This window comes from Anaerococcus nagyae (assembly GCF_017874535.1).
Classification (GTDB): domain Bacteria; phylum Bacillota; class Clostridia; order Tissierellales; family Peptoniphilaceae; genus Anaerococcus; species Anaerococcus nagyae.
This window is the reverse complement of sequence record NZ_JAGGLS010000005.1, coordinates 1-57,671: the sequence shown is the minus strand read 5'-3', so window position 1 is coordinate 57,671 and position 57,671 is coordinate 1. Positions and strand designations below refer to the sequence as shown.

Genomic DNA, 57,671 nt, shown 5'->3' with positions numbered 1-57,671 from the left:
GACTTTCTACTTAAAATTTGGGGTTATGATTATGAAGGTGAAACACGTACAGTAGATGTTCATATAGCTTCGCTCAGAAATAAACTTTTAAGTGGGGGAAGACATATAAAAACTGTGAGAAATTTAGGGTATAAATTTGGTGAAATATGAGAAAATTTATAAAATCCTATATAGAAAAAGTAATCTATATGTTATTGGCTATAGCTTTTATAGTCAGCAACTTAATTTCTTATCAAATAAATAAAAAAGCTCAAAGTGATTTAGCAAAAAATACTTTGAGCTTTCTTTTATATCAAGATATAGATGATGATTTTATAGAGGATATGAACGAAAATAATGATCAATTAAAGATTGTAAGTGTCGATAAAGACGAAAAAAAGATAAACGATCATCATAAAGCTGAAAAAGACATATATATTACTGATTCCGATACTAGTTTATACAGTGAATCAACTAATTTTAAAAGTTTTTTTACTTTAGGAAAAAGTTATAGAATAAAAAATGATGATACGCTAATTATTGTTAGTGGATACATACCAATGATTAATTGGGTTCTTTTTTTGATTTTTTTATTATTGACTATAACTAGTAAACTCGTATTAGATAGGATAACTAATGATAAGTTAGATTATTATATCAAAGGTTTATACTATTCTAGTTTAAAGGAAATAAAAGATAATATAGACTATGAGGAATTGTTTCCTGTATTAGCTAGTTATGAAAAAAAGCTAAATGAATCAAGCGAGGAGGTAGATTCTCTTAAAGCAAGATTATCTGAAATAACTTCTATAACAGCAAATATGAAAGAAGGTTTTATTTTATTTGACGGTGAAGGTAGTATCGAACTTCTTAATAATTCTGCAAAAAGATTTCTTGATATAAATCATGAAGCTAATATTAGTAATTTGATAGAAAGTAGGGAGTATAGTCTAGCGTTAAGAGAAGCATCCATTCTTAAAAGAAGCAAGAAAATTGATTTAAATATAAATGGATATGATTTAAGAATATTTATTGATCCTTTAAGCACTAGTTCTAAGAAAGCATACGCTATGATAATTATAGACAATACAGAGGAAAGAAAAGCTGAAAAAATGCGTAGAGAATTTTCTGCTAATGTTACTCATGAATTAAAAAGTCCTCTAACTTCAATAAATGGTTATGCAGAATTAATTGCTACAGGAATTGCAAAAGAAGATGATGTTAATAGATTTGCAGAAATAATATGCGAAGAAGGTAATAGACTATTAGAAATAATAGATGATATACTTAAAATATCAAGCTTAGATGAAAAAAATTTTGAAAAAGATTTTGTAGATGTTGATATTTATGAAGTAGTTAGATTTACTATAGAAAAATATAAGAGAATTGCTAGTAAAAAATCTATAAATGTTACTAATAATATTAAATCGTATAGAATAAAGACTAGTAAGTCTTTATTTTATGACTTAGTATCTAACATTTATGAAAATGCTATAAAATATAATAAAAAGCATGGATCTATAGATGTTGATTTTGATTTAAGAGATAATAATTATTATCTTATAATAAGTGATACAGGTATAGGTATATCCAAGGCCGATAGCGAAAGAATTTTTGAGAGATTTTATGTTGTAGATAAATCTAGAAAGAGAAATCAAAAATCTACTGGATTGGGTCTATCTATAGTAAAGCATATTGCTAATTACTTAGGATATTCTATAAAAGTAGAATCTAAATTAAATGAGGGAACAAGATTTATCATAGAGATCCCTCTGGAACTAGATAGGTAAAATTTTAAAGACTTATAAGCAATGATAAAGAATTATCATTGCTTATAAGTTATTTATTTGATACAATTTAAGTATAAACCATAGGAGGATTATATGAAAGTTACAATTTGTTCATGTGCAAGATGTACTGCTGCAGGTAATGAGTTCCTATATGACTCAGCTAAAGTCGTAAAAAAAGATCTAGAGATCGCTTATAAGTTAGAAAATTTAGGCGAAGCTCCTAAAATAGAAATAGAATATGATAACATAATGAATGAAGTGGATGATGCCGAAAAGTCTGCTCCATTAGCAAAAATAGATGATACATACTATAAAAAAGCCACACCAGAGGTTTTAATGGAGCACATAATTAACGGGTTCATTCCAGAAGATGAGGCATTGTAATGAAGGATACGTACATAGATATAATAAATATTAGAAGGATGGCATTTGAGCATATTGCGAAAATTGCCTACGAAAATAGACCGATAACTGATATAGCTACTGAAGTTTATGAGATTATTCCAGGAGAGGAAGCAAGATATAGAGAAAATATTTTTCGTGAAAGAGCTGTAATGGGTGAGAGACTAAGAATGGGTATTGGTCTTGATGCAAGAACAGCTGATAAAACAGATGCTGTTACTGAAGGTCTTGATAAAATGGACGTTAATAGAAGGATTTATAATCCTCCATTAGTTAGCGTAATGAAGATAGCATGTGAAGCTTGTCCAGAAAATAAGGTTACTGTTACAGACCAGTGTAAGGCATGTATAGGACATCCTTGTGTAAATGTTTGCCCTAAGAATGCAGTAACTTATACTTCAAATGGTGCAATTATCGATCAAGAAAAGTGTATTAAATGCGGTAAGTGTGTAGAAGCTTGTCCATATCATGCAATCAACCACCAAAAAAGACCTTGTGCAGCTATTTGTGGTGTAAAAGCGATTCATTCAGATGAATTGGGAAGGGCACAAATTGATTCTGATAAATGTGTAGCTTGTGGTAAATGTATAAGTGCATGTCCTTTTGGGGCTATTTCTGATAAATCAGAAATTTATCAATTAATTAAGTCTATTCAATCAGAAAATCATACATACGCCATTATAGCTCCTTCATTTGCTGGACAATTTGGACCAAATGTATCAGCTGAACAAATAAGAGAGGCTATTAAGCAATTAGGATTTGATGAAGTTATAGAAGTAGGACTTGGTGCAGATTTAACGACAATGAATGAAGCTCATGAATACTTAGAAGAAGTTCCTTCAGGTAAGATTCCTTTCATGGGTACAAGCTGTTGCTTCTCATGGAAGATGATGGTTAGAAAGCAATTCCCTGAAATAAACGATTATATTTCAGAGTCATCTACGCCGATGATTTATACCGGGCTTCAACTTAAGAAAAAAGATCCTAATAGTAAAATTACTTTTATAGGTCCATGCATTTCTAAGAAGTTAGAAGCGTTAGAGCCTGATGTTGCAGAAGTTATTGATTTTGTAATAACTTTTGAAGAACTTTTAGGAATGTTCCTTGCAAAAGGGATAGAGCCATCAGAAATTGAGGTAGAAGATCAGATGATGGATGCGTCTGAAACAGGCAGGACTTATGCAGTAAGTGGTGGCGTTGCTCAAGCAGTAGTAAAACGTGCTCAAGAAATAAGACCAGGTATTAAAGTAGATGTTGAAAATGCAGAAGGACTTGCTAATTGCGTAAAATTAGCTCAACTTGCAAAACTAGGTAAAATGGATGGTAAGCTTATCGAAGGTATGGCTTGTGAAGGTGGATGCGTAGGTGGACCAGGTACAGTCGTAGCAAGAAATAAGACTGGTAAGGCTGTTAAAGCATTTGCTAAAGAATCGGTCTTCAAGTCACCAGCTGATAATACTAATATTCCAGATAAAGATAAACCAGATGATGAAAAACTTAAGGTAAGTGAATAATAATTAATAAATTTAGGGAAGCTTTTAGCTTCTCTATTTTTTATTAAAAATTAGACTTGTATTTAATAAAATTTATAGATATAATATAATGACGATATCAATAAGAGAGGTTATTATGGGTCAAACTACATTAATGCTCATGTTTATAACGGTTATTTCTAAGATTTTTGGATTTATTAGAGAAGCTGTTATGGCATCATATATTGGGGCAGGTGATTTAAAATCTATATACACAACAGCTAATACTCTACCAGTAGTTGTAGCAAATTTTGTTGCTGTAGGTATTATTTCCGGATTTATACCAATATATAATAGAGCAAAAAACGAAGAAGGACTAGAGTCTGCAGAGAAATTCACATCTAATATTTTTAATATACTTATGGTTTTTGCAACAATTGCTATAATTATAGGACTTATATTTGCTAAACCATTTTCTAAAATTCTTTCACCAGATCTAGATGGAGAAACTTTAAACTTAGCTGCAAATTATACAAGAATAATGATGTTTGCGGTTTACGCTTATTTATATTCATCAGTTTTTAGAGGATACCTTAATATAAAAGGGGATTTTTTTAACCCAGCTGTAACTGGAATTATAATGAATGTTATTATTATAGTCTTTACAATCCTAACAGGAAAGACTGGTAATGCTTATTTACTCATAATAGGAGCTTTGCTAGGAAATATTTTACAATATATATTATTTCCAAAAGCTGCTCATGATAAAGGATATCATCATAATAAGGTAATAGATTTTTCTAATAAATATGTAAGACAATTGATGATTATTGCTATACCAGTAGTAATATCATCTGCAGCTGGTGAAATTTCTATAATAGTAGATAACTCTATGGCATCAGCATATTTTGGAAAAGCATCTATTTCAAAATTATTTTATGCTAAAACCATGCTTACTTTGATAACTGGTGTAATTACAGTTTCAGTAACTACAGCGCTTTTTCCCAAAATTGCAGAACTAGGGCAATCGGGAAAGATAAATGCTATGAAAAAGTCTATAAGTTCTTCTGTAGTTACTACTCTTTTATTAGTTGTTCCAGCTACAATAGGTATGGCAGTTTTGGCTCATCCAATTATAGAGCTTGTATTTGAAAGAAATGCTTTTACAGCAGAGGACACAATAGCTGTTTCTAGTCTACTTATTTCCTATGCACCATTTGTAATATTCCAATCAATATCAGATGTTATAGATAGAGGATTTTATGCTGTAGGAGATTCTAAAACTCCAGTAGTTATAGTAGTTATTCAACAGGCTTTTAATGTAATATTCAATATTATATTAATTAGATTTTTTGGAATTAACGGGTTGGCTATGGCTACAGTAGTATCTACTATTGTGGGATCAGCCCTTATGATTTATAAGTTTAGAGATAATTTTGGCTCATTTAAGTTTAAAACTGCTCTCTTTTCGATAATAAAAATAAGTATTGTAACTGCTATTATGGGATTAGTTGCAAATGGAATGTATAAGTTGTTAGAAGATAAGCTTGCTCATTTACTTGCAGTTTTAATAGCAATTTTTTTAGCAGCAATAGTTTATGGATTTTTAATACTTATTGCTAGGATTCCAGAAGTTATGGAACTTGTAAATACTTTCTACCACAAAAGACTAAGAAAGAGAAAGGCTCAAAAGCATCTTAATGCTGGAAATAAGAATGTTAAAACTATTGATCAGATAAATAGACAAAAACAAAATAAAAATAATAGAAGCAGGCTATAGTTAAAAAGCCTGCTTTTTACATAAGTATTTGATTTTTCATAAAAACTGAAACAACTTTTGAGAAATTTTCTAGATTTGTTATCCTCACAAAGTCTCTATTATAAATCAGTTTAGCATTTTCTACATCTTCATCTTCCCCAGTAAAAACTCCCAACACGGAAATATTATCATTCCTTAAATTTCTAATTTCAAATGCTGTATCATCTATAGCAGTTTTTCCAGTATATTGGTCTTTATCTAAAAGTTTTACAGTATTTATATTAGCTCTCTCATCATTTGGTTTTCCATCTGATAAGACTATAACTATGTGACGGGTGTTATCGTCTATATCAATAATTTCGTGTAGAGTCTTAAAGGCAAATCCATCTCTATTTGAACCAGCGGCAAAAAAATTATATAATTCAAAATTTTTGTTTTTTTCTGTATAGTCTCTATACAATGTAAAGATTGTATGATCTCTTAAAGTGGAAAAGCCTAATATTCTAATAGGAATATTAACTTCGTCCATAGCTTTTGCTATTATATAAGCTTGATTAGCTACTATGTGTTGTCTACCTATTTGGCTTGCTGATGCATCTAATATTAAATCTACCTTGAATTTATTAATAAGATCTGTTTCTTCTTTGATAAATACATTGTAATCATTAATAACAGGTGCTCTCCAAGTCTTACTTGAATCTATTATTCCGTAGTTTTTTGTGACTTCAGCATAATCCTCATAGTTTGCTAGTGAATTTTTAATGGCTAGACTTAATTCATTTATATTTCTATGATTTATAGAGAAGTTACTCTCTATATAGGATTTATTTTTTTCGTATTGTTCATTACGATTTTTTTTATAGTATCTAGCATTTGCTTTATTGCTATATTCTCCTCTAGTGAAATATAATTGTTTATTTGTGTGTATACCTTTCGCTAATTTTCTTTCTAAAGCTTCTACCTTTTTAAAAGGCATAATAGGCATACCAAAAAAATCTTCTATAAATTCATTAGAAGAATGATAGTCATCTTTAGATGAGTTTAAAAACATGAGATTTTTGCCAGTGTCTTCTTTTTTATCTTCAAAATAAATATTGGAACCAGTAAATTCTGCTGATCCTATATTAAATTGCTCATCTATATTTTCATCACTATATTCACTAGGCATTTCTTCTTCAGATTTGAAATCTTTTGGTTTATTTTCTTTGACCATCTCATCAAAGAGTTCTTCATCTTTTTTCTTTCTATCAAATCTAAAATATGATTTAAAAACTTTATTTAGTTTATCAATTAAAATATTAGTGTCAGTAGTATTTATAGCAAAAATTTCATTATATATAGATTTAAATAAAGGTCCCTCTATTATGGGTTTTTCTAAAACTTTTCCATAGTAAGCTTTTTCTATTTGAGTGCTTAAACTATCTGGATCTCTATGAGTATACTTGCTATATATTTTTTTAGCATAAATTTTTCTTAAATTGCTTATGACTAAATTGTCTTTAATAAGCTCTCTATAAGAGATATCTTCAATTAGTAAATTAGTTATAAATTTAAAATCTTCGTAAAATGGATTCTCATCTTTTATATAAGCAAAAAAAGAATCCAACATTTTTGTATCAAAAGTTTTGATTATAAAACCTGTTGTAATATTTTTATAAATTTCATCCATAGGATAAGTATTTTTGGGTGTAAATTTATAGTTATCTGCAAAATCCCAAATGATATTATATTCTCGGATTTTATTTAAAGGTTCAGTCATTAAATATACTCTCTTCAATATTTGCAGGAATTTTTGTATTGATTGTATCTATTACTATTTGACGTTCAAATTCATCAAATGACTTATTTGCTATGCCCATCATAATTGCATCAAATGGATTAAGACCTATTTGCATAGTATCAATTGCAGACATAAGACCACGTAAATCCACAGATTTGGTAGAGATTTCATTGTTTTCACTTTTTGATTGAAGTGATATAAACATATCAATAAAAGCTTTTCTATATTTTTCTTTAAGTTTAGGATAAGTATCTTTAAGTAGTTTATCTAAATTTTCACGACTTATATTTGGCATGCTTATAATCATGAATCTAGAAGCAAGTGCTTCATTGACTTCACGAGTACCTACGTAACCGTAGTTCATAGTTGCAATGAATCTGGTATTTGGATCTAGCTTGATTTTTTCATATCCTGGTAGATCTATTATTCTTCTATGATCAAGAGTTGCATGTAAAACAGAGATAGCTTCATTTTTTGCCATATTTATCTCATCTAAAATAGCAAAGCCTCCATTGGTAGCTGCTTGATATATAGGGCCTTTCCTAAAGACAACTTCTCCATTTTTAAATGTATCTGCTCCTATTAAAGAATTAAAATCTGTATTAACGTGGAAAGATACATTCCAAGAAGGTCTAGCAAATAGGTAGGATAGGTTTGATGAGAGGACGTTTTTTCCTGTAGCCTTAGCTCCTGTCAGTAAGATATTTTTACCAGCTAAGATAGCAGATATTGCCTCTTCCAAAACCTCCTTACCATAATATTTAAATTCGGGTTCTATAACTCGTTGGTTATCAAAAAGTCCATTTTCTTTTCTATATATTTCAAGTTGATTTATTAGGTCTTTATCCACATTTTGTTTTTCTAAATATTCGATCATTATTACTCCTTTAGCCCTAATATTATACAACTAAAAAGCTTTTTTTAAACTTGACAAAGTCCAATAATAGACTATATTAATATAGTCATTATTCAAGGAGGTCTGAAATTGGACGAAAAATCATGCGAACTTTTTAATCTTTTTAGTTCTTTAAGAAAACTTAGTGGGCTTAATAAGCAGAGGGTTGAAAGCTTTGGACTAAACAACATTGAAACGATTATTTTATTTCATATAGATAGAATCGAAAATTTGACTCAAAAAGATTTGGTTAATAAACTTAATATGCCTAAGCAAACTGTAAATAGCATAATAATGAATCTTAAGGATAATGATTTGATTTATATGCAAGCATCTACAAAGGATAAGCGAGTTAAGACCTTAGTATTAACAGATAACGGGAAAAAAGAGGTTGAAAATATTACTGAAGCTCTCTGCATATCTAATAAAAAAATATATGATCAATTAGGAGAAGATAAGATAAAATCTATTAAGGAAGACATGGATGATTTTATAGATGTATTAGAAAAGGAGGAATTATGGAAAGCTTAAAAGAATTTAATCATGCATTTTCATACTTAAAGCAATATCTAAATCAGTATAAGAGAAATAGAATTATTTCTATGGTAATGACAGTTTTAGAAACTGTTTTTGAACTATTAATCCCAGCTATAATGGGAGTAATCTTAAATGAAATAATTTATCAAAAAGATGGAGAACTGGCATTAAAATATGGATTGATAATTATAGTGCTATCTTTGTTATCAATGCTGACAGGTATTCAAGCCTCCAAAAATGCTGGTATAACCTCTACAGGTCTAACCGATAATGTAAGAAAAAGACAATTTAGAAAAATACAAGATTATTCTTTTGAAGATTTTGAATATTTTGGTGTACCATCTTTACTTACTAGGCTAACAAGCGATATGCAAGCTTTAGCTCAGTCAACTTTTTTTACAACTAGATTTATAATAAAGACAGTTGTAATGGCTATAGTAGCATTTATATTAGCGTTTAGAACTAGTGCTAAGCTATCAATTATATTTCTAATATTAATGCCGATTTTAGTTATTGTATTACTTACAATAACTTCAAGAGCTATTCCTAAATTTAGGCAAACTCGTAAGCAATATGATAAGTTAAACTTAATTATTGAAGAAAATCTCAATAATATGAGAGTAGTTAAAGCTTTTGTTAGAAAAAAATATGAGATAGATAAGTTTAGTAACTCTAATGAACAGATGTTTAAGTTATCAGATAGTTCCCAAGGAACTGTAAGCTATGTTTTTCCCACAGCTAATGCCATTTTATATGCAACATTTATTGCTATAGCTTGGTTTGGGGGATTAGAAATAATAAAAGGAAATATGGGGGTAGGGGATCTTGTAAGCTTTAATATGTATGCCATGATGCTTTTAGGAAGTCTTATAGGTCTATCAATGGTAGTAACTATGCTTATGGCTTCATCTCCCTCTGTTACAAGGGTTAAGGAAGTTTTAACCAGAAAAATATCAATGACTAATGATCAAAAGGTAGAAGGATTAGAACCAGAAGATGGGTCTATTGACTTTGATAATGTCAGTTTTAAATATGAGGAAGATAGTGAAGCCTATCAATTATCCAATATAGACCTTCATATAAGATCTGGGGAAGTTATTGGTATACTAGGACCAACTGGTTCCTCTAAGTCTACATTAGTTCAATTGATACCAAGGCTTTATGATATCACAGAAGGAAGCCTTAGAGTTGGTGGGCACGATGTCAAAGAATATGACTTAGAAACCATAAGAGACAATGTATCTATAGTTTTACAAAAGAATACTTTATTTAGTGGAACTATTTTAGAAAACTTAAAATGGGGTGACAAGGAAGCATCTTATGATGAAGTTATAGCTATGGCTAAAATAGCTCAAGCTGATGAATTTATAAATGAAAGAACCGATACTTATGAATCTAAGTTAGGTCAAGGAGGGTCAGGAGTATCTGGGGGTCAAAAACAAAGACTAACTATAGCAAGATCTCTATTAAAAAAACCAAAAATACTTATCTTAGATAATTCAACAAGTGCTGTAGATACTAAAACGGAAGCTAAATTATTAGAGGGATTTAATAATTTAGATGGTGAGATGACACAAATTATTATCTCTCAAAGACTGTCATCATTTGAACATGCAGATAGGATTATAATTTTAGATGATGGAAAAATATCAGATATAGGAACACCAGAAGATCTATATCAAAGAAATGAAATCTATAGAACAACTTACGATATTCAAGAAAAAGGAGGGAAAAATGACTAATAAAAAAGATGATATAAAAACTGAAGATATAATAATTTCAGATAAAAAACAAAGTAAAGACTTTGATACTCATGCTTTAAAAGAACTTTTTTCCTATCTTTTTAAGCAAAAATGGCAAGTTATAGTTGTATTTGTTTGTGTTATAGTATCAGCTCTTACCCAAGTATTGGGCTTATCAATGCTTCAACCAATAATTGATAATTATATCCTAAAATCTGACATTGCTGGTCTTAAAAGTGCTGTTATAAAAATGGGATTTGTATATTTACTTTCAACTGTAACCACATTTATTTACACTAGATTAATGATAAGAATAGGTGAAAGGTCCATTAGGAACATAAGGAAAGATCTTTTTGTAAAAATTCAACAAATGCCTATAAACTTTTTTGATAATAACCAACATGGTCAAATTATGAGCAGATTTACCAATGATACAGACACCTTATCTCAATCATTATCATCCACGTTACCAACTCTTGTTAGATCATTGCTAATGCTTGTTGGGACATTAATTGTAATGTTTTCTTTATCATGGAAATTAACTATAGTTATGTTAGTAGGGCTTGGTGCAATGATTTTAGTTTTAAAAAATATAGTAACCAAAACAGGGAAGCTATTTAAACAAGCACAAAAAAACGTATCAATTTTGCATGGCTTTGATGAAGAAATGCTCTCAGGTCAAAAAGTAATCAAGGTATTTAATAAAGAAGATGACATAATAAAAGAATTTGATGAGAAAAGTGAAAATCTTAGATCAACTATGGCAGAAGCTATGGTAAATGCAGGACGTATGATGCCTTTTTTAGTTAACTCTATTAATATAATGTATGCTATAATTGCAGTCATAGGAGTCTATCTAGCAATTAAAGGCAACCTTACAATAGGTGTACTTGCAACTTTTCTAACAAATGCTAGACAATTGCAAAACCCTATAGCAAATATTTCTCAACAAGCAAATGCTGTATTTTCAGCTATGGCTGGTGCAAGTCGTATCTTTGAAATTATTGATATGCCAATAGAAAAGGACAGTGGATACATCGAACTTATAAATGCTAAGATAGATGAAAATGGCAATCCTATTAAATGCACAGATGATAGATGTTATGCTTGGAAGTGGACAAAAGATGGCAAAGATTTTTATAAACAGTTAGAAGGTAGAATTGACTTTGAGAATGTAGACTTTTCTTATAATGGTAAAGATAAAATCTTAAAAGATGTAACTTTCTATGCTAATCCAGGAGAAAAAATAGCACTTGTAGGTTCAACTGGTGCTGGAAAAACTACTATTACTAATGTAATAACTAGATTTTATGAAATAGACAAGGGTTCTATTAAAATAGATGGAATAGATACTAAAGATATTAAAAAGGATCATTTGAGAAAAGCTTTTGGTATGGTTTTACAAGAAGTAAACCTATTTACTGAAAGTGTAGAAGATAATATTAGATATGGTAAACTTGATGCAAGCGATCAAGAAATAAAAAATGCTTCAAAACTTTCTGGTGCTGATTCATTTATCCATAGACTGCCTGAAGGTTATGATACACAGATAAACGGAGATGGTTCATCCTTATCTGATGGACAAAACCAGCTTATTTCAATATCAAGAGCAGCAGTAGCTAATCCACCTATGCTTATACTAGATGAAGCTACAAGTTCTATAGATACTGCAACAGAAATAAAAGTTACTGAAGCTATGGATAAACTAATGAGAGGATCAACATCTATAGTAATTGCCCACAGACTTTCAACTATTCAAAACGCAGATGTTATTATGGTAATGGAGTCAGGAAGGATTATAGAACGTGGTAACCATGATCAACTTATGAAAAAACATGGAACTTATTACCAATTATACACAGGAGAATTAGAGTTAGATTAGATAAACCACCTATTGGGTGGTTTTTACATAATACTTATAAAAACTTTACTATAATTTTACTTAGCTTATTATAATTGGGATATATAAATAATGTAAGGACAAGAAATTTCGCAACCCTATGACTTACATAAAAGAAACGAAGGTCAATATTAACCCTCGTTTCTTTTTAATTACTTAATAAATAGATATTAAATTAATTGATCTTGCTCATTAAAGAATTTCTTATAGGCTAGTCGTAAAAATATGAATACACATATAGTTACAGAACTCATTATAGCAGTCATAATAGTTATTTGATATCTTATCGCAATAAGAGGAGATACACCACCTAAAATTTGACCTGTCATCATACCAGGTAATGATATGATCCCCATATTTTTGATATTGTTAAGGGTAGGTGTTATAGCAGTATCAAAAGAACTTTGGATAATCTTATTCATAGCCATCCTAGGTGTGGCTCCTAGCATTAGATAACCCTCTATATTTATTCTCTTATCTTCTATTGATGATTCTATGCTATTTAAGGCTAGGTTTATACCTGTCATAGAATTACCAATAACCATACCACCTAGTGGAACTAGATATTGAGGATTATAAATAGGTTGTGGTCTAATTACTATTAATAAGAAAAAAGCTAACGAAAATATAGAACCTATTATTTGAGAGATAGCTATAGATCCTATGAGTTTTTTGTTAAACTTATCTTTTTTTGAGGAAACTATATTAAATATGGCAAAAAATTCCATAACAGCAAGCATTAAAACTGTAAGAATAAAAGAGGAGCTATCAAAAATATAAACTAAAATATATCCTGCTATAAATAGCTGGACAGTCATTCTTATGGTTCCAATAACTATATCTTTGTTGCGATTAATCCCATTAACACTTGTTAGAATCATAGCAATTATAGCAAAAATATAGCTTAATAAAAGTTGTTTATTATCTATATTAATAACAGAATCAGTCATTAGAAATCCTCCCATCAACTATTTTGATTAATCTATCAGAGTACTTATCAGCCATGGAATTAGAGTGGGTAACGTATATAATTGTTTTCTTATTCTCCTTTGCCATATCTACCATAGTTTTTATTACAAAATCTTCAGTTAAATCATCTAAAGCAGAAGATGGTTCATCTAATAAAAAGGCTTCAGAATCTAGAAGCATAAGACGAGCTATAGAAACCCTCTGCTGTTCGCCTCCAGATAAATTATCTATAGACTCAGATAAATCTACATTAAGTTTTACTTTAGATAAGGCAGATACTAATTTATCATCATCTAGCTTTGATTTATTTTGAAATTTTCTACCAATTAATAGGTTTTCTCTTATAGATCCTGAATATATAATAGGACTTTGAGAAAGCATAGGAATCTTTCTTCTATAAGAAATAGAATCTATATTGGCAATATCTTTACCATCAAAACTAATATATCCTGAGCTAGGGGATATCATTTTATTTATAAGTCTAAGTAAAGTAGACTTACCAGAACCACTTGGACCTATTATACAAGTTACTTCCCCTCTATTAATATTTAGCCCATCAATAGAAAGGATGTCCTTGTATTTCATATCATGAAATTCAAACATAAAACTCCTTTAAAATATGATTATTAAATTTTATATGTATGTAATATAATTACTTACTATTTTAACATATTTTGAGGAAAATATATTAATTAAATTTATTATGTCACTTTTAAAAATATTATGTTGACAAATTTTAAATTTAGGTTTAGAATAGGTAAAGTAATTGTAAAATATGCCCAGATAGCTCAGTCGGTAGAGCAGAGGACTGAAAATCCTCGTGTCGGTGGTTCGATTCCGCCTCTGGGCACCATAATAGTTAAATTAATTATAAAAAACTTGAAAAAGTAAAAATAATATAGTATACTATAAAAGTACCGTAAAACATGTGCGGATGTGGCTCAGTGGTAGAGCATCGCCTTGCCAAGGCGAGGGTCGCGAGTTCGAATCTCGTCATCCGCTCCAATTAATATACAGTATTTATAATTTTTATGATATATTTTAGTATATAATAGTATTAGTTTGCTAGTAAATCATCTTATTAAGTTTTTATAATTGTTTAATAGGTGATTTTTTTAATAATATTAGAAAATGATTTGTTATTTTAATAATTAATTTATATATGGCGCCATAGCCAAGTGGTAAGGCAGAGGTCTGCAACACCTTTACCCCCAGTTCAAATCTGGGTGGCGCCTCCAAAATACGCTCTCTTTATGAGAGCTTTTTTTATTAGGAGCTTTTTTATGCTGATTATAAGTCACAAGTCTACTTTGGAATTCAAAGACTTTTTAAATAAAAATAATTTTTCTTGGATTGAAACAATTGATAATCCTAATCTAGATACTAGAATAGCAGATCATCCAGATCTTACGATATTTAAGTTAGATAATAGATCTTTAGTCGTAGATAAAAATATGGTAGATTTTTATAAAGAATTAATAAAAAATCAAGATATTATAAGTGGACAAGAAGTTGGAAATATTTATCCCAAAGATGCCATATATAATATTTATAAAGGTTCAGATTATTATATTCATAATGATCATACGGAAAGCCATATAGAAACATATATGAAAAACAATAATTATAAATATCTATATATTAAACAAGGTTATACTAGATGTTCTATTGTTCCAATGGGTGATAAGATTCTTACTAGCGATTATGGGATTTATAAGAGATTAAAAAATAAGATAGAAGTAGTTTTGCTTAAGAAAGAAAGTATTCCTCTTGATGGTTTCTATAATGGATTTTTAGGAGGATGTTGTGGATTTTTTGAGAATACACTTTTATTTAATGGAAATATCGAAAGACTTAATAGCTATGAAATTATAAAAAATGAGGCTAAGAAATCTAATATAAGATTATTATACCCATCATGCAGCCTAGTAGATACAGGTTCTATTTTATTTTGCAATTAATAGATAATTATAAAAATTAAAGTATAATTATAAATATTTAATTGTAAGGAGAAAACTATGGATATTATAATTGTTGGATTTGCTCTATTTTCCCTATTTTTTGGAGCGGGCAATCTGATTTTCCCACCATTTTTAGGGAAGATATATGGATCGACTTGGTTAGTTGCAAGTTTTGGTTTTATTTTAACTGGTGCAGGACTTGCCTGTATTTCAGTTATAAGCATGGCTAAGAGGAAGGGAAATGTAAAGGAGTTTACAAATCTTGCGGGTAATAAGCTTGGAAGCTTAACCATTATTTTAATAGCTATGACTTTAGGGCCTTTGGGAGGTATACCTAGGACAGGTGCAACTAGTGCTGAAGTGATGATAGAAGCAGGCCTACCTATACCATACATATTTTTTATAATTGCTTTTTTTGCTGTCACCCTTATTTTGATATTAACAGATAGTAAAATTATAGATATTATTGGAAAATATTTAACTCCTGCTCTTTTGATCGTATTAGCAGTGATGATTATAGCAGGGATAATTAATCCTATTGGTGAGATTAATACTATTAATATTACACAAGGGGAAGTCTTTAATAAGTCTTTGATTGAAGGATACAATACTATGGATGCTCTAGCTGCAATAGCTTTTGCTCCTATAATTATAAAATCATTGTTAGAGAAGGGATATGAAGAAAATTTAATAAAAAAGACTATAGCTGTTACTTTAATTGCAGCTTGTGGACTTATTTTAGTTTATATATCTTTAACTTATCTTGGATCCACTAGTTCAATTAGATTTAATTATATGACATCTAGAGTTGCTTTGTTAATAGCTATTTCAAATGCTATTTTAGGTAGTTTTGGCAAATATATATTGGCAGCTATAATAGTTTTAGCTTGCTTTACAACATCTGTGGGATTGACTAGTTCAATAGCTGATATGCTATATAAAACTTTTGATAGAAAAATTTCTTATAAGTTAATAGCTGTATTTATAACAATAATTTCGGTTATATTATCTTTGGTAGGAGTAGATAGAATAATTGAATTTACATCTCCACTTCTTACTTTTGCATATCCAGTTGTATTGGTTATGATAATATATAATATTTTTGAAATTAATTTTACAAATAGGTTTAGAATTATAAGTTTTTATTTAGTGGCTATTATTTCTTTATGTCAATCTATGATTTCATATGTATCTATGGTAAAGCCAGAACTGGCTGATGAAATTTCAAAAGTAATATCTTGGTTACCAATGTATAGATTAGGATTTCCTTGGCTAATTCCGTTTATAATAATACTTGCTATGGGTTTATTATTTGCTAGAAAAGATGAAAAAGTCTATGCTTTAGCATAAAATATATATATGTTACAAAAATAAGAAATCTAGGAGATAATAATGGAAATTATAAAACCATCAACTATTGCTGGTGTTATGGAATTACTTCCAGATGAACAAAAGGTTTTAGATGAAATGAAAACTACAATTGAAGAAACTTTTAAAGACTATGGTTTTTCTTCAATTGATACCCCAGTTATAGAAAAAAATGAAGTTCTCTTTGCTAAAGGTGGAGGAGAGACAGAAAAACAAATATTTGAAATAGCTAGTGATTCTAAGGATATGAGCCTTAGATTTGATTTGACAGTGCCACTAGCTCGTTATGTTTCAGAACACTTTTCTGAATTAAATTTTCCTTTCAAACGCTATCAAGTAGGTAAAGTTTATAGAGGAGAGCGCAACCAAAAGGGAAGATATAAAGAGTTTTATCAAGCGGATATTGATATTATTGGTCATAATGAACTTTCAATTTATAATGATGCTTTATTAGCTCGTGTAATATTTGAAGCATTCAAAAAAATTGACTTTCCAAATGTTACCTTTCATATAAATAATAGGAAGCTCCTTAATGGTTTTTTTAAATCCTTAGAAATAGAAGATAGTACAGAAGTTTTAAGAACGATTGATAAAAAAGATAAGATTGGTTTAGACAAGACTAAAAGCTTATTAAATGATATTATAGGAGAAGAAAAGTCTTCAAAAACTATAGAATTTATTAATGCTGATCTATCTAATAGTGAAACTTTAGAAAACTTGGATGGTTTAGCTAATACAGATTCATATAATAAAGGTCTAGAAGAACTTAAAACTGTATACGATTATATGGTAAAATTTGGTGTTAGCGATAAGAATATAAAGATTGATTTAAGTATCACTCGTGGTTTAGATTATTATACTTCTACAGTTTATGAAACTTTTATAGATGGATATGAATCTATAGGATCTGTTTGCTCAGGTGGTAGATATGAAAACTTAGCAAGTAATTTTACTAAGCAAAAATTGCCAGGTGTGGGAATGTCTATAGGTTTAACTAGACTTTTCTATCAACTTAAAGAACTAGGTCTAATAGAAGATAAAAAGAAAAGCGAAGTTGATATTTTTATATTGCCTATGGATAGCAAGTTTAATTTTTATGCTATAGATGTTCTGAAAAGATTAAAGGAAGAAGGAAAACAGGCGGATATCTATTTAGAAAAAGGTAAGTTTAAAAAGAAGTTAAATTATGCAGATAAAATAAATGCTAATTATGTAGTGATTATTGGAGAAGATGAAGTTTCTAAGAACGAAGTTTCTATTAAAAACATGGAGACTGGTGAACAATTTAATAAATCTATAGATAATTTAGACTTTGGTAATTGATTTCATAGTTAATTCCTGTTATACTGTATATAGATAGAATATTGTACATATTTAATTAACAAAATTTGGAGGCAAATATGACAAAATTAACAGAAACTGTACAAACTGGTGATTGGAATAGTGAAAAACACGTTCCAGAAATAGAATTTGAAAAATTAGAAGATGGTAGAATCAAAGTTACTGCAGAAGTAGGATCTGAGATTGAACATCCAAATACATTAGAACACCATATTGCATGGATTAAAGTTTTCTTCCAAGCTGAAGGCGCAAAATTCCCAACAGAAATTACTTCATATGAATTCAATGCTCATGGAGAAGAAGACTTATTATCAGTACCAAGTGCAACAGGTATCTTAAAAACAGATAAAAAAGGTACATTCTATGCATTAAGCTATTGCAATATCCATGGTTTATGGGAAAATTCTAAAGAATTAAACTAATATTTTATTATTAACAGGCACAAATTAAATTTTGTGTCTGTTTTTTTGTTTTAAAATACATTTATTTGTATTTGGGTAAACTATAATTTTTTATAAAACTATGTTAAAATTATAGTAATTAAAAGATATGATTTTTTATTTATGGATGATAATATGGTGAAAGGTTTTCTATGATAGATGAGATTAATACTTTAGATAAAACTAAAAAAGATAAACTAAACAATATAATAAAGGAATTATTAAAGGAGAAAATGGTTCTTGCATTTTCCGGAGGAGTTGATAGTACTCTTATATTAAAGCTTGCATCTGATCTTAGAAAAAATAGAGATGACGTTGTAGCAATGACTTTTGTAACAGAGTTTTCTCCTAAAGATGAGCTTGAAGAATGCAAGCACTTAGCAAAAAAGTTTGATGTTGATTTGTATGCTACGAAAATTAGTATTTTGGATAATGAAAAACTACTAAATAATGTAGAGTACAGATGCTATTATTGCAAAAATGGATTATTTGAAAAGTGTTTTAAATTAAAAGATGAATTAGGCTTTTCCTATGTAGTAGACGGTACAAATTTAGATGATTATAAGGTATTTAGGCCAGGAATAAAGGCTCTCAAAGATTTGGGTACTAGATCACCCTTATATGAGGCTGGATTAAGTAAGTCTGAAGTTCGTTTATATTCTAAAGAACTCGGTGTAGAAACTCATAAGAAGCCTTCCAAGCCATGCATGGCAACTAGATTTCCTTACAATACTAGAATTGATCTTAATAAATTAGATATGATAGAAAATGCGGAGAATTATCTAGAAAGTTTAGGATTTATTGATAATAGAGTAAGGATTTATGGTGACAATACAAGAATAGAAGTTGATAGAAACAGTCTCGGAGAAATATTTGCTAGATCAGAAGAAATTGTACAAAAATTTAAAGATTTAGGATTTAAATATATAAATATTGATCTAGAAGGTTATAGGTCAGGTTCTATGGATGAAGTTTTAAATAGTGATATAAAAAGAGAAGTAAATCCGTGGTTATGATATGAACAATAAAGAATTTTTAGAAAAGATAAAAAATGAAGAGATATCTATAAATGATGGCCTATTATATTTAAAGGAGTTTAACTACAAGGATTTAGATTTTGCTAAATTAGACTTTCAGAGAAAGGAACGTAGGGGATTTGGAGAAACTATATTTTGTGAAGGTAAAGAAGACTTTGCCCTTGCTGAAATATTTAAGGCTTTTTCTGAAAGAAAAGAATCAGTTATAGGAACTAGGGCAAGTCTTAGCCAGTTTGAAAAAGTAGTCTCTTTGGTTCCTGAAGCAAGTTATAATAAGACATCTAGAATTATTTCTTTAATATATGATCAAAGCGAAAAAATAGGAAACATTGCAATATGTACTGGAGGAACAGCAGATCTTAGAGTAGCAGAGGAAGCTAGAATTACAGCAGAATTTTTTGGAGCTAAGGTAAGTAAATATTATGATGTGGGCGTATCTGGCCTTCACAGACTTACATCGAAAATAGATGAAATCTCAAAAGCTAATGTTATAATAGCTATTGCGGGTATGGAAGGGGCCTTGCCAACTGTTATAGGTGGGTTAGTAAATAAACCGATTATAGCCGTACCTACATCTGTAGGGTATGGAGCTAGCTTTAATGGTCTTTCAGCATTACTTACTATGCTAAATACTTGTGCTGAAGGTGTAAACGTTGTCAATATAGATAATGGTTATAGTGCAGCATATAATGCTTGCCAAATAAATAGATTGATAGAGGAGAGATAAATGGATTTATATTTTGAGATGAATTCAGGAATAGCAGGAGATATGACAATAGCAGCTTTACTTGATTTAGGAGCTAGTAAAGAGAAATTAGTTAAATCCATTGATTCATTAGGTATTGGTGGATATGAATTAGTATTTAATAGAAAGATTAAGAATGGTATAGATGCGTATAATTTTGATGTTATATTAGAAAATTGCGACCATAAACATGTACATAAAAAAGAAAGTCATGATAAAGAAAGTAATCACCATCACTCACATAGTCATGAACATAGACACCTTAAGGATATTGAGGAATTAATCAATAAAGCAGAGATAACTGATAATGCTAAGGAAAATGCATTAGGGATTTTTGATATTATAGCAGATGCTGAAGCAAAGGCTCATGGTATTGATAAAAATGATGTTCACTTTCATGAGGTTGGAGCGGTGGATTCTATAATTGATATAATTGGTACAGCAGTTCTTTTAGATGATTTAGATGTAGAAAATATTTATTTTTCTAATCTGAGTGAGGGTTATGGCTATCAAAATTGTGCCCATGGACAAATGCCAATACCTGTACCAGCAGTTGTGAATATATTAGCTGGATCTGGTATAAATATAAAATTATTAGATGAAGAGGGTGAGCATGTAACACCAACTGGAGCAGCTATAGTAAGGTATTTTGACAAAGGAGAAAATCTTGATAGCTTTAAAATTAAAAGAATAGGGTTAGGTGCTGGTAATAGAGATTTTGACAAATATACTAATATTTTAAGAATTATGGAGATAGAAACTTGTAAAAAAAAACATTAGAATTGCTTGAAACTAATATAGACGATAGCACGGGGGAAATTTTAGGATTTTTGATGGATGAGTGTATGAATTATGCCTTGGATGTATTCTATACTCCAATATTTATGAAAAAAAATAGGCCGGCTTATAAGCTATCAGTAATTTGTGATTTAGATAGTGAAAAAAATATTGAAGATATAATATTTAAGCACTCTACAAGTATAGGTATAAGAAAGATTCCTATAAAAAGAGACATATTGGATCGCAAGGTAAAGATACTTACATATGATGGAGTCGACTACAAATATAAGATTGTAGATGATAAAGGTGAAAGATATGTATATCCTGAGTTTGAATCTGCAAAAGAACTCTCAAAGGTTATGAATGTAGGACTTAAAACTTCCTTTGATTTATTAAAAAAATTATATTATGAAAGAGAGAATTTATGAAATATTTTAAAATACTGATTTTGTCTTTAGTACTAATATTTACTGGATGCTCAAATAATGAAAATATTAGTAAAGAAAATGCTAAAAAAACAGTTACGGAGCAAAATAAAGAAGTTACTACAGATAAGAAGAGTAATGATGAAAAGAAGAAAGATGATAAAGAAAATCCCAATATAGTAGTTACAGACTTAGACGGTAATGAAATAAGTCTTGAAAAACCTCTTGATAAGGTAATTATCCAAGGTTCAAGCTCCGGGGGTCCTTTTATGACAATGATGTACTTGGATAAGGATAACTTTTTATCAAAAATAGCAGCTATGGATGATAGTGTAAAAAAAGACAGAAATGATTTTTATACACGTTTAGTAAAAGTTATGCCAGAAGTAGAGAAGGTTCCTAGAGTTGCTGATTTTATAGATAATGATTTTTCATATGAATCTATATTAAATCTTGATGCTGATGGAATAATAGCTCCAATTAGCTATAAGAGCCAAATAGAAGCTATTCAAGAAAAGATAGATATTCCGGTTTTTTATATTGATTATCATTCACAAGATTTTGATAAACATATAGCTTCAACTAAACTTATTGCTGAAGTTACTGGACTAAATAAAAATTTGAAAGAACTAATAGATTTTTACAGTTCAAAAGTAAATCCTATTTTAGAGAATAAATTTGATGAAAGTGAGAGACCTAGTGTTTATATAGAACACGGCTATGAGGGTGAGAAAGAATATGGAAATTCCTATGGTTCAAACAAGATGTGGGGCAAGATTATAGAAGATTGCGGTGGTCATAATATAGGTTCGGATGCGTTAAAATCAGATGAGGCCCTACCATTATCTAGTGAATATGTATTATCAAGAAATCCTGATAAAATTATTCTTACAGGGTCACAATGGATTGAAAAACCACACTCAATGAAGATGGGTTACGATACTAGCAAAGAAGATGTTGAAGAAAAAATCAACTTATATAATAATCGTCCAGGTTGGAGTGATCTAAAGGCAATCAAAGACCGTGAGTTATATGTAATTAGCCAACAATTAGTTAGGGATATGAGTGACTTTTATTCTTATGAATTTATAGCGAAATCTCTTCATCCTGAGGTGTATAGAAACTTAGACCCTGATAAGGATTTGGAAGAATTTTATGATAAGTTTATGCCAACTGATCTAGAAGGAACCTGGTCATATAAATATGGAGAAAAATAAAAAAATTATTAGCTTTGCTATTACACTTATTTTACTTGCCTTTGTAGATTTACTAATAGGGGAGAGCAATATTAGATTACTTAATCTATTTAGTTTAAGTAAAACTGAAAAAACTATTTTATTTGATATTAGATTACCGGAAGTGCTAACTTCTTTAGTAGTAGGTTTGTCCCTAGGTCTTGGAGGATCTATTATGCAGACTATATTAAATAATCCCTTAGCTGATCCCTTTACACTGGGAGTATCATCTGCTGCAGGATTTGGTGCAAGCTTATTTTTAAGTTTAGGCTTATCTTTATCATATATAGCTTTTGGTTCTATAGGATTTTCTTTGCTATCTATGGTATTTGTATATCGTATTTCTAGGAAAAAAGAAATGAATACAGAAGATATGATACTTGCGGGTATTGCTGTAAAGCTCTTCTTCGATTCTTTTATTTCACTTTTACAATACTTGGCTAGCGAGGAGACCCTATCGTCTATTGTATTTTGGCTATTTGGAAATGTAAATAAAACAAGTTATAAGCAAATACTTATAATAGCTATTGTATTTTGTATAGTTTTATTTTTATCTTTAAGAGACTCTTGGAAGCTAATGACTATGAGATTTGGAGAAACAAGAGCTGAGGCTATGGGTATAGATACTTCGAAATTAAAGATTAAATCGTTTATAATGGTGTCAATCTTAGCTGCTATAAGTGTTTCTTTTGTGGGAATAATAGGTTTTATAGGTATAATATCTCCTCACTTTGCTAGAAAACTGGTAGGGGAAGACCAAAGGTACTATTTAAGTCTATCATCTCTTATAGGTGCTATGCTTCTTGTTATATCTTCAATGTTATCAAAACTAATTAAGTCGGGTGTAATAATACCTATAGGTATTATATCTGCTTTGGTGGGCTTACCATTAATTTTTATTACAATTTTTGGAGATAGAGATGCTAGAAGTTAAAAATTTAAATATATCATATGATAAGAAAGTAGTAGAGGACTTAAGTTTTAAGCTAAATGCTGGTCAAGTAAATGTGCTTATGGGAAGAAATGGAGCAGGAAAATCATCTATTTTAAATGCGATAAGTGGACTGATTCCTTATAAAGGAGAAATTATAACTAAGGGTAAGATCTCTTATTTAAATCAAAATGTAAATACAGATGCTAATTTTACTGCTTTTGAAACAATTATTCTTGGGAAGGTGAATAGCCTTAATTTTAGGTTAGGCCAGCAGGATATAAAAGATGCAAATGATATTATGGATTTATTAAATATTAGTTCCTTTAGAGAGAAAAAGATAAATAGACTAAGCGGAGGAGAGGTACAAAAGATATTAATTGCACAAGCCCTTATATCTAATCCAAAAGTTTTACTCTTAGATGAACCAGCAAGCGCACTTGATTTAAAAAATCAATATGAAATTTTGACTATTATTAAAGACTTAACTAAAAAGTTAAATTTAACTACGCTTATAATATTACATCAAATAGAATTGATTGAAAAATTTGCAGACAATATTATACTGATTAATCAAAAAAAACTTTATAATATGGGTGATAAGAATACGATTTTTACAAAAAAAATGTTTAAAGAAGTTTATGAGCTTGATGCAAAGATAATAGATTATAATAGTGAACTTTTATTTTACTTTAATGCTAATGATTCTATAGGGTATAAATTATAGAAAAATGGGCTGTTGCAAAACTATGAATAACTATCATCCAATTATCAGAAGGTTCTTTTAGAAAAATTTTTACATAGTCTGCCGGATCGTGGAAGCAAAATTTCCGTATAGGTTTTTCTAATGATTTTGAGATTATTTATTCATTCTGCAACAGCCATTTAAAATTTTTATATTTTATTTTATAAATACAGATATACCATTAGGTATTACTGTTACACTACTATCATTACCCATGAGTTCATTTGCTTTTTCCATAGCTTCATCAAGTGTTTTTACTGGAATCATATGGAAAGTTTTAACTATTTCATCATCTACATCAGATATATAGATAATCGCTTTTGTTTTAAGTAAAACTCTGCATAGAATTTGAGATTCCCATTGATCAGGTATGGTTTCTTCTTTTGGTGTATCAAGGAAAGATTGATATAGTCTTTCTGTATCTGGCTCATTTACAAAAGCGTTATAGAAGGCATCTCCACCTGTACCATCGCTAGATTCAGCACTTACTATAATTACACCACCATCTTTAACTGTAGCTTCTGCAGCAGTCATTGATTTTACTGCTTGATAAATATTTTGATCTAGTGGATATCCGCCATTAGATGTTATTGCGATATCAGCTAATCTCTTGTCTACTCCAGCCTTTCCTTTAAGCCACTCTGTGCCGGCTTCATGAGCTTTTTCAAGATCTCCCGCTACTGCATGGATTACTTCTTTATCTGAATTTATTACTACATTTACTATATACACAAGACCAAGTGCTTTAGCTGCAGCTATCATATCTTTGTGAATAGGGTTATTTTCTAGATTACCTGTTCTAGCATATTCACTGTCGATAAATTCTGCGTTGTGGTTATACATTACTGCTTTACGACTACAGCAACCTGGGAATACGCTCTTTCTACCACCAGAGTAACCAGCAAAAAAGTGTGGTTCTATAAATCCTTCTGCTACTAATAAATCAGCCTCAGCTGCTAATTTATTTACTATTATATTGCCACCAGAAGGTAATTTTTCATCTAATGTTACTAGCATTGATTCATCATCACAATCATGGATATATATTTTCTCATTTTTATATATATTTTCTCCAATCTTACCAATTAATTCTTCCTTAGTAGTTCCTCTATGACATCCTGTGGCAACTAAAAGAGTTATATCGGCATCAGGGTTTCCTTCTCTAATTTCTTTAAGCATTAGTGGGAGTATGTATTTGCTAGGTACAGGCCTAGTGTGATCTGAAATTAGGATTACAACCTTATCTTTACCGACTGCTAATTCTTTAAGTTTTTTAGAATTTATAGGATTTTTCATTGCTTTTTTTACGATTGTAAGTTGATCGTCTTCTGGTTGGTATTCTTCAATACTTGCTTCAAGTACTCCATTAATTCTTTCGTTTGATATTTCTGTCTCTTGGAAACCTTTTCCATAAGGCAATTTAATTTTCATAAAATCCTTCTTTCTTAAATCTTAAAATAATTTTTTAAATTTTATTAACTATATTTTACTAGTTAGCTACAATTTGTTTTTGTAAAAAAAGCCATAAAATAATTATTTTACGGCTTTTCTAATTAGAATACTGAATCTACAATTAGCATTGCTAGTGGCATTAGAACAACTGTTACAATACCTGCAATTGCTATAGATAGTCCAGACATAGCTCCTTGGATTTGACCCATTTTTCTAGCTTCGCTAGTTCCTACTGCATGGGCAGAAGTGCCAATAGCTACACCTTGAGCAATTGGATCAGTAATTTTAAATACTTTTAATATTAGTGGAGCAATCGCTGCACCTATAACTCCTCTTAATACAACCATGATAGCTGTTAAGGCAACTATACCATTATATTCAGCCGTAAGTGATATTGCTATTGCTGTGGTTATTGATTGTGGTACTAAGGAAACTACTAGATCCTGATCAAGTCCTAGTCCTTTGGAAACAAAAATAGCCAAAATCATAGCAACAATTGATCCTACAATAACTCCTACCAATATTGGAATTATGTTTTTTCTTAGTGAATCTAAATTTAAATAAAGATCTAGAATCATAGCAACCGTTGCTGGTGCTATGAAGAAAGCTATAAAATCTCCACCCATTTTATAGTGTTCATAAGGTATGCCTGTTATCTTTAGAAAACCTACAATTAGAAGAATAGCTATTAACAACGGGTTAGCAATAGGATTTTTAACTTTGCTATTAATCCATTTTCCGATTTCAAAGGCAAGAAAGGATAGGATTATACCAAAGTAGGTATTATCAAATATCAAATTCATTTTTTTCTCCTTTGAAGACTTTGGACAATTATTCCTGTTACTCCCATAGTTACTGCGGTACCTACTAAAACAATTATAACTAGTTTTAATATTCTGCCTTGAATAACTTCATAGTTAGCCATGATACCAACTCCTACTGGTACAAATAAAAATGCTAAGTTAGCTAAGATACCATTTGAAGTTTTTTCTATTTCTTCTGGTTTAAGTATATTAAGTCTTAAAGCAATAAATAGGTAAATCATACCATATACTGCTTCTGGAATTGGAAAATTAATTGCTTTTCTTGTCAAAGAACCTAGTAGTAAACATGCACAAAGAATTACAAATTCTTTTAAATAATTCATAATAGATTCCTTTAAGCTTATAGACCGATAACTTTATCTGGATTAAGTATTTGATTTGGATCGAATACTTTTTTGATTCCTTTCATAAGATCAGTATTAAGGTCACCTTCGAATCCTTTTAGATATTTTAATTTACCATGTCCTATACCGTGTTCTCCCGAAATTTTTCCTCCAAGAGCATAGGCTTCTTTATAAATTACGTCCATGAATTTATCAACTTCTTCAACGAATTCATCGTGTTTATCTACTTCGTTTGATAGTGTATATATGTGTAGGTTACCATCGCCTGCGTGTCCAAAACTTTGAACGTCAAACATATAGTTCTTAGCTTCTTCATTTACGAAGTTAACGTATTCAGCTATTTTTGTAATTGGAACTACTACGTCACATTCATCTAATAATTCATATTGTGAATCAATAGCTTCTAGGAATGAGCTTCTTGCTGCCCAAGCATCTTTGATAGCATTTGGTGTATCAGCTACTAAGCAATCAATAGCGCCATTTTCTACTAATATTTCTGCGGCTCTTTCGAGAACATCATACAATTCATCTTCATTATCGCCGTCAAAAGTGATAAGTAGGTATGCGTTAGCATCAACTCCATCTATTTTTTTAGGGAATGTTTCTCTACCTATGTATTTTTCCGAAGCTAGAACTATTTTTCTTTCCATAAATTCAATAGCTTGTGGATTTAAATTATTTTTGAATAATTTAGGAACTGTGGATATACAGTCGTCTAGATTTTCAAATGGCACTATTAAAGAAATTGTAGCTTTTGGAGCAGGCACTATTTTAAGTGTTAATTCTGTTATTATACCTAGTGTACCTTCACTACCAATCATTAAATCTTTTAAGTCGTATCCTGTAGAAGATTTGCTTACTACTGCACCAAAATTTGTGATTTCACCAGTTGGTAAGACAACTTGCATACTTCTTACATAATCTCTTGTAGTTCCGTATTTTACAGCACGCATACCACCAGCATTAGTAGATACATTTCCGCCTAGAGTTGCAAATTTTTCACCTGGATCAGGTGGATATAAGTAACCTTTTGATAGGGCATCCATAGCCAAGTCATTTAAGAAAACACCAGGTTGAACGCGAACAACCATATTGTCTTCATCATATTCGAGGATTTGATTCATTGGTTGCATGTTAAGCATAACACCTTGTTTAATAGCTACACCAGCACCAGTTAAGCCTGATCCAGCTCCTCTTGCTAATACAGGGATTTTATTTTCATTACAAATCTTAAGTACAGCTGCTACTTCTTCTGCTGAGTGTATATCTACTAGTACATCAGGTGTTCCTGATCCATAAATAGGCATTTCATCGTGAAAAAAATCTTCGTTGATTTCTTCGCCAACGTATACATTACCAGAAACAGCATCTTCTATATCAAAGATGATGTCTTCAGTGATTTTGTTATAATCTGTCATAATTCCTCCTAAGATATTTTCAAATATTTGAAATTGTTATGATTTCGTTTTCATTATAACATAATTATTTTAGTTTGCAAAAATTTTATCTTAAATTTTTTATAAGATAAACTAAAATGTTTTATAAATGATAGACTAATTATTTTATTATTATAAATTTTTAAAGGAATTACGTAATTAAATTGCTTATTTTACTTATTTGTAATAGAAAGTATGGTGAAATTAGCATTGGTATATTAATTAATATATTAATGATGACAATTGGTGCATAAAGGATAAATAAATAACTAACGTAAATAGTATTTATGGTAGTATCTTAACTTAAAAAACATTTTCAAAATTAAATTCGTCAAAAAGAGTTGACAAATGCTAAAATTATTGTTATATTTGTAACAAGAAGTTAATAATATATGAATATGCAAGCCAATTGGGTATGTATATGAAAGAAAAGGAGAAATTATGTATAAATTAACTGAAGATCAACTTGAAATGCAACAAATGTTCAGAGATTTTGCTGAAAAAGAAGTAGCTCCAAAGGCTATTGAAGTAGATGAAGAACATAAATTTCCAGAAGAAAACGTTAAGAAGATGCAAGAACTAGGATTCTTCGGAATTCCTTTTGATGAAGAATACGGTGGCATTGGACTTGACACACTTACATACATATTAGCTGTAGAAGAATTATCTAAAGCTTGTGGTACAACAGGCGTTATTCTTTCAGCTCATACATCTTTATGTGCTGATTGTATCAATAAATTTGGTACTGACGAACAAAAAGAAAAATATCTTACACCATTAGCTTCAGGTGAGTCTATCGGAGCTTTTGCTCTTACTGAACCAGATGCTGGTACAGATGCTGCAGGACAAAAAACTGTTGCTGTACTTGATGGGGATCATTATGTACTTAATGGTTCTAAAATATTTATAACAAATGCTGGTTATGCTGATACTTATGTAGTATTTGCAATGACTGATAAATCTCAAGGTACAAGAGGGATTTCAGCATTTATAGTTGAAAAAGACTTCGAAGGATTTAAAACAGGTACTATTGAAGACAAAATGGGTATTAAGGGATCTTCTACAAGAGAATTAATATTTACAGATTGTAAAGTTCCTAAAGAAAATCTATTACTTGAAGAAGGTAAAGGATTTAAAATAGCAATGCAAACACTTGATGGTGGTAGAATCGGTATTGCTGCTCAAGCTCTTGGTATTGCTGAAGGCGCTTTAGCAAAAGCTACTAAATATGTTAAAGAAAGAGAACAATTTGGTAGACCACTTGCTAAATTCCAAAATACACAATTTAAATTAGCAGAAATGGCTATAGATATTGAATCTGCTAGACACTTAGTATACAAAGCAGCTACGCTTAAAGATGAAGGCGAAAGCTACACTGTAGCAGCAGCTACTGCAAAATTAAAAGCAGCAAGAGTAGCAATGGATGTAACAACTAAAGCTGTACAAATTCTTGGTGGGTATGGTTACATTAAGGAATACGAAGTTGAAAGAATGATGAGAGATGCTAAGATAACTGAAATTTATGAAGGTACATCAGAAGTTATGCTTATGGTTGTTGCCGGAGATTTATTGAAATAGTAATAAAAAAGGAGTAAAAATGAACATTTTTGTATGTGCAAAACAAGTACCGGATACAAATGAAATAAAAATTGATCCAGTTACAAATACTTTAGTGAGAAAAGGTGTTCCAAGTATTTTAAATACTTATGATTCATTTGCTTTAGAGCAAGCTTTAAGAATTAAAGATAATGATCCTGAAACAAAGATCGTTGTTATATCTATGGGACCAGGACAAGCTGAAGATATGCTTAGAGATTGTTTAGCTGTAGGCGCTGATAAAGCTTACCTTGTAACAGATAGAAAATTCGGTGGATCTGATACATTAGCTACAAGCTATATTTTATCTAATGCAATCAAAACAATTGCAAAAGAAGAAGGTGAACCTGATTTAATATTCTGTGGTATGCAGGCTATAGATGGTGATACTGCTCAAGTAGGTCCAGAAATTGCAGAGTTACTAGGATTACCTCAAGTTACACGTGGATTTAAGGCTGAACTTAATGATGAGGGTATCAAAGTATTACAAGAAGCAGATGGTGGAGCTAGAAATGTTCAATCTGTTATCCCTGCTTTAGTTACTTTCACTAAATATGCAGACATCGAATTAAGATATCCAAAGATAAAAGATAAATTAAAAGCTAAAAAAGCTGAAATTAGCCAAGTAACCTTTGAAGATATGTCTGATGTCATCGATCCATCAAGAATTGGATTAAAAGGTTCACCAACTAGAGTGGCTAAATCTTATGCTCCTGATATCCAAAAAGTAGGAGAAATCTATGAAGATCTAGCACCTGAAGAAGCAGTAAATAAGTTAATGGAATCATTAGCTGATAAAAAGCTTATTTAAGGAGGAAACATGTCAGAAAATAAAAATCTTTGGGTATTTGTAGAGACAAAAGAAGACGGATCAGCTATGAATGTTGGTCTTGAATTAATGAACCCTGGTAGGAAAATGGCCGATGTACTTCAAGAGCAATTAGTAGCTGTAATTATCGGTGAAAATGTAGAAAAAGCTCGTCAAGAAGTTAAAAAATATGGCGTAGATAGCATAATCACTGTAGAAGGCGAAGATTACAAAGATTACAATACAGATATTTATACAAATGCTTTATGTAAATTAGTTGAAAAACATAGTCCAAATGTAATCTTAATTGGTGCTACAATGAATGGTCGTGATTTAGGACCAAGAGTTTCATCAAGACTTGGAACAGGACTTACAGCAGACTGTACAGAGTTAGATGTAGACTTTGAAACAGGAGATGTAAAATGGACTAGACCAGCATTTGGTGGTAACTTAATGGCACAAATCTTATCTCCAGATTCTAGACCACAAATGGGTACGGTTAGACCTGGCGTATTCTCTAAAGAAGAAGTTGAAGCTAAGGAAAATATTGAAGAAATCTCAGAAACAATTGAGTATACAGATGAAGTTAGAACAAGAATCCTTGACTTTATCCCAAGAGATGAAGGAGACGATGTAGACTTGACAGCAGCTGAATATATAGTTTCAGGTGGACGTGGTCTAGGAGATCCTTCTAACTATAAACTTATCGAAGATTTGGCTGATGCTCTTGGAGGTTCTGCAGGATCATCTCGTCCTTTAGTAGATGCAGGATGGGTTACACACTCTCACCAAGTAGGCCAATCTGGTACAACTGTAGGACCTAAAGTTTATATAGCTGTAGGTATCTCAGGAGCTATTCAACACTTAGCTGGTATTGGTGCTAGTGATACTATCATTGCTATCAACAAAGATCCAGATGCACCTATATTCTCTGTAGCTGATTATGGAATAGTTGGAGATCTATTTGAAATATTACCAGTATTAACAGAAAAAATTAAAGAGAAAAAAGGCAATTAATATAATTTTATAAACAATAAATAATAATGATGTGATTTGAGCTACCTAGATATTTGAAATTTCATAAGTAAATATATGGGTAGCTTTAATTCTATAAATTTTAATTTGGTTTTTAAACATTAGGAGGAACTTATGACCTACGAGACCATAAAATATGAAATAAATGAATCAATTGCAAAAATAACAATCGATAGACCGGATGCTTTAAACGCACTTAATTCTGATGTTTTAAATGATCTAGATAAAGCTATAGAAGAAGTGAAAGATAATAGTGATTTAAGGGTATTAATTATTACTGGAGAGGGTAGATCATTTGTTGCGGGTGCTGATATAAAAGAAATGTCTGAATTAAATCCGATCCAGGCACGTGACTTTGGTAAAAAAGGTATATCTGTATTTAGAAAAATAGAAACATTACCTATTCCTGTTATAGCCCAAGTTAATGGGTTTGCTTTAGGCGGTGGTTGTGAGTTAGCTATGGCTTGTGATATTAGAATTGCTAGCGACAAAGCATTATTTGGTCAACCAGAAGTTGGTCTTGGAATTATGCCTGGTTTTGGTGGTAGTCAAAGACTTCAAAGACTTGTAGGACAAGGTTGGGCAAAATACTTAATCTACTCTGCAGAAAATATTAAAGCTGATAAAGCATTGGAAATTGGATTGGTACAAGATGTTGTAGAAGTTGATCAACTAGAACAAAGAGTTAATCAACTAGCTAATAGTATAGCTAGCAAAGCTCCAATAGCTGTAAAATTATCCAAAGAGGCTATAAATACTGGTGGTCAAGTAGATATAGATTCTGGTTTAAGAATTGAAGAAAATAACTTTGGATTAACCTTCTCAACAGAAGATATGAAAACTGGAACTAAGGCTTTTATAAATAAAGAAAAAGCTGAATTTCAAAATAAATAAGGAGAGTAATATGAAAATTGGTGTAATTGGTGCAGGTACAATGGGTGCTGGTATAGCAGAAGTAATGAGTAAACATTATGATGTTGTTGTAAGAGATATCAGTGAAGAATTTGTTGAAAGAGGAAGAAATACTATTACAAAATCTTTTGAGAAAGCAGTTGCAAAAGAAAGAATTACAGCTGAACAAAAAGATGAATATTTAGGTAGATTAAATTTTACAACAGATGTAAATGAACTTAAAGATTGTGATCTTATCATAGAAGCGGCAAGTGAAAATCCAGAAATCAAAAAATCTATTTTTAAAGAGCTTTGTGAACTTTGTGATGAAAAAACAATACTTGCTTCAAATACATCATCAATCTCTATAACAGAAATTGCAGCAGCTACAGGCAGAGCTGATAGAGTAATTGGTATGCACTTCTTTAATCCAGCAACAGTAATGAAACTTGTTGAACTTATAAAAGGTCTTACAACAAGTGATGAAACAGTTGCTAAAGTTAAAGAAATAACTGAAGCAATTGGTAAAACTCCTGTTGAAGTTAAAGAAGCTCCTGGTTTTGTTGTAAATAGAATTCTTATACCAATGGTTTCTGAAGGAATATATGTTCTTCAAGAAGGCTTAGCAACTCCAGAAGGAATCGATACAGCTATGAAACTTGGTGCAAACCATCCAATGGGACCACTAGAATTAGCTGACTTAATTGGTCTTGATATTGTATTAAATATTATGGACTACTTAAAAGATACAATCGGTTCTGATAAATATGCAGCTCCAGTTCTTCTTAGACAAAAAGTGGCAGCAGGTGAATTAGGTAGAAAATCTGGTAAAGGATTCTACGATTATAGTAAATAAGATATCAACGGATAACCATATAATAATTAATATAGAAAGGATATAAAATGACTAGAAAAGTAGTAATAGCAAGTGCAGCAAGAACACCAGTAGGTTCATATGGCGGAGCATTAAAATCAGTATCTGCTAAAGATTTAGGTATTACAGCAGTAAAGGAAGCTATCAATAGAGCTGGAATAAAACCAGAAGATGTAGATGAAACAGTATTTGGTTGTGTACTTCAAGCTGGTCTTGGACAAAATATAGCAAGACAAATTTCTCTAGGATCAGGTATTCCTAAAGAAAAGCCAGCAATGACTGTTAACATTGTTTGTGGATCTGGCCTTAGATCAGTATCATTAGCAGCTCAAATGATTAAAGCTGGAGATGCTGATATTGTTGTAGCTGGTGGTACAGAATCTATGTCTAACGCTCCATTCTTACTAAATGAAGAGAGATGGGGAGCTAGAATGGGAGACAAAAAAGTTGTTGATGAAATGATTAAAGATGGTCTTTGGGATGCATTTAATGACTATCACATGGGAATGACAGCTGAAAATATAGCTGAAAAGTATAATCTAACTCGTGAAGAACAAGATGAACTTGCGGCTATGAGTCAAAATAGAGCTGAAAAAGCTAGAGCTGAAGGTAGATTCAAAGATGAAATCGTACCAGTAGAAGTTAAAGATAGAAAAGGAAATGTTACAACTGTAGATACAGATGAACACATAAGAGAAGGCGTTACAGCTGAAGGTATTTCAGGTCTTAAACCTGCATTTAAAAGAGATGGCGGTTCTGTAACAGCTGCAAACGCATCTGGTCTTAATGATGGTTCAGCAGCATTAGTAGTAATGAGTGAAGAAAAAGCTAAAGAATTAGGTGTAACTCCACTTGCAACTGTTGTTTCTTATGCTACAGAAGGTGTTGATCCAGCAATTATGGGAACAGGCCCAATCCCTACAGTTAGAAAAGCATTAGAAAAAGCTGACTTAAATCTTGAAGATATTGAACTTATAGAAGCTAATGAAGCTTTCGCTGCTCAAGCTTTATCAGTTATTAAAGAATTAGGATTAAATACTGATATAGTAAATGTTAATGGTGGAGCAATAGCAATTGGTCACCCTATCGGAGCATCAGGAGCTAGAATTTTCACAACTTTATTATATGAAATGCAAAAAAGAGATGTTAAAAAAGGTCTTGCAACACTTTGTATAGGTGGTGGAATGGGTACAGCTATTGTCGTTGAAAGATAATATTTAAAGTAAAATAAAAAATGATCTCCCAGATATTAAGATTTGGGAGATCATTTTTATACACTAGCTTATTGGTAGGAGTGTAGAATACGTTAAAAATATATTTATTCTAGATATTTATTATCAATGATGCTATAATGGTTTTATATAAAGAAAACGATTTTAAAATAAATTTAGAGAGGTATTTATGGATTTTAAGCAAGAATATGAAAAAAAGCTTATAAGTGTAGAAGAGGCTGCTGGTCTAGTTAAAGATGGTGATTGGGTTGATATAGCGTGGTGTGCATTAACTCCAAAGGCTTTTGATGAAGCTTTAGCTAAAAGAGTAGATGAACTTCATGATGTGAAAATTAGAGGTGGAGTAGTTCCTTATCAATTAGCAATAGGAGAGGCCGATCAAACTGGAGAACACTTTATTTATCATTCTTGGCACTCTTCTGGTACTGAAAGAGCTCTTATAAATAAACGTGATCACAGTGCGTATTTTATTCCTATTAAATACAGTGAAATAGGTAGATACATTAATGAAAATGCTGAAAAGGCTAGCCTAGCTGTTATGCAAGTATCTCCGATGGATAAACACGGTAACTTTAACTTTGGTTTATCTGCAAGTCATGCTTGGGAAATATTTAATAATGCTGAAAAGGTAGTTTTAGAAGTAAATGAAAATGTACCAGTAGCTTACGGCGGATACTTAAACTATATTAATATCAAAGATGTAGATTATGTATATGAAGCAAATTATGATATGTTAACTTTAGGCAAAGCTAACTTTGGTGAAGAAGAGCTTAAAGTTGCTGAAAATGTAGTGGGATTATTAAGAGATGGAGATTGTCTACAAATAGGTATAGGTGGACTTCCTAACGCTATAGGATCAGAAATTGCTAAATCAGATCTTAAAGATCTAGGTGTTCATACGGAAATGTACGTAGATGCTTTTGTTGAAATGGCTAAAGCTGGTAGAATTTCTGGTATGAAGAAAAATCGTGATGTAGGTCGTCAAACGTATGCATTTGCTGCAGGTAGTCAAGAACTTTATGATTATATAGATCATAACGAAGAATTAATGGCAGTTCCAGTAGGATATGCGAATGATGTAGATGTTATTGCATCTTTGGATAACTTTGTATCTATTAATACAGCTATGCAAGTGGATTTATGGGGACAAATTTCTTCCGAAACAGTTGGAACTAGACATATTTCTGGAGCAGGTGGAGCACTAGATTTCATTTTAGGTGCATATAGATCTAAAGGTGGTCGCTCAATAGTTGCTCTTAAATCTTCTAGAGTTGATAAAGAAGGTAACAGAGTATCAAATATTGTACCTACATTTAAGCCAGGTACTCAAGCAACTGCAGTCAGAAGCAATACTCACTATATAGCTACAGAACAAGGTATTAAAAACTTTAAAGGATTATCAACATGGCAAGCAACTGAAGCTTTAATAAATTTAGCTCATCCAGATAATAGAGATGAATTAATAAAAGAAGCTGATGAGTTAGGAATTTGGAGAAATTCTAATAAATAAAAAAGAAGGGGATGCTAATGAGCATCCTTTTTGTTTAGTCCTAATATTAGATTTAATGTAAGCTATAATAATATTATTATTTATCTTTAGAAATTTTCCTTTCCATAGGACTAAACGATGTGGTAGCTTCTGCAGATAAGTTATAGTTATTATCAAAAATTTGACAGTTTATTACTATTATTTTTTTACCTCTTTTAATAGTTTTTGCTTCAGCGTAAACATAATCTCCCTCTTTAACTCTTATTGGATTTAAATAATAGATACTCATATTATTTGTAGGGGTCATTATTTTTATACTACTAGCCAGATAACCACTAACTGAATCTGCTATACTTGCAGTAATACCTCCATGGAGACTATTTATATTATTAGCAAATTCTTTTTTTAACTTAATCCTTGCTTTAACAAATTCGTTATTACATTCTAAATACTCAATATTTAATATATCACTAAAATTCACAATTACCTCTTTATTACTTTTGTATAAATTAAAATTTCATACTTAATACACATAATACTATACCTTTATAAAAGACTTTACATTAATGAGGGCTTTTAATTTGATTTGGGTATATTAATATTAGGCAAACAATTTCAATGTTTGTAAAAGATTAATAATATTAAACAATAGGAGATAATATGTCATATAATTTACCAAAAGATATAGAAGAATTTAGACAATACGTTAGGGATTTTGCTGAAAAGAAAGTAAAACCAATTGCTTTTCAACTAGATCAAACAAAAGAATTCCCAAAAGAAATAGTTAAAGAGATGGGAGAACTTGGTTTATTTGGTATTCCTTTTCCAGAAAAATGGGGTGGAGCTGGACTTAGCCAAAAGCATTATGCAATAGCTGTAGAAGAGCTTTCTAGAGTAGATGGTGGTGTTGGTGTTATTTTATCAGCTCATACGTCTCTTGGTACATGGGGTATCAATGAATTTGGTACTGACGAACAAAAGGAAAAATATTTAAAACCACTTTGTGATGGTAGATCTATTGGTGGTTTTGGTCTTACAGAAGATAATGCAGGTTCTGATTCAGCTGGAACAGAAACAACAGCAGAAGATAAGGGAGAGTATTACCTACTAAATGGTAAGAAAATTTACATTACAAATGCACCTGAAGCTCAAACATACCTAGTAACAGCAGTTACAGAACCAGGCAAGGGTAATCATGGTATCTCAATGTTTATTGTTGATAAAGATTTTGAAGGATTTACATTCTCAGAACCATACGATAAATTAGGTATTAGATCATCAGTTACTGCTGAACTTCATTTTGATAATGTAAAAGTTCCAAAAGAAAACTTGCTTGGAGAACTAGGCAAGGGATTCAAACAAGCAATGATGATTCTAGACGGTGGTAGAATAGGTATAGCTGCTCAAGCTCTAGGTATTTCACAAGGAGCTTATGAATCAGCTAAGGAATATACTATACAACGAGAACAATTTGGTAGATCAATTGCACAATTCCAAAATACACAATTTATGCTAGCTGATATGGCTACTCAAATAAAAGCAGCTAGACTTTTAGTATATGATGCAGCAGATAAAAAAGAAAACCATGAAAAAGGTTATGGCAAAGATGCGGCTATGGCAAAATTATTTGCTTCGGATTTAGCTGATAAAGTTACATCAGATGCCCTACAACTTTACGGTGGATCTGGATTTATCAAGGGTGTAGATGTTGAAAGACATTATAGAGATGCTAAGATTACTCAAATCTATGAAGGTACTAATCAAATCATGAGAGTAGTAATTGCAAGTTATCTATTACCAAGACCAGAAAAATCTGAAAAAGGTGAAAATAAAGAAACTGGTGAAAAGAGAAGAAGAAAACCGAAAACTTCTATAGTAGGAGATAGAAAGAAAGAAATATTTAAGGGTGACCCAAAAGAATCAGCTAAGAAGTTAGTAGAAGCTCTAAAAGCTGATGGCTATACATTTGATAAAAAAGATATGGATCCAGACTATGCATTTGAAGATTCTGATAGAGTAGTATCTTTTGGTATGGGTATAGGTGAAGAGCAAAACAAAGAAATCATCAAAGAATTAGCTAAAGAAACAGGAGCAGCAATAGGAGGATCACGTCCAGTTGCAGAAGTTAAGAGATATTTACCACTGGATAGATATATAGGTTTATCAGGACAAAAATTTAAAGGTGATCTATACATTGCAGTAGGTATTTCAGGGGCTTTACAACACTTACAAGGAATCACAGATGTTAAGACAATAGTTGCAATCAATAATAACGAAAGTGCACCATTCTTTAAGAATTGTGATTATGGTATAGTGGGAGATTTTCACGAAGTTGTACCAGCTCTTATAGAAGAAATTAAAAAAGCTTAATAAAATTAAAATGGGGTTGTTTCAGATTCATAGATATCTATCGTTCCATCATTTGATTCTATAAGAAAGTTTGAGATTTAGCCAGCAGGTTTATGGAAGCATAAACCTGTCGGCTTACAGATATACTTTTTGATAGGGTTTTCGAATGATTTTGGAACGATCTATCTATTTTGTAATAGCCCCATTCCTTATTGTTTACTTATATTTGTTCTAATAGATTTTAGATTGTTACTAAGTTCATATATAGGAATTGTATCTTTATAGATTTTTTGATTATTTTTTTTGATATAATCACACAGATTTATCATCCAAACCACTATATATTTAGATAAGTAAAATCCTTGTATACCATTTGCTATAATAGACCTTCTGCCATTTATTACTATATCATCCCTGATTTTTGCAAAATAATTAGTGAAGTATTCATTGGACTTATCGTCTATTATAATAGCTTCTATTAGGCTTGATAGAGCTTTTATATAAATATCATTCATAGGATTTACAACAAATTCTATTTCATTATTTGAATTAAGAAATATATCCTCTTTAACCTTATAACTATCGTATGAGTCTCTGTATTTTTTTATATTGAAATCATTAAAAAAATTAGGATATAGACCATATGGGTATTTAGATTTTTTTATTGTATTTTTTAAAAATTCCAGTTCATAAGTGCCGTTATCAAAGGATGCAATAAAAATAGGTGAAAGTATTACTAATAATTTTAACCTTTTTGATTCAATATCATTTGGAAAAATTAGTTTTATTGAATCATAAGACTTTTCTATTGCTACATTCATTGGATAACATCAAAAAACTTAGCTTCATTAGCTTTTGATAAATCTTTGGGATTTATTTTTAAACTATGACCAATCTTACCTGCAGATACTTTTATGAACTCCATATCGTTAGCACTTTTATCTATTATAACTGGAAAATCTTTTTTCATAGCAAGAGAAGTAGTGGCACCTCTTTCATAACCTACCTTTGGTTTTAATTCTTTAAGAGCAAGCATTTCTAAACTTTTGACTCCAACACATCTTGCTGCTTTTTTAAAGTCAATACTAGCTGCTCCTGGTATAACAAAAATATAAATATCATTTGTGTTTGATATAGTTGCTAGTGTTTTGTAAATATAGTCTATGTCTTGATGAGTTTTTTCTGATAAATCTACTGAGGATACAAAGTCCCCTTCAAGTCCGTAGTCTATATGTTCATAGTTTATATTAAGCTTATCTAAAACTCTCATTGCATTAGTTTTTATTTCTTTTTTCATAAAATCACTTCCTATCAAATTATTATACTACTTATTAGAATAATTAATGGGTATAAAGCAAAGGAGAATTGGAGTGGATATGAAAAACGAAATTATTATTACCTATATATACCATAGTTGTTATACAGTAGAAACAGAAGATCTATTTATAATATTTGATTACTATAAAGGTGTACTTAATATACCAGAAGATAAAGAAGTTATATTTGTTGCAAGTCATGGACATGACGATCATTATACTTCGGAAATTTTAAAAGTTCCTGGTATGGAAGATAAAACATATATTTTAAGTTCTGATATTGGCAGTTTGGAGAAGAATGAAAATATTATCTATATAAAAAATAATAAACTTTCAATGGATCAGTTAAAAAGTCTTTATTCTTCTAAGAATGTACATTTTATAAATAAGAATCAAACCTATAAAATAAAACTTAACAATGGGTTTAAGCTTAAAATTAAGACATTTGGATCTACAGATAAGGGTGTTTCTATATTATTATATTTAGATAATATAGAAATATTTCATGCTGGTGATTTAAATTATTGGGCTTGGAAAGATAATGATGATGTTACTATGAAAAAAGAATACGATGATTTCATGGAAGAGATTGATAAGATAAAAAAAGAAAATATAGATATAGCTTTCTTTCCAGTAGATTATAGATTAGAAGAAAATTATTATAAGGGGGCAGATATTTTTATCAAGGAAGTCAAGCCTCAAGTATTCTTTCCTATGCATTTTGGATCAAATGAAGAAATATCTCTCACTTTTAAAGAAAATCACACTTACCCTAAAACAGAAGTAAGAGCAATATATGAGCAAAATCAACAAGTAATAATAGATATGAAAGATTAATTATGGTATAAATATTATAATGTGACTTAACAAAATTAATTTAATAGGAGCTTTGATGGAAAAAATTGCGATTCTGATAGATTCAGCATCTGATATAGATTTGGATTTAGCCAAGAAATTAAATGTATATTTTTTACCGCTATATGTAAACTTAGATAGCGAGTATTTTAAAGATAGAGAGGAAATTAGTCCGGATCAATTTTATGATTGGATTAGAAAACATAATAGTTTGCCTAAGACGAGTACAGCATCTCCAGCAGATGCAATAAAAAAATATGAAGAAATTAAAGCTGATGGCTATAATAAAGTAATTGCTATAAGCTTAAGCTCAAAATTTTCAAGTACCTATAATTTAATGAATATGGCCAAGATAGATGGATTGGAAAGCTACGTATTTGATTCTGCTAATCTATCTATGGCAGAAGGATTTTTTGCTATTTATGCACAAAAGTTAATTGATGAAGGCTATTCATTTAATGAAATAATAAATAAATTAGAAGAAAAAAAGAATGACTCCAAGGTGTTTTTTACAATTGATTCATTCAAATACATTGTGGAAGGTGGAAGAGTTCCAAGAAGCTTTGGTAAAATCGGAGATGCTTTGTCAATTAAACCTATAATAACAGTAAATCCAATAGAAGGTGTTTTTAAGCTTTATAAAATGGCTAGAGGAGAAAAGAAATTATTAAAAGAGCTAAGACATCTAGCAGAAAAAGAGATAGATAATGTAAAAGATTACTATATATTTCTATGCCATGGGGGATATGAAGAAGGTATGGATAAGTTAGAGAATAAACTATCAGATATAATAGCTAATGCAAAGGATTATCTTAAAATACAAATTTCCCCAACCTTAGGAGCTAATACTGGACCAGGCTTGTATGGCTTTGGCTTATTTAAATTAGACTAATAAATTATAATTATTATTTGACAAAATGAGAGAATAGTAGTAATATATAGTTCATAGACAACGAAGAAGTACCCAATACTCACCTACCGATTGATAGATTAATATTTGTAGGTTAATAATTTTTAAAGATAAATTTTAAAAATTTAAACGGGTACTTTGTGCCCGCTTTTTTTATGTAATTATACATTGGAGGTATAACTATAAAAGATTTAAGAATAAACAACGAAATTAGAGCTGACAAGGTAAGATTAATTGATGAAAATGGTAACCAAGTAGGTGTAACAACTTTAAGAGATGCACAAGATCGTGCTGATGAGAAAAGACTAGACTTAGTTCTAATGAGTCCACATGCAAAACCACCTGTTACTAGGATAATGGATTACGGTAAGTTCAAATACGATCAAGAAAAGAAAGAAAAAGAAAATAAGAAAAAGCAAAAAAATGCTCAACTTAAAGAAACAAGATTTTCTTTGAATATCGAAGATAATGATTTGCAAACTAAGGCAAATCAAGCTATTAAATTCTTAAATAACGGGGATAAAGTAAAAGTTTCTATAAGATTTAGAGGACGTGAGCTAGGTCGTAAAGAACCAGGCTATGAATTAATGGATAAATTCAAAGATATGCTAGGAGATTCTGCTATAGTTGATAAAAAACCTAAGATGGAAGGTAGATCCTTAGTGATGTTCCTAGAACCAAATACAGAAAAGGGAGAGTAATATGGCTAATAAAAATAAAACAAGAAGATCTGCTGCTAAAAGATTTAAAGTTACAGGCAGTGGAAAAGTAACTAGAAGAAAAGCTTATAAAGGACACTTGACAGCTAAAAAATCACCAGCTAGAAAAAGAAAGCTTAGAAAAGGTACTGTAGTTTCTAAAGCTGATGAAAGAAATGTAAAACAATTATTAGGAATGTAATCTAGGAGGGTAAGAGAAATGGCAAGAGTAAAAAGAGCTACAAACGCAAAGAAAAAGCATAAAAAAGTATTAAAACAAGCTAAGGGATACTACGGTTCAAAGAGCGTTTTATATAGAACAGCTAATCAAGCTGTGATGAAATCATTAAACTATGCTTATATAGGACGTAAACACAGAAAAAGAGATTTTAGAAAATTATGGATTGCAAGAATCAACGCTGCAGCAAGACAAAATGGTACAACTTATTCACAATTGATGGGTAATCTTAAAAAAGCAAACATTGATATTAACAGAAAAATGCTTGCTGAAATTGCTGTAGAAAATCCAGCTGAATTTAGCAAACTAGTAGAACTTGCTAATCAAAATGCCTAATGGTAATAGAATCTACTTCTAATAAAAATTATAAGTATATATCAAAATTAAAAAATAAAAAATACAGGGATGCTGAAAGCTCCTTTATAGTGGAATCAAGAAAATTAGTAGAAGAGGCTATCTCTTCTGCTGATATTGATTTTATTTTTTTATCAGAAAATAATGCTTCTTATAGGACTAACTATCAAAAATTAGTATTATCAGAAAACCTATTTAATAAATTAAGTTCCTTTAAAAATCCGGATGGTTTTGGAGCTGTTGTAAAAAAGAAATCCTCAGATAAGATTACAAATTCTAAAGTTTTACTATTAGATCATTTAAATGATCCTGGTAATATGGGAACTATTGTAAGGAGTGCTGAAGCATTTGGATTTAGCGATATAATAATTACACCTGGTACTGTTGATATATATAATGAAAAAACACTAAGAGCCTCAATGGGCTCAATTTTTAGATTAAATATAAAAGAATGTAATATAGATGAGCTCCATAAGTTAAAAAATACATATAAAATTGTAGCCGCTGATATGAGCGGGTATGATATAAACAAGTGTAAGATAGATGATAATCTAATTCTTGCTATAGGCAATGAGGCAAATGGTCTTAGTGAAGATATAAGAAATCTTACAGATATTTTTGTAAAAATTCCTATGCAAGGCAAAATAGAATCACTAAATGCTGCTATAGCAGCTAGCATTTTAATGAATAAACTTGGCTAATGATTCGGCAAAATAGCTTTACTTACCAGCAAGAAGGGGATGATGAGAGCCTTTCATTATAAGCTTGATATTCACCGATGAAGTTTGATATGAAATAAGTAGTTGATACGTAAAAGCTGCGTTAAAGCTTTAGAGGTGGGTTTATATAACCAATTAAGGTGGTACCGCAGATTTATTAAGATTCTGTCCTTTTATAGGACGGAATTTTTTTATACAAATTTAGGAGAAATAAATGGAAAAAAATTTAAAGGATATTTTGGCCAAAGCAGAACATGAAATAGATTCTGCTTTAAATCTTGATGATTTAGAAAAAGTTAGAGTTACTTATCTTGGTAAAAAAGGTAAGATAACTGATCTTAAGAAAAATATTTCAAATTTGCCAAATGAAGAAAAACCAATGGCAGGCAAGCTAATAAATGAAACTAGTAAAAAGATAGAAAAATCTCTGTCTAAAAAGATTGATGCTGTAAATAAAGAAATACTAGATGCAAAAATTAAGAAAGAAAAGATAGATGTAACAGCTCATTTTGATAAAAATGAAAGTGGACATTTAGCGCTAATTAACCAAACATTAGAAGAACTCGAGTCAATCTTCCAAAATATGGGATTTGATGTTGTAGAAGGGCCAGAAATAGATACTGTTAAAAATGTTTTCGATGATTTAAATTCCCCAGCTGATCATCCAGCACGATCTACATCTGATACTTTCTATATAACTGATGATATACTACTAAGACCACATACATCATCTATGCAAATAAGAGTTATGAATAAAGGTAAACTTCCTATAAAGATGGTTTCAGCAGGTAGAGTTTTTAGAAATGATGAAGTAGATGCTACTCATTCACCAATGTTTCATCAATTAGAGTGTTTAGTAGTAGATGAGGGTGTTTCTATGGCAAATTTAAAGGCAACACTTGAAACATTTATAAAAGAAATGTTTGGAGATGACATAAAATTAAGATATAGACCACATCATTTTCCATTTACTGAGCCATCTTTAGAAGTAGATGCAACTTGTCCAGTTTGTAGAGGAGAAGGGTGTCCAGCATGTGGAAATACTGGTTGGTCAATGGAACTTTTAGGCGGAGGCATGGTTCATCCAAAAGTTCTTGAGGCATGTGGTATAGATAGCGAGAAATACACAGGATTTGCTTTTGGACTTGGAGTTGATAGGATAGCTATGGTTAAATATGGCTTAGATGATATTAGATTACTATATGATAATGACAAAAGATTCTTGGAACAATTTTAGGAGATAAGATGTTAGTACCTTTAATTTGGCAAAAAGATTATATAAATATTGATAAAGATTTAAAAACAATAACTGATAGACTATCAGAGACAGGATCACATGTAGAAGAAGTAAATACAATCACAAGTGATCTAAAATCTGTAGTAGTAGGTCATGTATTAAAGCAAGAAAAACATCCAGATGCAGATAGATTAAAAGTTTTGACAATTGATATAGGAGAAGATAGACATAGTACAATAATAACAGCTGCTCCAAATACAAAAGAAGGGGATTATCTATTTGTAATTAAAAGTGGAACTAAGCTAGATAATGGAGATTACATAGAAGATCATGAATTTTTTGGAATCAATTCGGAAGGTATGCTAACTTCATATGCAGAGCTCGGCTATTCTGATAATGTTATACCAAAAGAATTTAAAGATGGAGTTATAATTCTACCAGAAGAAGTAAAACCAGGTACACCAGTAAGTGAAGTTTTAAATTCGAACACTCCTGTAATAGAATATGAAATTACTCCAAATAGAGCTGACTGCCTATCAATTATAGGAATGGCAAGAGAGACAGCTGCAAGCTTTGGTGAAAAAATAATATTGCCAGACTTAGAATATCCAACAGTTGATGAAAATATTTTTGATTACGTAGATACTGTTACAATAGAAAGTGATAAATGCAATAGATTTACAGCTAGAGTCGCAAAAAATATTAAAGTTGGCAAATCCCCTCAATGGCTACAAAATTATTTAATCTTAGCTGGAATGCGTCCAATAAATAATATAGTTGATATTACTAACTTTGTAATGCTTGAAACTGGTCAACCACTCCATGCTTATGATTTAGATAAGCTAAAAGATAAAAAAATCATAGCAAGAGATGCAAAAGAAGGTGAAGTTCTCACAACTATAGACGGTAAAGAAAGAAAATTAGATCCTTCAATGCTAGTTATTTCAGATGGTAACAGGCCTATAAGTCTTGCAGGAGTTATGGGTGGTTTTGATACTGAAGTTACAAGTGAAACGAAAAATATCCTACTAGAAGTAGCTAATTTCGATAGGGCTAGCGTTAGAGAAACATCTAAAAAATTGGGTCTTAGAAGTGAGGCTTCAACAAGATTTGAAAAGGGACTTCCAGTTGAAATGGCTGATATAGCGTCAAAACGTGCTATGAAACTTATTTCGGATTTAGAAATAGGTGAAATAATAGATGGTATAATCGATGAAGGAGAAAAGAGTCCTAAAGATAAAATTATAGATCTTAGAATATCAAGGTTAAATGCTTTAACAGGAGTAGACTTTAGTAGAGAAGAAGCTATTCGAAATTTAGAACTTCTAGAATTTGGAGTAGAAGAGAAAGGTAGTGATACTCTTGCTGTAAAAGTACCGTTCTTTAGAATGGATATTGATTTAGAAGCAGACCTTATTGAAGAAGTTGTTAGACTTTATGGTATGGGAAATATTGAATCTAAGCCTTTAAGATCAACTTTACAAAGAGGGATCAGAAGTGAATCTAGACTTTTAAGAGATGAGCTTAAAAAAGAATTAGCTGGACAGAAGTTCTCGGAAATAGCTACCTATTCATTTATTTCACCTAGAGTGTTTGATAGGATGGGGCTTGATGAAAAATCCGAACTTAGAAATTATATAAGTCTAGTAAATGCTCTTGGGGAAGACTTTTCTATAATGAGAACTACTCAAATCTCAAATATGTTAGATGTAATTGCAAAAAATATAAATCGTGGTGCAAAAGACCTAAAACTATTTGAACTTGGTAAAACTTTTAAAAAAGCAAGAAAAGATCTACCAAATGAAAATGACACCTTGACTATAGGACTTTATGGTTCATATAACTTCTATGATTTAAAAGATATTTTTAATGAAGTAATGAAAAAAGTTGGATTTAAAAACTTTAACTATAAGACAAATGAAACTAATCCAATATTTCATGCGGGTAGATGTGCAGATATATACTACGATGATATAAGTATAGGTACTATAGGAGAAATTTCCTATCAAGTTCGCAATGAATATGATATTAGCAAAGGATGTTTAATTTTAGAAGTAGATTTATCAAAAATAAAAGATAAAAGAATAAAAAATAGGAAATATACGGAAATTCCCAAATATCCAGCAATAACACGAGATTATTCTTTTGTAACAGATAAAGATATTGAATCTAAATTTATAGAAGATACAATTATTAATAATGGTAAAGGATTAGTAAAAACTATTGAATTATTTGATATTTATACAGGTGATCAAATAGAAGAAGATAAAAAATCTATATCTTACAAAGTAGAATATAGAACTAATGATAAAACTTTAAAAGAAGAAGATATAAAAGATATAGAAGAAAAAATCATTAATGACTTAAACGATGCAAATATTGTATTACGTAGTTAGGAGTAATAGTGACTGAGAAAAAAGTTCAGGTTGAAATTAATGGTATAAGCTACACCCTTATAACTGATGAAAGTGAAGAACATATTAGGGAAATAGCATCATATGTTGGCAAAAAAATAAATGAAGCAAAGGCTGATAATTTAAGCTATGATAAAGAGCTAGTATTAACAAGCCTTAATATAGCAAATGATCTCTTTAATGTAGGAAATAAATATAAAAGATTAAAAGAAGATTCAGCTGAAGCGGTTGAAAAATTCCCTTCTTTAGTCGAAAATTACAAAAAAGCAATTGATCATAATGATCAATTAATTGAAAGAGTAAATCAACTAAGTCAACAAAATGAATCTTTAGAAAATAAAAAAAATGATTTAGAAAAACAAATTAAATCAAATGAAGAAAGTGATAAACTTATAGAAAAGCTTAGAAATGAAGCTAAGAGACTCCAACAAGAAGCTGCAAGTTTAAAGGCAGAAAACGAACAATTGAAAGGCAAACTTTAATGGGTAAAACCGAAATACTAGCACCAGTAGGTAACTATTCTATGCTTGAAGCAGGAATAGCCGCAGGTGCTAGCTGCTTTTATCTAGCTTTAGATGATTTTGGAGCTAGAGCTTATGCTAAAAATTTCACTCTCGATAGTATAAAAAATGTAGTAGAGTATATTCATTTATTTGACAAAAAAGTCTTTATAACTATGAATATCCTTATAAAAGATTCTGAAATATCAAAAGCTGTAGAATATGTTGAAAAATTATATGAATACGGAGTAGATGGTCTAATTATTCAGGATTTGGGATTTTTCTCTATTATAAAAGATAAAGTTCCTGGAATGAGTTTACATGCATCTACACAGATGGCTGTAAGAGAATATAACGGAGCAAGTTACTTAAAAAAATTAGGGTTTGATAGAATAGTTATAGCCCGCGAAACTCCTATTGAAGAGATTAAAAAGATTGCTAGTCTTGAAGTGGAAACAGAAGTATTTGTTCACGGATCTTTATGCGTATCTTATTCTGGTGAATGTTTAATGAGTTCATATTTTGGAGGCCGTTCTGCAAATAGGGGCAGATGTGCAGGACCATGTAGACAAAAATATGAATTGATTTCAAATGATAAGAATCTAGGTAAAGATTATTATTTAAATATGAAAGACTTAAATGTAATTGATAAACTAGATGAACTTTTGCCTATAGGAATTGACTGTCTAAAAATTGAAGGTCGAATGAAAACTCCGGAGTATGTTTATACGACGGTAAAAAATTATAAAAGTAAAATTGATAAAAATATTTACAATAAAGATGACATATTAGATTCTTCAAATAGAGGTTACACTAGAGGATTTATATTTGATCAAAATATTAATTATGTACTATTAAAAGATGATCTAAATCATCGTAGTATTGGCAAAGTAAAATATTCTAATTTAGGTAAATATTTTATAAGTGATTCTAATTTATCGTTGGGTGATAATTTGGAAATTACAACTAAAAGAGGGAAAAAACTTCCTTTTACTACCACAAAAGCTTATAAAAAGGGAGATAAAATATTTCTAGAAAAATATAAAGATGCCTTGGTTAATTCAGATGTTTTACTTTTAAATTCTACAAGACTTAAAGATTCCTTAAAAGAAGGTCTAAATTCATATAAATCTCTACCAGTAAAAATAGATTTTATTGCGAGTGTAGGAGAATATCCTAAGCTTACTATAAGTTATAAAGATAAGAAAGTAAGTTATGTTCATGATGTAATTTGCGAAAAAGCTAAAAATATTTCTTTAACTGAAGATAGCATAAGAGAAAATTTAGATAAATTTAATGATGAAATATTTATGCCTAGCAAAATAAATATTAATATCCAAGATAATATATTCCTTAGAAAAAAAGATATAAACGAGTGTCGTAGAAAGTCTATAGATCTGTTGAAAAATACTATATTAGAAGATTATCACAGAGATAGTATTGATATTCATATTCCTAAACTTAGAAATAATAAAAAAAATAAATTTGAAAAAAATATAGAATTACTAACAAATAATATTTCAAAAGATTTGTTGGAAGACTTTGATAATATTTATCTAAGATCTTACGATAAAGAGTATAAGAACTTTAATTTATATTTAAACTTAGACTCTCATGACGAATATGATATAGATGAGCTAATAGACTACTTAAAAAGGTACAATTTTAAAGGTGTTATTTTTAATAATTATCGTGATTTAAACTTTATTGAAGATTTTAGGAAAAATGGATTTTCAATAAGGATAGGTAGATATCTTAATGTATTTAATTCTTATACTTTAGATTTTTATAGTGATTTTTCTGAAATGATTTGTATTAGTAGTGAAGCTGACCTTGATTTTATTAATAAAAATGACGGAAATTATCCTTTAGAAGTTCTATCATATGGCAGAGTGGAACTTATGAATATGCGTCATTGTCCATTTTCTACTATAAAAAAATGTGAGCTTAAAGGTTGTTCTACTTGTAAGTTTAATGAAGGCAAGCTTAAATCAAAAGAGGGTGCCATGATGAAAATAATTCGTTATGATAACTATTCAAAAATTTATCCAGATCAAGCTACAATTTTTGATAAGTATCAATTTAATGAAAATATATCAATTCTATATTCTGTAATGAGTGATGAAGATTTGCTTGATATAAATAGTGTAAAAAATCGTAATTCTTATACTAGAGGGGTGATCTAATGCAAGAAAGAACTTTAGAAGTTTTAGAGTACAAAAAAATTTTAGAAAGATTAGCGAAAGAAGCTCGCTCTAAGCTAGTAAAAAAACAAATATTAAATTTATTACCTCTTAACGATTATGATCAAATTAGCGAAGAGTTAGATAATACAGCTCAGATGGTAGGCGTTATAAGTAGATTTGGTAATATAGATCTTTTTGGTCTATTTGATTTTACAGATATGATTACTTATGTGAGAAAAAATGGAGTCCTTGAGCCTTATGAACTTTTAAAAGTAAATGATCTATTAAGAGTTTCATACTATCTAAAAGATTATGGAAAAGATATAGAAGAGCCTTATATAAAAGATTTGTTTAATAGAATTAGTACAAATGATTTTATAAGAAATGAAATCGAGCGTTCTATTATCAGCCAAGATGAAATAGCTGATAATGCATCAAGAGAGCTTAGAAATATACGCAGGCAAAAGGAGCGAAAGGAAAGCGACATCAAAGCTAAAATGAACTCCTATATTACTAATCCAAGGTATGATGATGCTTTGCAAGATAAGGTGGTTTCAATAAGAGATGGTCGATATGTAATACCAGTTAAGACAAACAAAAAGTCTTCAATTGGGGGTATTATTCACGATAAAAGCTCTAGTGGAAATACCATATTTGTAGAGCCATCGGCAATTGTGGAGCTAAATAATCAGCTAAAGGACTTAGATCTTAAAGAAGATGATGAAATAAGAAGAATACTTGATAGACTTTCAAGATTTGTAGAAGAATTTGATGTTGAGATTCTAGAAAATCAAAAGCTCATTTCAAGGATTGATTTCTTGGCAGCTAAAGCAAAATTTGCAATAAACAATGAATATACTAGACCAAAAATAAATGCTGATAAAATTATTAGATTAAACCAAGCTCGACATCCACTATTAAAAGGCAAAGTAGTACCAATAGATGTAATTATAGGTGGAGATTATAAAACTTTAATAATTACAGGCCCAAATACCGGTGGTAAAACAGTGTCTTTAAAGACAGTTGGACTTATAACTCTTATGGCTCAGACAGGTCTTTATATACCTGCTGAAGAAAATAGCTTGGTAAATATTTTTGATGATGTTTTTGTAGATATAGGGGATACTCAATCAATAGAGATGAGTCTATCTACTTTTTCGGCTTCTCTTACAAAAATAGTGGATATTACTAATAAGGCAAGTGAACGTTCCTTAGTATTATTAGATGAAGTAGGATCTGGAACTGATCCGGTTGAAGGTGCAGCCCTTGCTATCTCTATATTAGATTATCTTAGAAAAAAAGACATAATGACTTTTGCTACAACTCACTATAGTGAACTAAAATATTATGCTGTAGAAACTCCAGGTGTTATGAATGCATCTGTAGAATTCGATGTAAATACTCTATCTCCTACTTATAAATTAGAAATAGGAACTCCAGGGAAATCTAATGCTTTTGAAATATCTAAAAGACTTGGACTTGATGAAGAGATTCTTAAAAATGCTTACAATTTACTAGGTGAAGATACTAAAAATGTAAATAAGATTTTAGAAAAGATAGAAGAAGATAGAGATGAATTGGAGTTAAAGAATCAAGAAATAGATAAATATAAAAGAGAAATTCAAAAGATAAAAAAAGAACTTGAAGAAAAATCAAAAGAAGTAGGTAAGAAACAAGCTGCTATTATAAGAGAGGCTGAAGATAAGGCTAATGTTATATTAGAAAAAGCTAATAATGAATCTCAAGCTATGCTTAAGGAAGCTAAGAAAAGTAGAAATGCCAATACATCTGATATAGATAGAAGCCTTAATAATATTAGAAATAGATACAAAGACAATAAGATTGAACGTAGGGGCAAAGGTCTTAAAATTGGAAAATCCAATGATATACCAGAAGAATTAAAATTAGGAGATATGGTAATAATTGAAGGAATAAATGAAAAAGCTGAAGTTATCTCCGAACCAGATGATAGGGGAAATATTAAACTTCAAATGGGAATTTTAAAAATGGACTCTAATATAAAAAATGTTACCAAGATACAAAGCCAAGATAAAACGGAAAAGAATATCAATAAAGTGTATAATGCTAAAAAAGCAATGAATATTTCCCCTACACTAGATTTGCGTGGGCAAAGATATGATGATGCTATGAGGAATCTGGATAAATATCTTGATGATGCTATGCTTGCAGGTTTATCTAAGGCAAAAATTATACACGGCAAGGGTACTGGTGCTTTAATAAATGGAGTTACAGAAAATTTAAAAAATGACAAGAGAATTGCTGATTATAGATTAGGTGATGATAAGGAAGGTGGCTATGGAGTTACTATAGTTACTTTTGAATAAGATTAGCAAGGCAGGAGGATTAATGAAAGATTTTAAAGAATTAATTGCAAAAAAATTAGAAGAAAAAGAGTTAGGATTATCTTATGATGAGATTTATAATTTAATAGAGATCCCACCACGAGATGATATGGGTGATTATTCCTTTCCTTGCTTTAGCTTAGCTAAAACTTTAAGAAAAAATCCAGCTATAATAGCAAGTGATTTAAGTAAGGATATAAAAATAGAAAATTTTTTAAAAATTGAAAGTCTAAATGCTTACTTAAATTTTTTTGTAGATAGAAATTACTATCAAAATGAAATCTTAAATGAGATTTTAGAAAAAAAAGAGGAATTTGGGAAGACAAATGAAGGTGAGGGTAAGACTGTAGTAATAGATTTTTCTTCAGTAAATATTGCTAAACCCTTTCATATAGGTCATATTAGATCAACAGTAATTGGAGATGCTATACGAAACATTCATGAATTTTTAGGATATGAAGTTGTAGCTACTAATTATTTAGGTGATTATGGTACTCAATTTGGGACTATGATTGCAGCTTTTAAGCTTTGGGGTGATAGGCAAGCTATTAATTCTGATCCTATCAATGAGCTCTTAAAATTATATGTAAGATATAATACAGAAGCTAGCGAAAATCCACTGATGATGGACACTGCACGTAAAGAGTTTAAAAATCTTGAAGATGGAGAAGAAGAAGCTACTAAACTTTGGCAATGGTTTAAGGATATTTCCTTAAAAGAGTTTGAGAGAGTTTACGAGCTTTTAGATATAGAATTTGATAATTACAATGGTGAAAGTTATAACTCACAATATATTCCAGAAACTTTAGAATTATTAAAAGAAAAAAATCTTTTGGTAGAAAGTGATGGAGCACAAATAGTTGATCTAAGTCCATATGATTTGACTCCAGCTATTATAATAAAGAGTAATGGATCTAGTTCATATATTACGCGTGATATCGGTACAGCTATTAATCGTAAGGAAAATTATGACTTCACAAAAAATATTTATGTAGTAGCTACTCAACAAAATTTACATTATCAACAGCTTAGAAAAATCTTAGAACTTATGGGATATGAATGGTGGGATGATGATATACATGTAGCTTTTGGTATGGTAAGTCTTAAAGATCAAACAATGTCTACTCGAAAGGGACAAGTAGTATTTTTAGAAGATGTTTTAAACAAAGCTATAGATAAAACAAAATCCATCATGGAAGAAAGAAATAGTGACGTAGAAGATATAGATAAGACTTCTAAGATAATAGGTATAGGAGCTGTGAAGTTCCAAGAATTATACAATAATAGAATAAAAGACTATGTATTCGATTGGGATGAAGTATTAAATTTTGATGGTGAAACGGGTCCATACGTTCAGTACACATATGCTCGTGCTAAGTCTGTTTTAAGAAAAGCAGGTATAGAGACTTTCAGCGTAACTGAATTTAGTAATCTAACTACAGATGAAGAGTTTAATTTAGTAAAAAATCTTGCAGGATTTGAACAAGTAGTAAGTAGAGCGTGTGAAAAATATGAGCCATCTTTACTTACAAGGCATATAACAGAGATTGCAAAATCTTTTAATAAATTTTATAATTCATCTCAAATTATGGTAGAAGATGAAAATATTAAAAATGAAAGACTTGCCCTAACTTATGCTACAGCTCTTGTTATAAAGTCAGGATTAAGTTTACTCGGCATTAAAACAGTGGAGAAGATGTAATGAATGATAGGTTAAAAGATTTCGGTGAAATTTACAGTCAGGCATTTAAAGAAAGCTTTTCTAAGATTAATAAAGTTTATGTTGCCTTTATAGTTATTTTAATTAGAGCATTTTTTGAAAATTATAGGTTTATAGGAATGTTTGGAGGAAATAGGATAGGTGGGCTTATAAACTATTTTTTGGATGCAGCTTTACTTAGTTTTGTTATTCAAGCTTTAAAATCCTATGTGGTTTATGGCAACTCCGGAAAAAAATCTATTGCTAATTCCTTATCTAATTTTTGGCAACCAGTGCTAAGCTCATTATTTTTTGTTTATTTAATAGAAATACTTATTAGCTTTATAGGGACAGGATTACCATCAAATATATATATGATATTGTTATTAGTATTTGAATTTGCAACATCTGCTTTACCAGAAGAAATTTATATTAATGGGAAAAGTGGATTTGAGTCACTCAAACAATCTGCTAAATTTGTATGTGACAATATCTTAACTTATGGACTATTTACAATTATATTTATATTAATAAAGTTTTATATTAACTACAATTTAGCTTATAGTTATCAAGTTGGAAATAGTAGATTTTTATATGTTTTATTATTAGGATTTATTGAAACATTTTTTTATGTAGTAAGGGGTCACTTGTTTAAACTTTTAAACCATCATTCCTATAGACAAAGAAAATTCATGAGAGGATATTAGATGAGATTAGATAATTATTTTATAAAATTTACAAATAATTTAGCCTATCTTGATTTAAAGGAATCTGCTGATTATGAATTATTAAACGATTTACCATTACCTATATATGTAAGTGATATGCAAAGTGGAATACTGACAGGCCAGATGGCTGATAAAATTGATGTAGAAAATTTCTTGCAAGGAATGCTAATAAATATTGGAGCGGATCCAGAATTTATACACAATGAAGAGTATAAGAGTATAATTGCTCACTATATTCCAGATGTAAGTAAATATACTGCTTCAATTTCTTTAAATATTGCTGATGAAGATATAGATAAAGCCTTACTTTTATTAAGAGCAGGTTACTTGCTAAATCCATTAGATAATTATAATGCTTATCTTTATGCAAGATTGCTTTGGCCAAGAGCTTATGAGGTAGAGGATAAATTCAAAGATGACTTTATAAGAGAATCTTTAGAAATTTTACAAAGTATACTAAATAAAGATAACAACTTTGCTATAGCTTATTATGAATTAGGTAATATATATGCAAATTTAGGCGAATATGTAAAATCACGTAATTATTATAATAATGCTTTGCGAAAGACTGACACTGATGAAGCTTGTAATGAAATTAGGGATAGACTAAGTGAAATAAATGATAATGCCGAGATAGAAGAAGCTCTTTATTTTATTGGTAAGGGTAATTATAATGAAGCCATTATAAAGCTTACGGGATTGTTGTCTAATAAAAAACGAGCAGATGCATACTATTATTTAGGAGTTGCTTATCAAAATATAGAACAATACGAGAATTCTATAATGGCTTTTGAAAATTCATTAGACTCTGGTGCTGAATTTAGAGAACTATATAATGATTATGCAATTTCCTTATATGTTAGTGGAAAAGAAATAGAAGCTTTAGATTTAATAGATGAGGGTCTTTTAAAGTACCCATCTGACCCTAGGCTTGCTTATAATAAAATTCAAATAAATTTAACCTTGGGAAATTTATCAAGGGCAAAAGAGGATATAGAAGAATTACTTACTTTTGACGATTTGAGTGATGAGATTAGAGCAAATTTAATGACAATTAAAAATCAGTTTAAAATATAAGACCTTTCGAGGTCTTTTTACTTATAAAAAAAGAGGAATAATGATAATAATTAGAAATATAATTCTTGAAAGTGATAATGAAAATAAACTAAGAGCAAAGATTGCAAAATTAATAAGGAAAGATAATTTTGACTTTGAAATCTATAGAAAATCAATCGATTCTAGAAAGGGAATCAAGTTTTCATATCAAGTACTTGTTGATATTGATCCTACAGATAAAGAATTAAAAAAAATAAAGGATGCAGATAGATTTGAGTTTAAGAAATCAAATGTTAAGGTAAATAATCCACCAGATGAAGTCAGTATAGTAGGATCAGGGCCATCAGGATTGTTTACGGCTTATGTTTTAGCTAAAAATGGTGTCAAGGTAAAAATCTATGAGAGAGGTGAAGCTATAGAAGATAGAATAAACACTATCGAAAAATTTAAAAATAGTGGAATACTTAATCCAGAAAGTAATATCCAGTTTGGAGAAGGTGGAGCAGGAACATATTCTGATGGTAAACTTACAGCAAGAAGCAAAGATCCTAGAGTAAGATTAGTTTTAGAAACTTTTCATAAATATGGCGCACCTGATGATATCATGATAGATGCAAAGCCACATATAGGAACTGATTTATTGCGTGAAGTTATTATAAATATGAGAGAAGAGATAGAAGAATTAGGTGGAGAATTTTATTTTTCTCATAAGATGGAAGATCTAAAAATCAAAGATGGAAAAGTGGAAGAAGTAGTTATTAACAGTAATAGATATAAAAGTGGGGCCTATGTATTAGCATTAGGACATTCAGCTCGTGATAGCTTTGAAATGCTTAGTGATAAGATATCCATGGAAAATAAAAACTTTGCAGTAGGATTTAGAATAGAGCACAAAAGAGAAACTATAAACAATGCTCAATATAATGGAAAAAATACAGATATAGAAGGTAGTATATTACCAGCAGCTTCTTATAATCTTTCTTATAATGATAAAAAAAACGGTTTATCAGCATATACCTTTTGTATGTGTCCAGGGGGATACGTAGTAAATGCATCAAGCGAAGAAGAAATGACCTGTGTAAATGGTATGAGTTATCACGCACGTAATGGAGAAAACTCAAATTCAGCAATAATAGCAACAGTTGGTGAAGAAATTTATGGGCGTGAGCTTTTAGATGGGATGAGATTTCAAAGAGAAGTTGAAAAGAAAGCCTATCAGTTAGGTAAAGGAAGTGTTCCAGTCCAAAGATTTATAGATTATAAAAATAATAGAACAAGCGAAAGCTATGGAAGTATAAAGCCATCATTAGAATCATCCTATGAATTAGCAAATTTAAGAGGTTTATATCCAAAAGAAATTGAAAGTACACTTATAAAAGCAATAGATTATATGGGAAATAAAATAAATGGATTTGATGATGAAGATGCAATACTCTCAGCTGCAGAAACACGTTCATCTTCTCCTATAAGGATGTTAAGAGATAAAGAAAATAAGGCTGTTTACATAGATAATTTATATGTGGTAGGAGAAGGAAGTGGATACTCTGGAGGGATAGTATCTTCTGCTGTTGATGGTATAAAAACAGCAGAGAAGATATTAGAAAGAAAAAAGTAAAAAAGATTTGACAAAAAAAATAAAGTCTGTATAATAGTAAAAGTCGACACCGCAAAGATGCCAAGAGGTTTTAAAAGAAAAATAAAAAAACACTTGACACAATATCAAAAAGGTGATAGACTAAGTAAAGTCGAAACAGTTAATTTGTAAAGCCGAGTAAACTTTTTGTAAAAATATTTTAAAAAAAGTTGACAAAGCAAAAATTAAGTGGTAGACTAAT

Annotated in this window: 53 protein-coding genes and 3 tRNA genes (1 of these 56 running past the window's edge); 45 read left to right on the top strand and 11 right to left on the bottom strand. The window is 30.3% G+C overall.

Annotation, left to right across the window (positions count from 1 at the left end):
- The 5 genes from J2Z39_RS05060 to murJ form a co-directional block, all read left to right on the top strand.
- A protein-coding gene (locus tag J2Z39_RS05060) for a response regulator transcription factor (RefSeq protein WP_117521759.1) crosses the window boundary here: on the top strand, positions 1-150 show its 3' end. 510 nt of this gene lie to the left of the window's left edge; the window shows 150 of its 660 coding nt (coding positions 511-660); its start codon lies off the left edge, out of view; its stop codon occupies positions 148-150.
- Positions 147-1,769, top strand: coding sequence for a sensor histidine kinase (locus J2Z39_RS05055; protein WP_209814067.1), 1,623 nt, complete (start codon positions 147-149; stop codon positions 1,767-1,769). The genes J2Z39_RS05060 and J2Z39_RS05055 overlap by 4 nt, the downstream gene beginning before the upstream one ends.
- 93 nt (positions 1,770-1,862) lie before the next feature.
- Entirely contained in the window at positions 1,863-2,153 is a 291-nt protein-coding gene (locus tag J2Z39_RS05050; RefSeq protein WP_117521757.1) for a hypothetical protein, read from the top strand.
- Positions 2,153-3,685 (top strand): 4Fe-4S dicluster domain-containing protein, encoded by a 1,533-nt coding sequence (locus J2Z39_RS05045; protein WP_117521756.1) that lies wholly within the window; start codon positions 2,153-2,155, stop codon positions 3,683-3,685. Before J2Z39_RS05050 ends, J2Z39_RS05045 begins: the two co-directional genes overlap by 1 nt.
- Positions 3,686-3,800: 115 nt before the next feature.
- A complete protein-coding gene (gene murJ, locus J2Z39_RS05040) occupies positions 3,801-5,423 on the top strand; it encodes a murein biosynthesis integral membrane protein MurJ (protein ID WP_117521755.1) in 1,623 nt (540 codons plus the stop codon).
- A 16-nt stretch (positions 5,424-5,439) separates the two neighbouring features.
- Here murJ and J2Z39_RS05035 read toward each other — a convergent pair whose 3' ends face one another.
- Both J2Z39_RS05035 and J2Z39_RS05030 read right to left on the bottom strand, forming a co-directional pair.
- Complete coding sequence (locus tag J2Z39_RS05035; RefSeq protein ID WP_209814064.1) at positions 5,440-7,161, bottom strand: cobaltochelatase CobT-related protein; 1,722 nt, start codon at positions 7,159-7,161, stop codon at positions 5,440-5,442.
- A complete protein-coding gene (locus J2Z39_RS05030; protein WP_117521753.1) occupies positions 7,154-8,059 on the bottom strand; it encodes an AAA family ATPase in 906 nt (301 codons plus the stop codon). The genes J2Z39_RS05035 and J2Z39_RS05030 overlap by 8 nt, the downstream gene beginning before the upstream one ends.
- A gap of 108 nt (positions 8,060-8,167) precedes the next feature.
- Between J2Z39_RS05030 and J2Z39_RS05025 the strand changes: the two genes are divergently transcribed.
- The 3 genes from J2Z39_RS05025 to J2Z39_RS05015 are packed head-to-tail and all read left to right on the top strand — an operon-like array spanning position 8,168 to position 12,238.
- A complete protein-coding gene (locus tag J2Z39_RS05025) occupies positions 8,168-8,608 on the top strand; it encodes a MarR family winged helix-turn-helix transcriptional regulator (protein WP_209814062.1) in 441 nt (146 codons plus the stop codon).
- Positions 8,596-10,356 carry an ABC transporter ATP-binding protein gene (locus J2Z39_RS05020; protein WP_209814060.1) on the top strand — a complete coding sequence of 587 codons (1,761 nt, stop codon included), beginning with the start codon at positions 8,596-8,598 and terminating at the stop codon, positions 10,354-10,356. Before J2Z39_RS05025 ends, J2Z39_RS05020 begins: the two co-directional genes overlap by 13 nt.
- Positions 10,349-12,238, top strand: a complete 1,890-nt coding sequence (locus J2Z39_RS05015) for an ABC transporter ATP-binding protein (RefSeq protein ID WP_245325698.1) — start codon at positions 10,349-10,351, stop codon at positions 12,236-12,238. Before J2Z39_RS05020 ends, J2Z39_RS05015 begins: the two co-directional genes overlap by 8 nt.
- A 188-nt stretch (positions 12,239-12,426) precedes the next feature.
- Here the strand turns inward: J2Z39_RS05015 and J2Z39_RS05010 are convergent, their stop codons facing one another.
- Positions 12,427-13,206 carry an ABC transporter permease gene (locus J2Z39_RS05010; RefSeq protein WP_209814057.1) on the bottom strand — a complete coding sequence of 260 codons (780 nt, stop codon included), beginning with the start codon at positions 13,204-13,206 and terminating at the stop codon, positions 12,427-12,429.
- Entirely contained in the window at positions 13,199-13,828 is a 630-nt protein-coding gene (locus J2Z39_RS05005; RefSeq protein ID WP_117521748.1) for an ABC transporter ATP-binding protein, read from the bottom strand. Before J2Z39_RS05005 ends, J2Z39_RS05010 begins: the two co-directional genes overlap by 8 nt.
- Before the next feature lie 174 nt (positions 13,829-14,002).
- On the opposite strand from J2Z39_RS05005, the gene J2Z39_RS05000 reads away from it, so the two are divergent.
- The 14 genes from J2Z39_RS05000 to J2Z39_RS04935 all read left to right on the top strand — a co-directional run bounded on the left by J2Z39_RS05000 (position 14,003) and on the right by J2Z39_RS04935 (position 24,215).
- A tRNA-Phe gene (locus tag J2Z39_RS05000) sits at positions 14,003-14,078 on the top strand.
- 77 nt (positions 14,079-14,155) lie between these two features.
- Positions 14,156-14,230, top strand: a tRNA-Gly gene (locus tag J2Z39_RS04995).
- A gap of 159 nt (positions 14,231-14,389) precedes the next feature.
- Positions 14,390-14,463, top strand: a tRNA-Cys gene (locus J2Z39_RS04990).
- A 45-nt stretch (positions 14,464-14,508) separates the two neighbouring features.
- Positions 14,509-15,186: a DUF6873 family GME fold protein gene (locus tag J2Z39_RS04985; RefSeq protein WP_209814055.1), complete on the top strand. Its 678-nt coding sequence runs from the start codon at positions 14,509-14,511 to the stop codon at positions 15,184-15,186.
- A 57-nt stretch (positions 15,187-15,243) separates the two neighbouring features.
- The gene (gene brnQ, locus J2Z39_RS04980) at positions 15,244-16,536 is read left to right on the top strand and encodes a branched-chain amino acid transport system II carrier protein (protein ID WP_209814053.1); all 1,293 of its coding nucleotides are present in this window, start codon (positions 15,244-15,246) and stop codon (positions 16,534-16,536) included.
- 42 nt (positions 16,537-16,578) lie between these two features.
- Positions 16,579-17,877 carry a histidine--tRNA ligase gene (hisS, locus tag J2Z39_RS04975; RefSeq protein ID WP_117521745.1) on the top strand — a complete coding sequence of 433 codons (1,299 nt, stop codon included), beginning with the start codon at positions 16,579-16,581 and terminating at the stop codon, positions 17,875-17,877.
- A gap of 77 nt (positions 17,878-17,954) precedes the next feature.
- Positions 17,955-18,317: a class II SORL domain-containing protein gene (locus J2Z39_RS04970; RefSeq protein ID WP_117521744.1), complete on the top strand. Its 363-nt coding sequence runs from the start codon at positions 17,955-17,957 to the stop codon at positions 18,315-18,317.
- 170 nt (positions 18,318-18,487) lie between these two features.
- Complete coding sequence (larE, locus tag J2Z39_RS04965; protein WP_117521743.1) at positions 18,488-19,351, top strand: ATP-dependent sacrificial sulfur transferase LarE; 864 nt, start codon at positions 18,488-18,490, stop codon at positions 19,349-19,351.
- 1 nt (position 19,352) lies between these two features.
- Entirely contained in the window at positions 19,353-20,099 is a 747-nt protein-coding gene (larB, locus tag J2Z39_RS04960) for a nickel pincer cofactor biosynthesis protein LarB (protein WP_117521742.1), read from the top strand.
- Positions 20,100-20,897, top strand: a complete 798-nt coding sequence (gene larC / locus J2Z39_RS08600; RefSeq protein WP_209814051.1) for a nickel pincer cofactor biosynthesis protein LarC — start codon at positions 20,100-20,102, stop codon at positions 20,895-20,897.
- 2 nt (positions 20,898-20,899) lie between these two features.
- Positions 20,900-21,325 (top strand): nickel pincer cofactor biosynthesis protein LarC2, encoded by a 426-nt coding sequence (gene larC2, locus J2Z39_RS08595; RefSeq protein WP_209814049.1) that lies wholly within the window; start codon positions 20,900-20,902, stop codon positions 21,323-21,325.
- The gene (locus J2Z39_RS04945; RefSeq protein ID WP_209814048.1) at positions 21,322-22,539 is read left to right on the top strand and encodes an ABC transporter substrate-binding protein; all 1,218 of its coding nucleotides are present in this window, start codon (positions 21,322-21,324) and stop codon (positions 22,537-22,539) included. Before larC2 ends, J2Z39_RS04945 begins: the two co-directional genes overlap by 4 nt.
- On the top strand, positions 22,526-23,491 hold the full coding sequence (locus tag J2Z39_RS04940; RefSeq protein WP_209814047.1) for a FecCD family ABC transporter permease: 966 nt from the start codon (positions 22,526-22,528) through the stop codon (positions 23,489-23,491). The genes J2Z39_RS04945 and J2Z39_RS04940 overlap by 14 nt, the downstream gene beginning before the upstream one ends.
- Positions 23,478-24,215, top strand: coding sequence for an ABC transporter ATP-binding protein (locus J2Z39_RS04935; RefSeq protein WP_117521738.1), 738 nt, complete (start codon positions 23,478-23,480; stop codon positions 24,213-24,215). Before J2Z39_RS04940 ends, J2Z39_RS04935 begins: the two co-directional genes overlap by 14 nt.
- 174 nt (positions 24,216-24,389) lie before the next feature.
- Here the strand turns inward: J2Z39_RS04935 and larA are convergent, their stop codons facing one another.
- The 4 genes from larA to J2Z39_RS04915 form a co-directional block, all read right to left on the bottom strand.
- Positions 24,390-25,664 carry a nickel-dependent lactate racemase gene (gene larA / locus J2Z39_RS04930; RefSeq protein WP_209814046.1) on the bottom strand — a complete coding sequence of 425 codons (1,275 nt, stop codon included), beginning with the start codon at positions 25,662-25,664 and terminating at the stop codon, positions 24,390-24,392.
- Between the two features lie 122 nt (positions 25,665-25,786).
- Positions 25,787-26,479: an LrgB family protein gene (locus J2Z39_RS04925; protein WP_117521912.1), complete on the bottom strand. Its 693-nt coding sequence runs from the start codon at positions 26,477-26,479 to the stop codon at positions 25,787-25,789.
- 5 nt (positions 26,480-26,484) lie between these two features.
- The gene (locus J2Z39_RS04920) at positions 26,485-26,832 is read right to left on the bottom strand and encodes a CidA/LrgA family protein (protein WP_117521736.1); all 348 of its coding nucleotides are present in this window, start codon (positions 26,830-26,832) and stop codon (positions 26,485-26,487) included.
- 17 nt (positions 26,833-26,849) lie between these two features.
- Positions 26,850-28,271, bottom strand: a complete 1,422-nt coding sequence (locus J2Z39_RS04915) for an FAD-binding oxidoreductase (protein ID WP_117521735.1) — start codon at positions 28,269-28,271, stop codon at positions 26,850-26,852.
- A 459-nt stretch (positions 28,272-28,730) separates the two neighbouring features.
- On the opposite strand from J2Z39_RS04915, the gene J2Z39_RS04910 reads away from it, so the two are divergent.
- From J2Z39_RS04910 to J2Z39_RS04880, 7 genes are all read left to right on the top strand, one after another.
- Positions 28,731-29,867, top strand: a complete 1,137-nt coding sequence (locus J2Z39_RS04910) for an acyl-CoA dehydrogenase (protein WP_117521734.1) — start codon at positions 28,731-28,733, stop codon at positions 29,865-29,867.
- A gap of 19 nt (positions 29,868-29,886) precedes the next feature.
- Positions 29,887-30,696: an electron transfer flavoprotein subunit beta/FixA family protein gene (locus J2Z39_RS04905; RefSeq protein WP_117521733.1), complete on the top strand. Its 810-nt coding sequence runs from the start codon at positions 29,887-29,889 to the stop codon at positions 30,694-30,696.
- A 9-nt stretch (positions 30,697-30,705) separates the two neighbouring features.
- Positions 30,706-31,710, top strand: coding sequence for an electron transfer flavoprotein subunit alpha/FixB family protein (locus J2Z39_RS04900; protein ID WP_117521732.1), 1,005 nt, complete (start codon positions 30,706-30,708; stop codon positions 31,708-31,710).
- A 132-nt stretch (positions 31,711-31,842) separates the two neighbouring features.
- Positions 31,843-32,622, top strand: coding sequence for an enoyl-CoA hydratase-related protein (locus J2Z39_RS04895; RefSeq protein WP_209814045.1), 780 nt, complete (start codon positions 31,843-31,845; stop codon positions 32,620-32,622).
- Between the two features lie 10 nt (positions 32,623-32,632).
- Entirely contained in the window at positions 32,633-33,475 is an 843-nt protein-coding gene (locus J2Z39_RS04890) for a 3-hydroxybutyryl-CoA dehydrogenase (RefSeq protein WP_117521730.1), read from the top strand.
- 47 nt (positions 33,476-33,522) lie between these two features.
- A complete protein-coding gene (locus J2Z39_RS04885) occupies positions 33,523-34,707 on the top strand; it encodes an acetyl-CoA C-acetyltransferase (RefSeq protein ID WP_117521729.1) in 1,185 nt (394 codons plus the stop codon).
- 187 nt (positions 34,708-34,894) lie between these two features.
- Positions 34,895-36,235, top strand: coding sequence for an acetyl-CoA hydrolase/transferase C-terminal domain-containing protein (locus J2Z39_RS04880; protein ID WP_117521728.1), 1,341 nt, complete (start codon positions 34,895-34,897; stop codon positions 36,233-36,235).
- Positions 36,236-36,311: 76 nt separating this feature from the next.
- On the opposite strand, the gene J2Z39_RS04875 is transcribed toward J2Z39_RS04880, so the two are convergent.
- Positions 36,312-36,695, bottom strand: coding sequence for a PaaI family thioesterase (locus J2Z39_RS04875; protein ID WP_181965130.1), 384 nt, complete (start codon positions 36,693-36,695; stop codon positions 36,312-36,314).
- Between the two features lie 179 nt (positions 36,696-36,874).
- Between J2Z39_RS04875 and J2Z39_RS04870 the strand changes: the two genes are divergently transcribed.
- Positions 36,875-38,584, top strand: coding sequence for an acyl-CoA dehydrogenase family protein (locus tag J2Z39_RS04870; protein ID WP_117521726.1), 1,710 nt, complete (start codon positions 36,875-36,877; stop codon positions 38,582-38,584).
- A gap of 188 nt (positions 38,585-38,772) precedes the next feature.
- On the opposite strand, the gene J2Z39_RS04865 is transcribed toward J2Z39_RS04870, so the two are convergent.
- Both J2Z39_RS04865 and J2Z39_RS04860 read right to left on the bottom strand, forming a co-directional pair.
- Complete coding sequence (locus J2Z39_RS04865; protein ID WP_117521725.1) at positions 38,773-39,384, bottom strand: hypothetical protein; 612 nt, start codon at positions 39,382-39,384, stop codon at positions 38,773-38,775.
- The gene (locus tag J2Z39_RS04860) at positions 39,381-39,860 is read right to left on the bottom strand and encodes an aminoacyl-tRNA deacylase (RefSeq protein WP_209814044.1); all 480 of its coding nucleotides are present in this window, start codon (positions 39,858-39,860) and stop codon (positions 39,381-39,383) included. Before J2Z39_RS04860 ends, J2Z39_RS04865 begins: the two co-directional genes overlap by 4 nt.
- 79 nt (positions 39,861-39,939) lie before the next feature.
- Here J2Z39_RS04860 and J2Z39_RS04855 point away from each other — a divergent pair, with 79 nt between their 5' ends.
- From J2Z39_RS04855 to J2Z39_RS04785, 15 genes are all read left to right on the top strand, one after another.
- The gene (locus tag J2Z39_RS04855; protein WP_117521911.1) at positions 39,940-40,716 is read left to right on the top strand and encodes an MBL fold metallo-hydrolase; all 777 of its coding nucleotides are present in this window, start codon (positions 39,940-39,942) and stop codon (positions 40,714-40,716) included.
- Positions 40,717-40,771: 55 nt separating this feature from the next.
- A complete protein-coding gene (locus J2Z39_RS04850; protein WP_117521723.1) occupies positions 40,772-41,626 on the top strand; it encodes a DegV family protein in 855 nt (284 codons plus the stop codon).
- 185 nt (positions 41,627-41,811) lie between these two features.
- Positions 41,812-42,345: a translation initiation factor IF-3 gene (infC, locus tag J2Z39_RS04845; protein WP_117521722.1), complete on the top strand. Its 534-nt coding sequence runs from the start codon at positions 41,812-41,814 to the stop codon at positions 42,343-42,345.
- A gap of 1 nt (position 42,346) precedes the next feature.
- Complete coding sequence (gene rpmI, locus J2Z39_RS04840) at positions 42,347-42,544, top strand: 50S ribosomal protein L35 (protein ID WP_117521721.1); 198 nt, start codon at positions 42,347-42,349, stop codon at positions 42,542-42,544.
- 18 nt (positions 42,545-42,562) lie between these two features.
- Positions 42,563-42,916, top strand: coding sequence for a 50S ribosomal protein L20 (gene rplT, locus J2Z39_RS04835; protein ID WP_117521720.1), 354 nt, complete (start codon positions 42,563-42,565; stop codon positions 42,914-42,916).
- Positions 42,916-43,635 carry a TrmH family RNA methyltransferase gene (locus J2Z39_RS04830; protein ID WP_209814043.1) on the top strand — a complete coding sequence of 240 codons (720 nt, stop codon included), beginning with the start codon at positions 42,916-42,918 and terminating at the stop codon, positions 43,633-43,635. The genes rplT and J2Z39_RS04830 overlap by 1 nt, the downstream gene beginning before the upstream one ends.
- Positions 43,636-43,867: 232 nt before the next feature.
- On the top strand, positions 43,868-44,890 hold the full coding sequence (pheS, locus tag J2Z39_RS04825) for a phenylalanine--tRNA ligase subunit alpha (RefSeq protein WP_117521718.1): 1,023 nt from the start codon (positions 43,868-43,870) through the stop codon (positions 44,888-44,890).
- Positions 44,891-44,898: 8 nt separating this feature from the next.
- Positions 44,899-47,286: a phenylalanine--tRNA ligase subunit beta gene (gene pheT / locus J2Z39_RS04820; protein WP_209814041.1), complete on the top strand. Its 2,388-nt coding sequence runs from the start codon at positions 44,899-44,901 to the stop codon at positions 47,284-47,286.
- An 8-nt stretch (positions 47,287-47,294) separates the two neighbouring features.
- Positions 47,295-47,786 carry a cell division protein ZapA gene (locus J2Z39_RS04815; protein WP_181965129.1) on the top strand — a complete coding sequence of 164 codons (492 nt, stop codon included), beginning with the start codon at positions 47,295-47,297 and terminating at the stop codon, positions 47,784-47,786.
- Positions 47,786-49,990: a peptidase U32 family protein gene (locus tag J2Z39_RS04810; protein WP_209814039.1), complete on the top strand. Its 2,205-nt coding sequence runs from the start codon at positions 47,786-47,788 to the stop codon at positions 49,988-49,990. Before J2Z39_RS04815 ends, J2Z39_RS04810 begins: the two co-directional genes overlap by 1 nt.
- A complete protein-coding gene (locus J2Z39_RS04805; protein ID WP_209814038.1) occupies positions 49,990-52,335 on the top strand; it encodes an endonuclease MutS2 in 2,346 nt (781 codons plus the stop codon). Before J2Z39_RS04810 ends, J2Z39_RS04805 begins: the two co-directional genes overlap by 1 nt.
- 22 nt (positions 52,336-52,357) lie before the next feature.
- Positions 52,358-54,055: an arginine--tRNA ligase gene (gene argS / locus J2Z39_RS04800; RefSeq protein ID WP_209814037.1), complete on the top strand. Its 1,698-nt coding sequence runs from the start codon at positions 52,358-52,360 to the stop codon at positions 54,053-54,055.
- The gene (locus J2Z39_RS04795) at positions 54,055-54,759 is read left to right on the top strand and encodes a hypothetical protein (protein WP_117521712.1); all 705 of its coding nucleotides are present in this window, start codon (positions 54,055-54,057) and stop codon (positions 54,757-54,759) included. The genes argS and J2Z39_RS04795 overlap by 1 nt, the downstream gene beginning before the upstream one ends.
- Positions 54,760-55,857 carry a tetratricopeptide repeat protein gene (locus J2Z39_RS04790; protein WP_117521711.1) on the top strand — a complete coding sequence of 366 codons (1,098 nt, stop codon included), beginning with the start codon at positions 54,760-54,762 and terminating at the stop codon, positions 55,855-55,857.
- A gap of 40 nt (positions 55,858-55,897) precedes the next feature.
- Positions 55,898-57,451, top strand: a complete 1,554-nt coding sequence (locus J2Z39_RS04785) for an FAD-dependent protein (RefSeq protein ID WP_209814036.1) — start codon at positions 55,898-55,900, stop codon at positions 57,449-57,451.
- The last annotated feature ends 220 nt before the right edge of the window (positions 57,452-57,671 follow it).

What these genes read in the sequence shown, in the direction of transcription:
- J2Z39_RS04945 (WP_209814048.1), top strand. Translation starts at nt 21,322, where the DNA reads ATGAAATATTTTAAAATACTGATTTTGTCTTTAGTACTAATATTTACT.
- J2Z39_RS04850 (WP_117521723.1), top strand. Translation starts at nt 40,772, where the DNA reads ATGGAAAAAATTGCGATTCTGATAGATTCAGCATCTGATATAGATTTG.
- murJ (WP_117521755.1), top strand. Translation starts at nt 3,801, where the DNA reads ATGGGTCAAACTACATTAATGCTCATGTTTATAACGGTTATTTCTAAG.
- J2Z39_RS04880 (WP_117521728.1), top strand. Translation starts at nt 34,895, where the DNA reads ATGGATTTTAAGCAAGAATATGAAAAAAAGCTTATAAGTGTAGAAGAG.
- J2Z39_RS04920 (WP_117521736.1), bottom strand. Translation starts at nt 26,832, where the DNA reads ATGAATTATTTAAAAGAATTTGTAATTCTTTGTGCATGTTTACTACTA.
- J2Z39_RS04860 (WP_209814044.1), bottom strand. Translation starts at nt 39,860, where the DNA reads ATGAAAAAAGAAATAAAAACTAATGCAATGAGAGTTTTAGATAAGCTT.
- J2Z39_RS05020 (WP_209814060.1), top strand. Translation starts at nt 8,596, where the DNA reads ATGGAAAGCTTAAAAGAATTTAATCATGCATTTTCATACTTAAAGCAA.
- J2Z39_RS05045 (WP_117521756.1), top strand. Translation starts at nt 2,153, where the DNA reads ATGAAGGATACGTACATAGATATAATAAATATTAGAAGGATGGCATTT.
- larE (WP_117521743.1), top strand. Translation starts at nt 18,488, where the DNA reads ATGATAGATGAGATTAATACTTTAGATAAAACTAAAAAAGATAAACTA.
- argS (WP_209814037.1), top strand. Translation starts at nt 52,358, where the DNA reads ATGAAAGATTTTAAAGAATTAATTGCAAAAAAATTAGAAGAAAAAGAG.
- J2Z39_RS04895 (WP_209814045.1), top strand. Translation starts at nt 31,843, where the DNA reads ATGACCTACGAGACCATAAAATATGAAATAAATGAATCAATTGCAAAA.
- J2Z39_RS05030 (WP_117521753.1), bottom strand. Translation starts at nt 8,059, where the DNA reads ATGATCGAATATTTAGAAAAACAAAATGTGGATAAAGACCTAATAAAT.
- rpmI (WP_117521721.1), top strand. Translation starts at nt 42,347, where the DNA reads ATGGCTAATAAAAATAAAACAAGAAGATCTGCTGCTAAAAGATTTAAA.
- J2Z39_RS04885 (WP_117521729.1), top strand. Translation starts at nt 33,523, where the DNA reads ATGACTAGAAAAGTAGTAATAGCAAGTGCAGCAAGAACACCAGTAGGT.
- J2Z39_RS04870 (WP_117521726.1), top strand. Translation starts at nt 36,875, where the DNA reads ATGTCATATAATTTACCAAAAGATATAGAAGAATTTAGACAATACGTT.
- J2Z39_RS04805 (WP_209814038.1), top strand. Translation starts at nt 49,990, where the DNA reads ATGCAAGAAAGAACTTTAGAAGTTTTAGAGTACAAAAAAATTTTAGAA.
- J2Z39_RS05035 (WP_209814064.1), bottom strand. Translation starts at nt 7,161, where the DNA reads ATGACTGAACCTTTAAATAAAATCCGAGAATATAATATCATTTGGGAT.
- larC (WP_209814051.1), top strand. Translation starts at nt 20,100, where the DNA reads ATGGATTTATATTTTGAGATGAATTCAGGAATAGCAGGAGATATGACA.
- pheT (WP_209814041.1), top strand. Translation starts at nt 44,899, where the DNA reads ATGTTAGTACCTTTAATTTGGCAAAAAGATTATATAAATATTGATAAA.
- J2Z39_RS04985 (WP_209814055.1), top strand. Translation starts at nt 14,509, where the DNA reads ATGCTGATTATAAGTCACAAGTCTACTTTGGAATTCAAAGACTTTTTA.
- J2Z39_RS04905 (WP_117521733.1), top strand. Translation starts at nt 29,887, where the DNA reads ATGAACATTTTTGTATGTGCAAAACAAGTACCGGATACAAATGAAATA.
- J2Z39_RS04855 (WP_117521911.1), top strand. Translation starts at nt 39,940, where the DNA reads ATGAAAAACGAAATTATTATTACCTATATATACCATAGTTGTTATACA.
- J2Z39_RS05010 (WP_209814057.1), bottom strand. Translation starts at nt 13,206, where the DNA reads ATGACTGATTCTGTTATTAATATAGATAATAAACAACTTTTATTAAGC.
- pheS (WP_117521718.1), top strand. Translation starts at nt 43,868, where the DNA reads ATGGAAAAAAATTTAAAGGATATTTTGGCCAAAGCAGAACATGAAATA.
- J2Z39_RS04935 (WP_117521738.1), top strand. Translation starts at nt 23,478, where the DNA reads ATGCTAGAAGTTAAAAATTTAAATATATCATATGATAAGAAAGTAGTA.
- J2Z39_RS04830 (WP_209814043.1), top strand. Translation starts at nt 42,916, where the DNA reads ATGGTAATAGAATCTACTTCTAATAAAAATTATAAGTATATATCAAAA.
- J2Z39_RS04915 (WP_117521735.1), bottom strand. Translation starts at nt 28,271, where the DNA reads ATGACAGATTATAACAAAATCACTGAAGACATCATCTTTGATATAGAA.
- J2Z39_RS04970 (WP_117521744.1), top strand. Translation starts at nt 17,955, where the DNA reads ATGACAAAATTAACAGAAACTGTACAAACTGGTGATTGGAATAGTGAA.
- J2Z39_RS04790 (WP_117521711.1), top strand. Translation starts at nt 54,760, where the DNA reads ATGAGATTAGATAATTATTTTATAAAATTTACAAATAATTTAGCCTAT.
- J2Z39_RS04940 (WP_209814047.1), top strand. Translation starts at nt 22,526, where the DNA reads ATGGAGAAAAATAAAAAAATTATTAGCTTTGCTATTACACTTATTTTA.
- J2Z39_RS04795 (WP_117521712.1), top strand. Translation starts at nt 54,055, where the DNA reads ATGAATGATAGGTTAAAAGATTTCGGTGAAATTTACAGTCAGGCATTT.
- J2Z39_RS04785 (WP_209814036.1), top strand. Translation starts at nt 55,898, where the DNA reads ATGATAATAATTAGAAATATAATTCTTGAAAGTGATAATGAAAATAAA.
- J2Z39_RS05005 (WP_117521748.1), bottom strand. Translation starts at nt 13,828, where the DNA reads ATGTTTGAATTTCATGATATGAAATACAAGGACATCCTTTCTATTGAT.
- rplT (WP_117521720.1), top strand. Translation starts at nt 42,563, where the DNA reads ATGGCAAGAGTAAAAAGAGCTACAAACGCAAAGAAAAAGCATAAAAAA.
- larA (WP_209814046.1), bottom strand. Translation starts at nt 25,664, where the DNA reads ATGAAAATTAAATTGCCTTATGGAAAAGGTTTCCAAGAGACAGAAATA.
- J2Z39_RS04890 (WP_117521730.1), top strand. Translation starts at nt 32,633, where the DNA reads ATGAAAATTGGTGTAATTGGTGCAGGTACAATGGGTGCTGGTATAGCA.
- J2Z39_RS04810 (WP_209814039.1), top strand. Translation starts at nt 47,786, where the DNA reads ATGGGTAAAACCGAAATACTAGCACCAGTAGGTAACTATTCTATGCTT.
- J2Z39_RS05050 (WP_117521757.1), top strand. Translation starts at nt 1,863, where the DNA reads ATGAAAGTTACAATTTGTTCATGTGCAAGATGTACTGCTGCAGGTAAT.
- hisS (WP_117521745.1), top strand. Translation starts at nt 16,579, where the DNA reads ATGGAAATTATAAAACCATCAACTATTGCTGGTGTTATGGAATTACTT.
- J2Z39_RS05015 (WP_245325698.1), top strand. Translation starts at nt 10,349, where the DNA reads ATGACTAATAAAAAAGATGATATAAAAACTGAAGATATAATAATTTCA.
- J2Z39_RS04910 (WP_117521734.1), top strand. Translation starts at nt 28,731, where the DNA reads ATGTATAAATTAACTGAAGATCAACTTGAAATGCAACAAATGTTCAGA.
- J2Z39_RS05055 (WP_209814067.1), top strand. Translation starts at nt 147, where the DNA reads ATGAGAAAATTTATAAAATCCTATATAGAAAAAGTAATCTATATGTTA.
- larB (WP_117521742.1), top strand. Translation starts at nt 19,353, where the DNA reads ATGAACAATAAAGAATTTTTAGAAAAGATAAAAAATGAAGAGATATCT.
- J2Z39_RS04865 (WP_117521725.1), bottom strand. Translation starts at nt 39,384, where the DNA reads ATGAATGTAGCAATAGAAAAGTCTTATGATTCAATAAAACTAATTTTT.
- brnQ (WP_209814053.1), top strand. Translation starts at nt 15,244, where the DNA reads ATGGATATTATAATTGTTGGATTTGCTCTATTTTCCCTATTTTTTGGA.
- J2Z39_RS04900 (WP_117521732.1), top strand. Translation starts at nt 30,706, where the DNA reads ATGTCAGAAAATAAAAATCTTTGGGTATTTGTAGAGACAAAAGAAGAC.